Raw genomic sequence first — 57,390 nt, 5'->3', positions numbered from 1 at the left:
CCTCCTTTGGAGGGCGGGCCGTAATAGGACATGGTATCGGGCCCTCGCGCTCCTCGCGCCACCCGGCGTCCAGAATATGTAACCGCTGGCCAGATGTCAGACGTCCACCACCGAAGCCCGACATCGCGTGGGTCGCAACGCTTCCCAGCCACTGCGACGCTTCAAGCCTGCCAGCAAGCGCAAGATAACACCAGCTCCCCCATGGACCGGGACGGATGGTCAGCTTTTCACCCGCCTTCAGGGTCGCGATGCTCCAGGAGCCGCGTCTTTGTCCGGCGTGTTCAACCACGAACCCGCCACCGGCCACGGCAAAGCTAACGATGCCGGTGAGGCACTCCAGGGTCAGCCCGCCCATGGAAATCTCAATGCCCGGGGCATCCGGCGCATTTCCAAGAGCCACGTTCGCGGCGGCAAAAGAACTGCGGTCCAAAGGTCCAGATCCGGGAACGCCATAGCGCATCAAGCCGGGACGGCCGCCATCTTGCACCGAAACATGTGGGCCAGCAAAGCTAACGGACAGGACTGCCTCACTCATGCGCCTGTCCCCGCTCATACTCCGCCCGGTTTATGCGGCGAAATCGAACTTGGTCTCCAACATCGAAAAGGAACGGCCTGTCGTCGTTGCCGGTCAGAATACGGGTGGGAGAGCGGCCGATGATCCACCAGCCGGTCGGCATGGTGATCGTTGAGACCAGGCATTGCGGGCCGGCGATCAGCACGCTGCCCGCTGCAACCCCGCGAACAGCCGCTGGCTTGCGCGGCAGATGGATCGTCTCTGGAACACCGGCAAGATAGGCATAACCTGGTGCAAAGCCATACATGAAGACGTCGTATCGCCCTGCCAGATGCGCCGCGATCACCGCGTCTCGCCCAAGACACGTCATATCCGCGACAACATCGAGATCAGGTGACAAATCATCGTCGTAACAGACGAGAACTTCGCGGGACGCAGGTTTCGCAGCACCGACGCTGGCGCGCCCAAGCAAATGTCGCGTCGCGCGTTCCGCCGCCGCATGATCACTCACTAGGGGATCGAAGCGAATGAGAATTCCGGCATAAGCCGGAACGGCTTCGAGAAACCCGTCAAACGGTTCCGCTGACAGCGCTTTGTCGAGCCGCAGAACCGCGTCATGAATATCGTGGTCGATCCGGTCGCCAAATTCGACAAGCAGGCTGTGTTCGGCGATGTGACTGTAGAAAGGATAGGAGCGCTCAAAACCGGAAACGTCGTGCACGTCAAGCAGCTCCCCGGTGAAGCGCAACCGCATTGGCAACAATGGACCGGGCAAACAAATATCCTTTGGCCATTGTCTTTATTCCATCTCACCATTCAGGAAGGCCCCGACCGAAACGCCAGCTTTTTCAAGTCTTGCGCGGATTGTCTGTGCCATGGCAAGCGCGCCTGCCGTATCGCCGTGAACACAGATCGACTGCGCCGCGAGTGCGATTGGTTCGCCGTCAATTGTCGGCATCTGACCAGTGTCCAGAAAACGGATGAGCCGTTCAGCCGCTTCGTTAGCATCGTGCAAGACGGCGCCAGCACGAGAACGGGGAACCAGTCGTCCGTTCGGCAGATAGGCCCTGTCGGCGAAGATTTCGGAAAACACCTCCAGCCCGGCCATCCGCCCAGCCAGCTCCAGTTCGGTTCCCGATATGGCAAGGATTGCCAGCTTTCCCGGCAAAGCCGCGACTGCCGTGACGATGGCCTCGGCAACCGCCCGGTCATCCGCAGCAAGATTACCCAGAGCACCGTGAGGTTTCACATAGCGCACCTCCGCCGCGGCGAGCGCTGCAACCCCTTGGAGGCTGCCGACCTGGGCCGCGACCATGCGCCCGATCTCGCCCCGCTCCATCGGGATGACCCGCCGACCAAACCCTTCGCGATCGGCATAACCGGGGTGCGCACCGATGACCACGCCACGAGCGGCTGCCTGCCGCAGCGCGGCAAACATGGTTTCTGGATCGCTGGCGTGACCGCCGCAGGCAATATTGGCCGAGGTGACCACATCAAGCATTGCCGCGTCGTCGCCCATAGTCCATGGGCCGAAACCCTCACCAAGATCGGAATTCAGGTCTATCTTCATTTCATGTACCGGGCCTATTGGTTGAGCGCGTCAGTAGCACGACGCCGCCAACGTCCGCCGTATCAAAATAGGTGAAGCCCGTGCGGTTCTCGCGGCGTCCCGACATTTTGACCGGAATTCCGGCCTCCGATTCCGCCGCGTCCGCATCCGGCACCTCGAAACCGAGATGGAAGACGCCTTCGCCTTTCTCTTCCAGGAAGGTGCGCTGCGGGCACGGATCCTCGCTTGGTTGGCAAAGCTGCAACTGGATGTTGGGGAGATTACAGATACGATACTGCATCTTACCGAAGGCAACGGGATTGGGCACGTTGAGGTCGGTATATTCTATCAATGGCGGATAGGCGATCCATGGCCCGACACCAATCGACTCGTAATAGGCCTGCGTCTTGTCGATGTCTTGAACGACGAGGCAGATATGGTGGAGCTTCTCGAATACAGGGTTCATGATCAATCCTCCGCCAGAGGCATGACGTAGTTGAGCACACGCCGGCCACCATCGGGATAGACGGTCTCACCGGTGATAAACGACGCATCGTCGCTGGCAAGGAACGCGACGACTGAGGCGATCTCCTTCGGTTCGCCATAGCGGCCCATTGGGGTGCGCATCATGATCGCCTTATGACCAGCGCTGTTGACGAAATCGCCCGCAACCATCTCGCTCATAATCGTGCCCGGCCCGACACCCGCCACGCGGATGTTATGCGGTGCGAAAGCGACAGCCGCAGTACCCGTGATCTGGTTCATGCCGCCCTTGGAGATTGCGTAGGGTGCCACATTGGGGTTAGCGAGACCCGAATTAATCGATGACATGATGATGATGACACCTCCACCGCCTTGCGCGATCATCTGGCGACCAGCGGCCTGGGTTCCGAAAAACGCGCCCTTCAAGTTGACGTCGAGCACCTGATCATAGGTTTCCTCTGTCACATCGAGGAACGGCACGATAGGACAAATGCCGGCATTGTTCACCATGACGTCAAGCCGACCAAACCGCTCGACCGCCTTGGCGATCAGCGCATCGACCTGATCCTTGCGGCTTACATCTGCGATCACAGACAGCAGCGTGTCCGGCGTTCCGATTTCTTTCGCTGTTGCCTTGAGACGTTCTTCGTAAACATCCGAGATAACCACATTGGCGCCTTCCGAGAGGAAGCGTTCAGCGGTGGCCCGACCAATCCCCTGCGCAGCACCCGTGATAACAACGACTTTTCCCCCAAACCTCATAGCAATCTCCTTCAGTAGATGATGCTTTCGGGCATCGGCTGGCCCGCACGAATCCTATGATATCCCAATGGCGATAAATCGAGGCTGGTATAGGCACCATTTACGATAAGCTCCGCCACACCCCGCCCGGCTGCGGGCGCATGCATGACGCCGTGGCCCGAAAAGCCGGTCGAAAAGACAAGATTGGATATCTCGTCATGCGGGCCAACGACGCCGTTGTGATCGAGGGCATTGATCTCGTAATGGCCCGCCCAGGACCGCTCCAGCCGCAATTGCTCCATGGCAGGAATGCGCGCTGCGAGCGCTGGCCAGAAGATCTCTTCCATCAGTTCGTGATGCGGCTCGAAATCGTCTGTTGCATCATGGTCGCGGTCTGCGGGCGGCTGGATGCCGCCAATGAAACCCTCCCCTTCCGGACGGGTCCAGATACCCGAGGAGTCGAATAGCATCGGAAAGTTCGCGGCCTTCAGAGGCGCACGGAAGGAAAACACGGTGCGCTTTCGCGGTGACACGGGCAATGGTTGGCCGAGCGCCGTCGTCAAAGCTCCCGAAGCCGCTCCTGCCGCCATAACGCACCAGTCGCAAGGAAGAACCACGCCATCGTGCAACCGAACGCCGCTTATGCGCGTACCCTCAATGTCGAAGCCGTCGACGCGAGCGGAGACATAACGTACGCCCAAATCCTTCGCTGCTCCGCGCACCAGGGAAAGAAGCGACCAGGCATCGAACCATCCCTCACCGCTCGCGCCGAAAGTTCCGACGCCAATGTCTTCTACCGACAAATAGGGAAAGCGAGCAACAACCTCTTCTGGCGTCAGGGCGATGACATCGGCCCCTTCCGCGCGTTGCATTTCTGCAGCTATGCGGCGGGCCTCTCCTGTTTCCGGCCCGCCAAGGATCAGGTAGCCGTTTTCTACATAACCGATGTCCGCGGAAGCACCGAAGGTCTCCTTGATGCGGTGGAAGAAATCCACGCCGAACAGGCTCATGTAGATGTTGACCGGTGTACCGAACTGCGTGCGGATTGACGCTGCCGACAGTGCTGTAGAACAGAACTGATAGGTCGGGTCCTTCTCGACCACCGTGATTTCGCCTGCAAATCCTTCGCGACGAAGGAACCACGCTGCGAAGCTCCCCATGATTGCGCCACCGACGATAACAATCCTTGCCTTTTTAGTATCAGTCATAGCCATCTCAGCGGATCACGAAAGGGTTAGCGACTGCACCAGCGGTATCGATCCAGACCGTCTTGGTTTGTAGATATGCATTGATAGCCTCCTGTCCGCTTTCGCGTCCGACGCCGCTTCGCTTGTAACCCCCGAATGGCGCCATATAGCTCACCGCGCGATAGGAATTAATCCAGACCGTGCCCGCCTCAAGCGCCGCGCTGCCACGAATAGCGCGCGCGATGTCGCCGGTCCACAGACCCGCCGCCAACCCATAGGGACTATCATTGGCGATGGCATATGCCTCCTCTTCATCGTCAAATGGAATGATAGACAGAACCGGTCCAAACACTTCCTCGCGCGCGATGCGCATCTGGTTGTTGACGCCGCAGAAAATCGTAGGTTCAACGAACCATCCGGTACGAAGTTCTTCCGCATCCGGCGCCTTGCCCCCAAGCACGGCTTCCGCACCTTCACCGCGAGCGATATCGAAGTAAGACAGAACCTTGGCACGCTGTGCCTGAGTGGTAATGGGACCAACCTGCGTTGTCTTATCGGCAGGATTGCCGAGACGCGCCGTTCCGGCCAGCTTGACCACGCCCTCGACCACGCGGTCATGGACCGCGCGCTGAACAAGCAGGCGCGAACCGGCAATGCAGGTCTGGCCCGAGGCCGCAAAGATACCTGAGATCGCGCCATTCACTGCATTGTCGATATTGGCGTCTGCAAACACGATGTTGGCGGATTTGCCGCCGAGTTCCAGCGTGACAGTTTTGAGGCCTTCCGCAGCAGCACGATAGACGGCAATGCCGCCAGGCTCGCCGCCAGTGAACGCTATTTTCGACACATCGGGATGATTGACCAACGGCACGCCGACATCCACTGGCATGCCCGTGACTGTATTGACGACGCCAGGCGGAAAGCCTGCCTGCTCAAACAGCTTGACGAATTCCAATGCGGAAGCAGAGGTATGTTCCGAGGGCTTGATCACCACGGTATTGCCGGCGGCCAGTAATGGCGCCAGCTTCCATGTGAGCAACATCAGCGGTGAATTCCACGGCACGATCGCCGCAACGACGCCGATAGGTTCGCGCCGGGTGAAGGCGAACATTCCCACCTTGTCGATCGGCAAGACCGCACCTTCGATCTTGTCGGCCAGCCCACCAAAGTAGCGGAACCATTCGGGAATGTAGCGCAACTGCGCTTCCATCTCGACAATGAGCTTGCCGTTGTCGCGTGTTTCGAGTGCCGCTAGGCGCGTTGCGTTTTCCGCAATCAGGTCCGCCAGTCGCACTAGCAGTTTTCCACGCGCGCTCGCCGTGAGGCCAGCCCAATCCGGGGATCGGAATGCTGATTTGGCAGCAGCAACAGCAGCCTCAACTTCGACTGGCCCATCCAATGGGATCAGCCCCCAGGGCTTGCCGGTGAAGGGATCGAAAGTTTCGAACGTATCGCGAACAGGCTGGAGCCGACCGCCGATCGTATTGTGAAACTGCTGTAGCGCCATGTCGTCTCTCCTCTTACGGCCCTTCCCGCCGTTTCCAAAAAACGATGGGAGGGCAATCGTCATCAACTGCTCTCTCCAGAATTGCCTCAGCAGGTTGCAAAACCCACATGGGCGCGAAAGCGGTTTTTGACGAATGTTGCATCGCGCGGCGGCAATGAGCGCGGCAGATTTTCCGCCTTGATCTTGAGGACAAACAGTCGCGGACCTCTGGCGGGCTTGGCCAAACGCTCGACCAGTCCATCGACTTCATCCAGACTGCGTAACTCGGCCGTATCCGCAAACCCTGCAGAAGCGGCAATTTTGTCAAATGCGATGCCCCGTCCGGTATGGCTGGACTGCATTCCGGTTTCCCCAAAATGCTCGTTATCCAGTACAATGATGTCGAGATTGGCCGGCTTTGCTACGGAGATCGTGGCCAGCGCACCAAAGGCCATCAACATCTCCCCGTCGCCGGTAATGACCATCACTCGCTTGTCGCGTTGAGCCTGTGCCAAGCCAAGGCCGGTCAGAGCCGCACCGCCCATCGCACCCCAGAGATAGTAATTGCTATCCACGTCCCCGGCGGCGTGCACATCATAGCTGGGCGAGCCAAGACCGGTTACCACCAGCGCCCCGTCGCGCGCTGCCAAAAGCTTGTTCACCGCCGCGCGGCGATCCATCACTTCTTGCGTCATAGACCTCACCACTTCTTCTTGCCAAGCAGGCGTTGGCCTATCAGCACCGCAATCTGCTGGTCGGCATCAAAGGCCATACTAGCGGCCTGTTCAACGACCTCCACCAGAGCCTCGCCCGTTTCCGCACGCAGGACGGTCACACCGATCGCCTTAAGCGAGGCTTCCGTCGCTTGCCCCATCGGCACCTGCCATGGGTTGAATTCCGCCCATTCGCCGCGCATCGTCACGAGCATCAAGAGCGGTGTGCGGGTCTGCACTGGAAGCGACAGCATGTTGATGCAGTTGCCCACACCGGACGACTGCATTAGCACCACCGAACGCTGGCCGCCGAGCCAAGCGCCTGTCGCGATCGCGATTCCTTCCTCCTCGGTCGTCAGGACATTGGTCGTTACATCCCTGTCCTCGCCGAACAGCCGAATCAGCGTAGAGTGACCGGCATCCGGCACATAGGACATCTGGCGGACACCGGCGTCCTTCAACACGTCATAAAGAGCCATCGGCCAATTCTTGGCCAAATCTCGGTTTCGTTCTTTCATGGGGATCGCCTCAGCGACAGTCATTGCAGGTCTCCCGGCGTGGCTTGATATTTACCGTATAGCCTTGCCGAAGATTATCTACATCGACCCTTTTTCATGAACAGATATAGCGGTATTGTATAGCATGGAATTATCTCAGCTCAGAACGCTCATCCACGTCGCCGAACTCGGCAGCCTGTCCAAGGCAGCCGACCGGTTGCACATTGCCCAGCCTGCGCTCAGCCGGCAGATCAGGCTGCTAGAGGAAGAACTTGGGGTCCGTCTGTTCGACCGTCACGGTCGAGGCATGATCGTCACCGACCAGGGGCAGGATGTCCTGCGTCACGCTTTGCGGGTAATGGTCGAGCTCGATGAAATCCGGGCGTCAGTATCCGATGAGAATGCCCCCCTTCGAGGACACGTTTCCATCGGAATGCCTCCCACGGTGGCTGACATCCTGTCTGAGCCGCTCGTCGCTGCGTTTCGCAGCAGTCACCCCGACGCGACATTGCGAATTGTCAGCGCCTATTCCGGATATCTTCTGGACTGGATGCATCGTGGCGAAATAGATGCGGCAATCCTCTACGATCCCAAGTCAGCGCGCACCCTGCGTGTTCAGCCCCTGTTGGAAGAGGTTCTTTTTCTCATCGGTCCGCCGGGATCGGGATTGTCTCAGGAAGTTGCGGTAGAGTTCGCAGACGTGGAAAATACGCGCCTTCTGTTACCAAGCAAGGGGCACGGCTTGCGCGTGATCCTTGATAAATGCGCAGACGATTGCGGCTTTGCCCTGCATGTACCAGTCGAGGCCGACAGTTATTCGACGTTGAAATCATTGGTCCGCAGCGGACATGGCTCAACAATCCTTCCCTTGGCGCCAATTCACAAAGACCTTGCTGCCGGGCAACTTTGCGCCGCCCCCCTGCGAAATCCTGTCCCAGTGCGCCGGCTTATTCTCTCCTATCCGACGGATAGACCCGTACCCAGACTTGCGCGGTTCGCAGGCGAGATCATCGCTTCGAATGTCAGGCAAATGGTCAGGCAGAGTGTCTGGCCCGGCCAATTGCCTCCAGAAGCTGACGAAACGGGGGCCCTGTCTCGGGTGAAAAAGGCTGCCCTAATGGCCGACGAGTAAGCTTGGAGTTCGAGCGATAGAATTTCCTTATAGCTGATCTATAAGACTGGTCGTTGTCGGCATGCCTCGTCTCTGGCAAGCATCATAAGCACAAAGCCAGAGGAGTGAGCACAGTGACCGACGCCGTCGAGAAATATTCCGATATCCGTGACGCCGTGGCAAAGCTCTGTGCGAAGTTTCCCGGCGAGTACTGGCGTAAGCTCGATCGCGACATGGCCTATCCGCAGGAGTTCGTCGACGCGTTGACAGAAGCCGGCTGGCTATCGGTTCTGGTCCCGGAGGAATTCGGTGGCGCTGGCCTCCCACTCTCAGCCGCCGCGGCTGTTCTTGAGGAAATGCAGCGCGCCGGGTGCAACGGCGGCGCCTGCCATGCCCAGATGTATACAATGGGCACCCTGCTGCGCCACGGTTCGGACGAGCAGAAACACGAGTATCTCCCCAAAATTGCTAGCGGAGAACTGCGCCTTCAGGCCTTCGGTGTGACCGAACCGACAAATGGCACCGATACCGGTGCATTGAAAACGACCGCACGCCTGGAGGGCGATCATTACATCGTCAACGGACAGAAAATCTGGACGAGCCGGGCGGAGTACTCCGACCTGATGCTTCTGCTTGCCCGCACCACCCCGCGCACAGAAGGTATGAAGAAGACGGACGGACTGTCGGTTCTCCTCGTGGATATGCGTGAGGCCAAGGGTAACGGCCTGACCATCCGGCCAATCCGCACCATGATGAACCATGCCACCACAGAGGTGTTCTTCGACAACCTGCGTGTCCCCGCAAAGAACCTGATCGGCGAGGAAGGAAAAGGCTTCCGATACATACTTTCCGGCATGAACGCCGAGCGCATTCTCATTGCCGCCGAATGCGTGGGCGACGCGAAATGGTTCATTGAAGAAGCAGTGTCCTACGCCAAGGAACGTACGGTCTTCGACCGTCCTATCGGAAAGAACCAGGGAATCCAGTTTCCAATCGCCAAAGCCTACGCGAACATGCGGGCCGCCGAACTGATGGTCCGCGAGGCCCTCTCCCTTTATGAGGCAGGCCATAACCCCGGCGCAGAGGCGAATATGGCCAAGATGCTGGCCGCCGATGCCAGCTTCGAGGCGGCCAATGCCACTGTGCAGACGTTTGGCGGTTTCGGCTTTGCGGAAGAGTACGACGTTGAACGCAAGTTCCGCGAAACGCGCCTCTATCAGGTTGCGCCGATTTCGACCAATCTCATCCTGTCCTATATCGCCGAGCATGTGCTGGGTCTGCCGCGCTCTTACTGAGGTTTTCAATGAACGTCTTGATTGTCTATGCCCACCCTGAACCGACCTCTTTCAACGGAGCTATGCGCGATGTTGCAGTTGAAACGCTGAAGGCACAGGGGCATTCGGTCGAAGTGTCCGATCTCTATGCCATGGACTGGAACGCCGTCGCCGGGCCGGGCGATATAGACGGTCCACGCTCGGTACCCTCGCGCTTCAGCCTCGCGCGTGAACAGACGGTAGCGATGGAGAACGGCACGATCGCAAACGATATCGCCGGCGAGCAGGAAAAACTGATACGAGCCGATTTCGTAATTTTCCAGTTTCCGGTCTGGTGGTTCAGCATGCCAGCGATCCTGAAAGGATGGGCGGACCGTGTGTTCGCGCGCGGCTTTGCTTACTTGCCGGGTCGCAAATATGACACGGGCATGTTCAAGGGCAAACTCGCGATGTTAGCTGCCACAACGGGTACGTCAGCCGACACTTATGCGCCGGATGGAATCGACGGCGATATACTCACTGTGTTTTGGCCGATTCATAACGGGCTGCTGCGCTATACCGGTTTCGACGTTCTGCCGCCCTATCTCGCCTATATGCCTGCGCGTGAAGATGAGGCGACGCGGGTCAAGCAATTGTCTGCCTATCGGCACCGGCTTGAAACCATCGAGCAGACCCCTCGTCTGTTCTTCCATCCGGCAGATGACTATGGGCAGAACGAGCGACTGAAGCCCGGGGTGCTCGCTCGTTCGGGACAACAACGCAATGTCTGAGGGCGCTCTTTCCGGAATTCTGGTGGTTGCCATTGAGCAGGCAGTCGCAGCACCGCTCTGCACAGTGCGACTGGCCGACGCTGGCGCACGTGTCATCAAAGTCGAGCGCGAGGGTGGCGAAACCGCCCGCAACTACGATTCAACGGTCCACGGGACTTCGGCATATTTCGCCTGGTTGAACCGGGGCAAGGAAAGCGCGGTGCTTGACCTCAAGGATCAGACCGACCTCGACATTCTGTTTTCCATGCTAGAACGTGCTGACGTCTTGGTCCAGAATCTGGTCCCCGGGGCGCTCTCCCGCCTGGGACTGTCTTCCGAAGTCATCGAAAAGCGTTTTCCTCGTCTGATTGCCGTATCGATCAACGGTTACGGGCAGGACACGTGCTATGCACCTATGCGCGCTTACGACATGTTGGTGCAGGCCGAAAGCGGCATCTGCGCCGTGACCGGCACGCCGGACACACCCTCCAAAATTGGTGTATCTGCCGCCGACATCGCGACTGGTATGAATGCCCATGCCGCCATTTTGGAAGCATTGATAGTGCGTGGACGGACTGGCCGCGGACAGCAGATCGAGATTGCTATGTTTGACGCGATGGCTGACTGGATGGCCGTACCGCTCCTGCACCACCGCTATGCCGGAAAAGAAACCGGCCGCTATGGTCTGTCACACGCGACTATCTATCCTTACCGTCCCTTTACCTGTCGGGACGGCGTGGTAATCATCGCTGTGCAGACTAACCGGGAATGGAGAAGTCTTTGCACGGATGTGGTCCGGCGCCCGGAGCTTGGTGAGGATCCCGCCTACGCGACGAATGCGTTGCGCGTGGCTAACCGCGCCGCCGTCGATCAGGAGCTGGAACCGGTATTCACCGGCCTCGACGTTGCCGATGCGATTGCCCGGCTTGAAACTGCTGGCGTGGCTTGGGGGCGCTATTCAGAGGTGCGCGACCTTGGTTCACACCCTGCGCTTCATACCGTGGAGATTACTTTACCGGACGGACAGATGGCATCCGTACCACGTCCCGCAGGCCGAGATCGGCGTTTCCAGCCCGGTCCGGTTCCTGGTCTTGGTACGGCAACGGCTACGGTTCGCGCTGAATTCTCCTTCAGAGCGCGGGCTGAACGATGATCGCTAAGTAAGATTGGAAAGAGAATGATGACGGAACAACCCGATTTCTCCGCCTGGATCGGCCGGATTGAGACGTCGCCTTCCGAAACGCTGACCCCTCGTCTTCTGGACCGGTTTAGGGCCTCACTTTCTCCCCATCTCACAGAAACTGGCGCAGCGCCGGCTGGCATCCATTGGTGCTTGTCGCCACACGCCGTTGAAGCTTCTGGACTAGGGCCAGACGGCCATCCTGCCAAGGGTGGTTTCCTACCACCCGTTCCCCTACCCCGCCGCATGTGGGCAGGCGGCGAGATCGAGTTCATCGACCCGCTTCGCGAGAGAGATGAGGTGACGCGGGTTTCGCGGATCGACGATGTCCAGACGAAGACCGGTCGAAGCGGCACACTATGCTTCGTGACAGTCCACCACGAAATTAAAACGGAACGTGGCACGGCAATGCGTGAGCGGCATGATATCGTTTACCGTGCAGCTGCCACCGCACCGGCTGCACTCGCGCGTCCCGACGCACGCGGCGATGAAGACGCTGAGTGGTCGATCGACGTTGATCCCATTCTGCTGTTTCGCTACTCAGCGCTGACCTTCAATGGGCACCGTATCCACTACGACGAAGCCTATGCCCGTGATGTCGAATTTTACTCTGGATTGGTTATCCACGGCCCGCTTCAGGCCACGGTATTGCTGAACCTGTCGATAGCAGTGGGAGGCAGCATCCCGCGGCGCTTTGCCTTCCGAGGTGTAAGCCCCGCATGCGGTACGCAAACGCTTCGGGCCCGGGCATGGAAAACCAAGGAAGGGCTGGAGCTCGCCACAATAACAGCAGGAGACGTCACAGCAATGACGGCAATCGCAACATGGTGACCTTCCAGCCTCTCACATGTCCCCTGTTCGTCCCCGCCACGCGTCCGGACCGGTTTCACAAAGCTGCTGAGAGCGGCGCCGATGCAATCATCATTGACCTTGAGGATGCGGTTGCGCCTCACGCAAAAGACGGTGCTCGCGATGCCCTCGCAGGTCACGTAGACGGCTTTTCAGTCCCGGTATTCCTTCGCGTCAATGGCAGGGCTACGCCTTGGCATGAAGCCGATCTCGCTGTTGCTTCCAAGCTCCCGATTTCAGGTGTCATGCTCCCGAAAACGGAAACCGCCAACGATCTGTGCCAAGTTGCCAATACCATCGGTTGTTCAAACGTGCCAATCATTGCACTGGTTGAAACTGCGCACGGCATAGCGCATCTTAGCCAACTCGGTGTGTCGCCAAACCTCGTGCAGCTCGCCTTTGGGTCGGTTGATTATGCGCTGGATATCGGTGCGGCTCACCAAAGAGAAGCTCTCTTATTGGCAAGAGGAAACATGGTCCTTTATTCGCGCGCGTATGGACTGCCAGCGCCACTCGATGGAGTAACTGTCGCTATCAACGATGTTAGCCTGCTTGCATCTGACAGCAACCATGCCGCTGCTATGGGCTTTGGCGGCAAGCTGGCAATTCATCCTGCACAGATCGAAACTATACGAGCAGCGTTTCGTCCCAAACAACAGGAAATCGACTGGGCGACGCGCGTTCTGGCCGTAGAAAGGGAAGCAGCGGGCGCAGCCGCGCTGATCAATGGGACGATGATCGATGCACCCTTGTGCGAACGAGCGCGAAGAATTCTTGCAAAAGCCAAGTGACTCGGAAGCTTTCAAGGGCCCGTCGCGCAGGTCTTTTCCAGATTGCCAGTCAAAAACTTCTTTGTATCAAGATTGGCTCTCGACGACCCATATCCATACCTTGCCGCTCTTGTTCGAACACGGATCGGACGACCGCACATCGCTATTTCCTTACTGCGGTCTTGTTATATTAGCCGTGTGCTCGGGGGTTTCGCTTTGAAAGCAGTAAGAGCGAGGCGATGATGATCGTTCCAATAATGAACAGAAACGCCGCAGCAGCGATGGCTGGACTTATATTCTCTCTGATTGTCGAGAACATCTGACGAGCAACCGTGCGTTGGTTCGGACCTGCAACAAACAAGGTTAGCACGACTTCGTCCAAGGACGTTGCAAAAGCAAACACCGCCCCTGTCACGATGCCCGGTGTTGCCAATGGTAGTGTTACCTGACGCAAAACCATCCAAGGTGATGCGCCAAGGCTAGCTGCGGCATTTTCCAGGCGGCGGTCAATGCCCTGAAGCGCAGCGGTCACGTTAACAACAACAAACGGAATTGCAATGACCGTATGAGCAACGATGACACCCATATACGTATTTGCGAGGCCATACTGTGCGAACATCAACTGCATGCCGACGCCAAGCACGACTGCTGGAACGACCATTGGCAGCAGAAATACTGTTCGAAAGAAGCTGAATAACAAAGATACAGACTTTCCACGTAATCCGAGTGCAGCAACCGTACCAAGAATGCTCGCAAGGATCGTCGTTCCAATTCCAATAATTAAACTATTGACGATGGATCGACGCCAAGCGTCGGCCGTGAACAACTCATGAAACCAACGAAAAGAAAAACCAGGAATCGGGTAATTCAAGAAAATGCTGTCTGTAAAAGCCAGAGGAAGGATGGCAAATAACGGAGCCATCAAAAAAATGATAACCCCAGACCCGAATATTGCCTTGCTGACGATGAGCGTTCTCATGCGCGCGCTTCCTCCGAAGATAGACGAAGATAGACGACGTAGAGGATCATTGTTGCAGCCAGAAGCACGATTCCAAGCGCGCCGGCCATACCCCAATTGGCCGCCCCAGTCGCGTAATAGGCGATGACAGAGCTAATCATCTGATCCTTAGCCCCCCCGATCAGTGCTGGTGTGATGTAGTAACCAAGTGCACTCATAAAGACGAGAAGCCCTCCGGACACGACACCCCGAAGGCTAAGGGGCAGCAGTACCAACAAAAAAGCTCGAATGGGTGATGCGCCTAACGATGCAGCAGCAGGCATCAGGTTTTTCGGAATCCCGATGAGAACGCTGAAGATCGGCAGTACCATGAAGGGTAGAAGGACGTGGGTCATTGCAATCACGACGCCCAACCGGTTGAAGATGAGTGGTACGGGCCCGCTTGTCAAACCAAGGGTTTGAAGCGTCATATTGATGAGGCCATTGTCCTGAAGAATGATGTACCAGGCTGCAGTTCGCACAAGGAGCGAAGTCCAGAGAGGAAGAAGCACAGCTCCCAGTAGCAATTGACGTCTCCAACCATTAGTCGATGCGGCAACCATCGCAAAGGGTAGTCCTATAGCAACACAACATATCGTCACCACTCCGGCCATGATCAGCGTTCGAAAGAGCGTGGTCCGATTGGCGGATTTATCTTCGGGCACATTGATGATACTGCCGTTGGCGTCTCGCTGTAGATCGACAGCCGACAGCAGGTTTCTGTCGGTAATCGTGGTGCTAGCCGCTTCCTGGATTGCAATCCAGAATACCGGATCGCTCCATCGCGGGTCCACCGACACCAGATCGGAGATTGACTGGTTCTCCGCGACAGCGGTACGTGTCTTGGTCATCAAGGTGCGAAAGCCGGACTTTGCACTGTTCAATCGACGGACCAAGTCGCCGAAAAGCTCATCGTCGCTGACATTTCGGATGTCGTTGGCGAGTGCTAGCTGAGCTGCCGCCGACGGGACAGTTGCTCTGTCCCAATCCTGCAGGGACTCGGATACGGTGGGTAGTGCTCTTGACGCGATAGGATCGGAAACCGCCGACTTCATCATCGTTGCAAGTGGTGCGACGAAGAAAAATGCCAGGAAGAGACCCAGTGGTGCAATTAGCGCTATCGACTTGATTTGATTTTGGAGCCGAGATGGACGGTTCATGAAACGACCCAGCATTGTTCCGGAGCGAAAGAGGCTATGACCTCTTGCCCTATTTTTGGCGTGATCGCAGTTCTAGTAGCCTTGACCACGAAGGATCTGTTTCCGGCGTCCACTTGTACCTGAAGATGGTCACCGTGATACACAATATCGGCTACCGTTACCTTTAGCTGATTTTTTGCCGCTCCAGACTGTCCGAGCTCTATACGTTCCGGGCGCACAGACACATTGATAGTGCTTCGAGGTTCCAAGCCTGCGGTAGATGCTACTTTGATTGTTTGACCATCATCCAAAGTGACGTCCACGATGCCATTGGACGATGAAGCGACTGTGCCGCTCACTAGGTTAGTTTCGCCAATAAACTCGGCAACGAATTGAGTTTTTGGCCGGTCGTAAATTTCCGAGGGTTCGCCGATCTGCTCGATCTTGCCATGATTGAAGATCGCTATGCGATCGGACATCGTCAAAGCTTCAGTCTGATCGTGTGTAACAAAGACGATAGTCAAGCCTAAGCGATGATGGATATCGCGAATATCCATCTGCATCTGTTCGCGAAGCTTCTTGTCAAGAGCGCCCAACGGCTCGTCCATCAATACGACTTCCGGCTCGAATACCAATGCGCGAGCCAGCGCAACCCTCTGTTGCTGACCACCGGATAATTGTATTGGTCGACGTTCGTGGAAGGCACCCAGTTGAACCATGTCGAGGGCCTTCGTCACACGCTCGACAATCTCGGCTTTGGAAAGGCCCCTCATCTTGAGCGGAAATCCTACGTTGTCCGCAACAGACATGTGAGGAAACAAAGCGTAATTCTGGAATACAACTCCCATATTTCGCTTATGGGGCGGCAAAGCATCTACGCGCCTGCCACCGACAGCAATTGCACCGCTAGTTGGATTCTCGAAACCGGCCAGCATCATGAGAAGTGTTGTCTTGCCGGACCCGGATGGGCCCAGCATGCTCACGAACTCTCCCTTGCCAATCGACAGATCGAGATTATCGACAACGGTCATCATACCGAACGCTTTGCTGACCTGGTCGAAATGGATAAACGCGTCACTCATCATAACCTGCGCTGATTTTTGGCAGTCTCGAGGCCAAAGGCTGCTCCGCTGCCCCTGAGGGCAACGGAGCAAGAGATTGCAATCGTTGATTCTTATTGAGCTAGCCAGGCATTGAAACGCTGCGTCAACTCTTCCAGGTTGTCGGTCCAGAAATCCACGTCCAGAGCGATGGCTCCGCCGATGTTTTCATCGGCAGTCGGAAGCTCTTTCTGGAACTGTTCAGGCACCAGCTTCGTCGCCCCAAGGGTCGGTAAACCGTAAGCGATATATTCAGGAAGCTTCGCCTGGTTCTCCGCCTTGCTGGCATAGGCGATGAAATCCATGCCCGCATCCTTGTTCGGGCTATCTTTCAAAATGACCCAGCTATCGATGGCGTATACACTGCCCGGGAACACAAATCCGAACTTCTTGCCTTCGGACCGGTTGATGCCGCTGATACGACCATTGTAAGCAGAAGTCATAACGACCTGCCCTGACGAGAGCAGCTGTAGCGGCTGCGCGCCAGCGTCCCACCAGATGATATCTGCCTTCAATTCTTCAAGTTTCCTGAAAGCCCGGTCAACGCCGCCGTCACTGCTCAAAACTTCATAAACCTGATTAGCAGGAACGCCGTCGGCCATCAATGCGAACTCAAGAGCGTATTTCGGCCCTTTGCGAAGGCCGCGCTTGCCGGGAAACTTCTTCGTATCCCAGAAATCAGCCCATGTCCTTGGCTCTTCTTTGAGCTTTTCGCCGTCATATGAAAGCCCGGTCGACCACACGATATTGCCAACACCACAGTCACTGACTGCTGCAGGAAGATATGCATCCTTCCCGCCAAGCTTCTCCCAATCAATTTTCTCATAGATACCGTCGGCGCACCCTAGCGCTAATTCTTCAGCCTCAACTTCCACCACGTCCCAGTTTGGAACACCGGCCTTCACCTTGGCCTGGAGAACGCCGTAACCGCCCTCCCAACTTTCATCTAAAACCGGCTTGCCGATCGTGGAGGCGAAGGGTTGAAAGAAAATTTTACGTTGCGCGTCCTGAAAATTTCCTCCCCAGGATACAACGGTCAGATCACGGGCCTGGACACCAAAGACACCTGCTGCCAGGACTGTGGACGCTATAATCGAAACTTTGAGTATGTTCATCGGACGCTCCCCTTTGTGCTCTCGATGGCCTATAGCAAAGCACGTTTGAAAACTTTGGAAAGCGGGGTTAACCGAAACGGTCAATATATTCACCATATTTCAGTATAGGGTGAAGGGATTAATAAGTTGGCGGAGTAACCGCGCTTATAATCTCGCTCTGACCGTCGAAGACATTTCGAAACCGATGAGGCATACGGCTATCAAAATAATACCCATCGCCGGGTTTTAGCACCCTCTTCTGGCTTCCGACCGTAACTTCAACCAGACCAGAAAGCACCATGCCAGCCTCCTGTGCTGCGTGAGTGAATTCCTCGCCAGAATCCGCCCCAGGTGCATAACGTTCATGTAACATGAGAAGTTCTCGATTGGGATGGTCCAGACCGATTACTCTATAGGAAATAGTATCTACCTTCCCAATTTCAGCTAAATCTGCCGACGAATAGAAGGGCGAATAGGGAAGGCTGGATTGCAAATCGGAGAAAAAACCGGTCAGTGTTGTCCCCAACGCATCGAGTACTGCACCAAGAGTGTCGATGGACGGGCTCATCCGGTCACGTTCGATCAATGATATTGTGGAGTGAGATATCCCGGAACGAGCGGCGAGTTCTCGAACTCCCAGATCTCGGCGACGACGAAGTTCGCGAAGTTTGCTACCGATTTTAGGCATATATCGTTTTCCATGTTTCTGTGCTTACCCACATTGTCATCGTAAACGCAGGGAGGATACCTGGAGCGAAATTGGTTCACCTGCTTTGGTGATTATAATGAACATATGGTTTGTGGGCAATTGTCGGATAGCCAAGCTTGGAAGATGTTGAGGATGATCATCCCACACAGGAGGTTTTGATGACGTCGCGTCTCGATGCGCTGAAAGGCAAGTTTATTCAAATAAAAGAACCGACACGAGACGCCGTCTCTGATACGGCGCCGGTCGAAAAAATAGTGAAGGACATCATCGCAAATGTCCGAGAACGCGGCGATGCTGCTGTTCGCGAATATTCTCATGCTTTTGATAAAGCGGATCTCGACCGTTTCGAGGTCACTGAGGAAGAAAAGCTCAAGGCCGTTGCCGACCTTGATCCGCAGACGCGTCAAGACACCGAATTTGCCATCGCCAATGTCCGCCGTTTCGCCGAAGCACAACTCGGCACGATCCTCCCGTTGGAAATAGAGAGCTTGCCGGGCCTGCATCTCGGTCATCGGGTTATTCCGATTGAAATCGTAGGCTGTTACGTACCAGGCGGACGTTATCCTCTTCTCTCAGCCCCGGTAATGACGATCGTCCCGGCCAAAGTCGCTGGTTGTGATCAGGTCATCGCCTGTCTTCCCCCGAATGCGCATCAGGCCATGATTGCAGGCTGTCATCTGGCGGGTGCAGACCGCATCTTCCGCGTCGGCGGTGCACAGGCAATCGCAGCCATGGCATATGGCACGGAGACTATTCCCGCGGTCGACAAAATCGTGGGGCCCGGCAATGCGTTTGTAAACGAAGCAAAGCGTCAGGTTTTCGGCCAAGTAGGTATTGATCAGCTTGCGGGCCCAAGCGAAATCTTCATCGTTGCCGACGAAACAGCCAATCCTGCGACGCTGGCGACCGACATGCTTGCTCAGGCTGAGCATGACGTCCGCACACGCGTTGGCCTGGTTACGACAGATCGGAAGCTGGCGGATGAGACCATCAAAGAAGTCGAAAAACAGCTGCGGAACCTTTCCACCGCTGCTGTAGCAGGGGTTGCATGGAAAGATTACGGCGAAGTGACCGTTGTTGACGACGAAGAAACCATGATCGCCTACTCCGACTATATCGCAACAGAGCATCTTCAGGTCCACACACGCGACCCGAAGGCAACGGCGAAAAAGCTCCGCAACTATGGTTCGATTTTCATCGGCGAACTGGCCAGTGTTGTATACTCCGACAAATGCTGCGGCACGAACCACACACTGCCCACTATGGCGGCGGGCCGTTACACGGGTGGACTTTGGGTGGGCTCATACGTAAAAATTGCCACGCATCAATGGCTGGACGAGCGTGGCGTTGCTGCTGTAGCGCCAGCTGCTGTTCGGCAAAGTGCAACGGAACAGCTCGAAGGACACCGTCGGGCCGCAGCGCTCCGACTGAGCCCTGAACAGTTGGAAACTGTCTAGTTAGCCATCCGGATTATCGCGATGTCGGGAAGAAGCCGCCGAGGTATTTCGGCGGCTTCTTTCTGCTTAACAGGCCTTTCGGAATAAGGGAACGAAGCACTCCACGCCAACCTTGACGCTTCGAAGAGAAGGCTAACTATTGCTGCTTCGAGAGCACGATGAAATGATTCGGGAGAATGTTAGCGCCGCGACCTGATTGCCAGTCAACAACGGGCCTTCGCAACCATCCGGTGTTCAATATCGTGTGTGTTAAACGTGGCCCCGCCGCCTCTAAAAAGTGCTGTACAGATATTGGGCAGTAAACAGATCGAGATGCCCGCCACCGACATTCTTGTAGACCGTGATCTGGCGATCATCGCTGCGGCCCGGATGTTTTGACTGACATAGCTCAATCAAATCAGCTTCGATCTGCTCATGCTTGATCAGTCCAGTGGCGAGCGGAATTCCGAGTTCGCCCGAACCATCACAGCAATGGCGCGTATCAACAAATACCCGTCCGGCACGACGGAACACGTCATCATCGGCTTCACGCATGTCCGGCATATAGGCACCGATCAGATCGACATGAGCGCCCTCTTTGAGGAGTTTTCCCTTAACCAGCGGATTGGTCGACATGGTGACACACGATATGATGTCCGCCATCGAGACTGTGTTATCGAGATTCTCCACGGCAACGATGTCGACGCCAGCAATGTCAAGTCGGCTGGCAAGTTTTTCCGCCCTGTCGAAGTTGCGGTTCCAGATAAAGACTTGATCGATCGACGGTCGGCTGGCGCAATGAGCCTGCACCACATGGGGCGCTAGCCCCCCGGCACCAACCACTAGCAAGGTACGGGCGTCCTTGCGCGCCAGCAGGCTGGCGCCAAGTGCCGAATCTGCCGCCGTCTTCTTGAAGGTTTCAATGGCGCCATCACAGACCATGAGTGCTTCGCCGGTCTGACCGCTGAACAGTGTTACCGTGCCCTGGATCGAAGGTTGGGCCACAGGAAGTTTGACATTCGCAGGGAAAACACCGACCAGCTTGACGGCAACCGCCTCCCCTTCGAGCCAAGCTACCAGGGACACAAACTGGTTGTCTGCGCTTTTCCGATCCTGAAGCACGGTAGTGTCGCTTTGCGGTCGTTTGCCGCTCGCATGCGCTTGACGCAAGGCTTCGATCAATCCCGGATAATCGAGCGCGGCTTCGGTTTGCTGTGCATTGAGAATTATCATCATTCGTTCCTGTCACGCCACGCGCTTCAAAAAACTTTTAGTACGCGGATGTTGTGGATTGCCCATAACCTTTTTAGGCGGGCCGGATTCAACAATCACGCCACCATCCATGAAAATCAGGTGGTCGGCGACTTCGCGGGCGAAGTTCATTTCATGCGTGACGACAATCATGGTCACGCCATCTTCGGCCAACTGGCGCATCACCGCCAGAACCTCACCGACCAGTTCCGGATCAAGAGCTGATGTGGGTTCATCAAAAAGCATCAGCCGAGGCTGCATGGCCAATGAACGGGCAATCGCCACGCGTTGCTGCTGCCCACCGGAGAGCTGGTCGGGATAATAATTCGCGCGCTCGGTAAGGCCGACTTTTTCCAGCAACTTCATCGCCGCAGCAATGGCCGCCTGACGGCTAATCTTACGCACGATCATAGGCGCCTCGATGATGTTTTCCACCACGGTCTTATGGGGGAAGAGATGGAAGCCCTGGAACACCATGCCCATTTTCTGGCGCTGGCGTGCCAGTTCGTTGAAGGACATCGTATAAAGCCGCTCACCCTGCCAACGCATGCCGATCGGCTCGCCTTCCAGCAACACGGCACCCGAATCCGGCACTTCGAGATAGTTCAGACAGCGCAGCAATGTGCTTTTGCCGGAGCCGGATGGGCCGACAATGCAGGTCACGTCCCCCTTTTCCACCGTTATGTCGATGCCGTCGAGCACCCGGTGATTGCCAAAAGATTTGGTCAGTCTTTCCACCTGCAGCAGTGGCAAGCTCGCGGGCGTTTCATTCATTTTTGATATCCAAGCGCAAATTTGAAGGGCAGCAGTCTGGACAGGAATGACGCGGAACGGGTGATCTGCCGGGATTTCAGGTGGTTCTCTATATGGTGTTCGATGATAGTCAGGGCGGTTGACAGGATGAGATACCAGATCGTAGCCACGATCAGCAGCGGAATGGTCTGATATGTGCGCGAATAAATCATCTGCGCCGAATAGAGCAGATCGGGCAAGGCAAGCACGCTGACCAGCGACGTGAATTTCAGCATTGAAATGGTGTCATTGCCGATCGGCGGAATGATAATACGGATTGCCTGCGGCAGCACGATGCGCTTCATGATCTGAAACCGCGTCATGCCAAGTGTCGCGGCGGCCTCGGTCTGGCCCGGATTGATCGCCTGGATGCCAGCGCGGATGGTTTCGGCGGCATAGGCGCTTTCTGTAAAGGACAGGCCAAGCAGTGCTGCACTCATCGGCGTGATCAGCGTGTTCATGTCCCAGGACCACAATGTCGGCCCGAACGGAATGCCAATGGTCAGATTGGGAACCAGAAGCGCCAGATTGTACCAGAAAATCAGCTGAACCAGGGGTGGAACGCCGCGAAAGAACCATATCCACAGCCAGCTTGCCCATTGCAGCACCGGATTGGCCGAAAGGCGCATCACGGCCAGTATGATGCCGATTGCAAAACCGAAGATCATTGCGGCAAAAGTCAGGAACAGCGTGCGCGCCAAGCCAGCGAGAATGTCGGGATGAAACATGTAGCGCACAACAATGTTCCATTGCAGGTTCTCATTGGTCGCCAGCATATTGACAAAACTCAATGCGATCAGAATGAGCACGGCGCCGGTGATCCATCGAGACGGATGGCGCACGGGTATCGGTTTGACACTATGTATATCCGGCCGGTGCGCGACCGTCTTTGCTGTTCTTGCCATGATTTACTCCAGACTACCGTATCGTGTTTAGCGAAATTCGTATTCGAACTTACCAAACCCGCCGGCCCGTGTTCCGGGCCGGCCCTTGCGTAATGGACCGCGGCTGTATTCGCACCGCCGCCGGCTGACGGGCGTTCTCCTTCAATCGGCCCTGACTATTTTGGCTCCGGATTGTCCTTAGTAACCAGAACCGCCTTTTCCAGGGTGCCGGCGCCATCAACGCCCCACTTTGCCATGATTTCCTTGTAGGAGCCGTCATCGATCATGGACTGGATGGCATCACGGAAAACTGGCCCAAGCGCATCACCCTTGCGCACGCCAATGCCGTTGAAGACCGGATTGCTGACCAGTTCAGATACGCTGAAGCGCCCCGTAATCTTGGCCATATAGTGCATTTTTGCCGATCCGGCCGCCACCATCTCAACACGCCCCGAGGACACAGCCAGTTCGGCGGCGTTCTGGGTGGTGAATTGCTGCAGGTTAATCGGCTTCTCACCGGCGGATTCGCACAATTCCGCGCTCTTTTCCTTCAGATATTGGTAGTCCCAGGCACCTGTCATCACTGCAACGCTATGGCCGCACAGATCTTTTTCCGACTTGATGGAAAAGTCCTTGCCTTTCAAGAAGGCATAGGCGGTGCCTTCCTTGCGCTGAGGAATGAAATCAAGCGAATCAAGCCGTTCCAGCGTCACACCGAAGGAAGAAAATCCGGCGTCAAAACGCTTGCTGGCCAGGCCCGGAATGATGGCGTCGAAACTGGTTGCGGTAAATTCGAATGGTACGCCAATGCGTTCCGACATGGCTTTGGCCATGTCGATGCTCCAGCCTTTCAGGACGCCGTCTTCGACAAACTCGTCCGGTGGCCAGTCATTGAAGGCAGCAATCTTGACGCCCTTCCTGTAATTCTCCGGCACAGCGTCCTGTAGTGCCTTGATCGGTGCGGCATGCACCGAGGTGATGCTGGCGGCCGTGGCCAGCGCCGCCAGCGCTACCATCATGCGCCGGGATGCGGTTTTGCGACGATTGGTCATTTATCTCCCCTTTGATTGGAACTTTATCCCCGTGCGAGGCTCGTCTTCTACTTGCGTTGCTGAAAATGATATGCGAACGTTCTCACAATATAGCCATTGATTGATCGCATCCGTCAAGTTGAAAGTTGAGATCAGGCCCATCATCGCCTATGAAACGGTACAGGTATTGAGCAGCGTGAAACTGCTTGGAAGGAACGCGCAGACATGAGTGAACGACGCGCCGACAAGACGACCATTGCCGATGTGGCGCGCCTGGCCGGCGTCAGCACCGCGACCGCCGGACGTGTATTGGGCGGCTATGGCTATACCAGCGAAGAAATCCGCGACAAGGTGAAGAAATCCGCTGATATGCTGGGCTATCGCCCCAATCTGCTGGCACGCAGTCTTATCACCGGGCGCAGCAAGACCATAGGCGTTGTCGCGGGCGACATGCAAAGCCCGTTTTACGCCAGTATTCTGCGCGGTATTTCCGATGTGGTTCGTGCGCGCGGCTTTGGCTTGATCGTCACCAACAGCGATGAATCGATCGATCGTGAGCTGGAGGCAGTGGATCTTCTGCGCGAAAAGCAGGCCGACGGCATCATCATTGCGCCCTGTGATATTCTCAAGGCGCAGCACTTGCACGATGTCGTTGCCAGCGGCTGTCCGGTGGTTCAGATCGATCGCCGCGTGAAGGGATTGAAGGCGGATTCGGTGACCGTCAATGGCCGCCAGGCCGCCCACGCCGCAGTGACCCAAATGATTCTCGACGGCCATAGTCGGATTGGCGTACTGGCGGAACTCGAGCATGGCCGCTACAAGAATCTCAACGCATTTCTTCACGACCGCCAGCACAAGAAAATCGATATTTCATCGCTTTATCCGAGCTGGCAACGTCTGCTCGGCTATATCGAAGCGCATGAAGAAGCCGGGATCGCCTTTGATCCGAGCCTCGTTGCCCAGGTGGGCAGCTATTCGATCGATATTGCCCGCCAGCACGCCATCGCGTTGCTGACCCGGGAAACCCCGCCTTCAGCGCTGTTTACCACCGATGGATTGATGTCAGCCGGCGCCATGCTGGCAATCAGCGAACTCGATATTTCCATTCCGCAGCAACTGTCCGTGGTCTGCTTCGACGATCTGGACTGGATGTCGTTCTTTACCCCTAAACTGACGGCAATCCGGCAGCCGCTGCTCGAGGTTGGCGAAGCCGCGGCTCGTCTGGTCCTGGAGCGGCTCGATAGCGCCGATCGGGCGCAGCAGGATATCGTGCTGCATGCCGAATGGCAGCCCCGTTGTTCGCTCGCCCGCCATCCCGGTTGATCTGGCCGGTCTTAACCTCAAAAAGACACGCGCAGCGAGCTCAATCCTGCAACTCGGCTATAGGCTCGCCGAGATCAATCGGCGCGGCATGACCTGTACCACCATATTGGCCACATGTCGCCGCAGCAACGCGTGACGCCGCCTGTAGCAATGTTGCGGGCGCCTCGCCTTTCACCAGGCCATAAAGGGTGCGGGCGATGAAACTGTCACCAGCGCCTAACGTGTCAACCGCCACAATCGGTGTTGCTTCGGCATGGAAAACCCCTTGCGCACCGGCAAGAACTGCGCCCTTGGTGCCGCGGGTGATCAGCACCCAATCCGCGCCGCTCTCGCGCAGGCAGGCAATGGTCGCCGTAACCTCGTCCGGCGAAAGCTCACCGCCCGAAACAGCGGCTAGAAAGCATTTCGGGCCGATGCGTCGATAGTGTTCCACGTCGCGACGGGTGGAGAAATCATAGGACAGACGTTGCGGCGCAATGGCATCCAGCCAGCCGTCAAGGCCGCTCGACTGACCGATATGGACGGCATCGAACCGGCGCGCAAACTGAATATCGGCGGCGCTCGGCTCAAACATCGACACTCCGAGATCAAAGCGGATGAAATAGCGATCATTGTTACCGCGATGACCAATGATGCAATAGGCCGTCTTGCCTGTGGCCTCCATGCGCAGATGCGAAGTATCGACGTCCTCGTCGCGCAGTGCGGCCTGAATGACCCTTCCGGCCGCATCTGCGGCAACCACGCCGATATAGGCCGCCTCGGCCCCAAAACGGCTCATATGGATAGCGACATTGACACAGTTACCGCCCGGAAACATTTCCCGACGCGAAATGTAACAATCGACGACATTATCGCCCATCGCCGCGATTTTGATCATTCTTATTTTCCCAATTGACAAGATGTGAGAACGTTCGCACACTAAAGTAGAACTGTCAACGTATCCCGGGGTTGGTACCGGGAAATGTTGCACTGGACCGGAACGGCTGCCGATCGGCACAGCCGGGCTCTTCAAGACGCTGAAAAGAGGAATAGAATGCCCAAACAACTTCCTACCGATATTGCTGAAACCTTGAATGCGCTTGCGCAGCGGGATTTTTCGCATGTGTTTCTGGTTGCCTGCGGCGGATCGCTGTCAATCATGCATCCGGGCAAGTATTTTCTGGATCGCCATTCGGGACTGCTGACCTCTGATGTCTATAATGGCGACGAGTTCGTCACACGCGACCCGCGTCGCCTCAACAGCGATGCCATTGTCATTCTGTGCTCCCAGACGGGCACCACCAAGGAAACGGTGCGGGCGGCAGAACATGCCCGTCGCCGGGGCGCCTGCGTGATCTCCCTGACGCTGGATCCGCAATCGCCGCTCGCCGCCGCCGCCGACCACGTGCTGCAATACCAGGCGTCCTACACCACCGGCATTCCGATCGATGGTGCCGACAGCAATTACAGCGTGCTTTACATGTTGCTGGCGGGCATTGTCGATTTACGCGACAAGACCAACCTGCTGCCCAAACTGCTGGAAAGCCTGCCGGCACTGCAACCGGCCATTGAACGCGGTCAGCAGCATTTTGATGAAACCTTTACCAGATATGCAGAGCGCTATGGCCGCGAAAAAGTCGTGTACACCATGGCTAGCGGTCCGGTTTATGGCGCAGCCTATTCATTCTCCATCTGCGTGCTCATGGAAATGCTGTGGATCAACTCGCAAGCTATCCACGCCAATGAGTTCTTCCATGGCCCATTCGAAGTCGTCGATAAAAATGCCTGCTTCGTCGTCATGATTGGGCTCGATGAAACGCGTGCGCTGGCCGAGCGTGGCCGGGATTTCCTGTACCGTTTCGGCGAGCCGGACAATATGTTGGTGCTGGATGCAGCGAAACTCGATCTCGCTGACATAGATGACACTTTCAAGGGATATTTCGTGCCGTTGATTTTCTTCGATGCTCTTTGGAAATTTGCCTATAAGTTGGCGGCGAAACGTGAACAGGTCATGCTGGACGGTCGCCGCTACATGAAAAAGATCACCGACTACTAACAGCACCCCGGCTCAATCTTCGTTGAAGTTGGGCCGGGACTACTACCGTTCCCGACATTGCCATGGCTGCTCGCTATACGGTGAATGGCCTCCATAATGCGGAGCTCGCCGCTACGATCTTTTCCGACCAACACCGTACGACAATCAATTGCGTTTGCCAGAGATCACTGCATTACCTTTTCAAAACCGCACTATATACCGCTGCCCCAAATCACTGCCCAAAGATGATACTCAAAACTCTAGATTACTTGAACCGGAACGGCTGTTCCATTGGCGGAGAAGATATGCATGTCCTTCGTCGAAGCTGTAAATCGTAATGTATCTGAGAGCCTAAAATCCGCTTCCTCAGGGGTTTTGATCAGATATTTGGTGTCGGAACCGACCATGTCGATGTAAAGGATTTGCGCCTCGCCCAGATGCTCTACAAGATCCACGGTTCCCGAAAAGAGGGGGCTGCCAGTTTCCTCGCGGGCAATCCTGGTATTCTCGGGTCGAATTCCAACGCTAACTCTATCATTGAGTGCGAAAGTTCCATCACTGGCTTCAAGGGCAAGTTTCGTCCCACAATCAAGATGACAGGTATAACTACGTCCCGAGGTCTCCGATATAGTGCCCGCGAGTATGTTCATGGCTGGAGAACCGATAAACTGCGCAACGAAAAGCTTGGCTGGCTTTTTGTAAAGCTCTACTGGTGTTCCAATCTGCTCTATATTGCCATCCTTGAACACAACGATCCGATCCGCCAGTGTCATCGCTTCCACCTGATCGTGGGTCACATAAATCATCGTGACATCGGGCATGCTTTGCTTGAGTTTTGCAAGCTCGATGCGTGTAGCCACCCGCAGGGCTGCATCAAGATTGGACAAGGGTTCGTCAAACAGGAAAACACGCGGGTTTCTGACAATTGCGCGTCCAATCGCAACACGTTGTCTTTGTCCTCCCGAAAGGGCCTTTGGCAAGCGTTGCAGATATCCACTAAGCTGAAGAATTTCGCCGGCTTTCTTGACCCGTTTGTCTATCTCTGCCTTCGTCACGCCGGCAATACGCAGACCGAAAGCCATATTCTCATAGACTGTCATATGAGGATAAAGTGCATATGACTGGAAGACCATCGAAATACCCCGTTTCGACGGAGCGACATTGTTCATACGCTCCCCGGCGATGACAAGATCACCCGACGTTATCGTCTCAAGGCCTGCAATTGAGCGCAACAGGGTTGACTTTCCACAACCGGACGGCCCGACGAAAACGACAAACTCCCCCGATGTAATATCAAGGTCAATGCCATGGAGTACTTCCAGGTTGGCGTAGGATTTACGTATATTCTTCAGCGACAGGTCGGCCATCGTTCCCATTCCTTTTATTCTTGTTTCGCTTGGGTTGTGTTGCTCACGGAGCCAGACTTGCCAGAAACCTCGTTATGGGGCCCGGGACACGGTTGAGGATTTCGGTATCGTTCTTTCTTCGAATAGCCGCGCGGACGATTTTCGCACCCAGATAACGCACAGGTTCGGGCGGAAGCTTGGTGCGGTTTTTGATCCCCACCAAACCACAACTGCTCCATTTATCCACGCGTCCCAGGATCAGGCTTGCAAGGATCCGACCTGCGACAGGCGCCTGGGCAATGCCGGTCCCATTGAAACCCAGAGCATAGAAAATATTCGGGTAATGCCTTAAATGATCGAATACCGGTAGATGCTGCGCCGTACAGTCGATCGGACCGCTCCAGTCATGAAGGATCGGCACGTCCTTTAGCTGAGGATATACGCGGTGCAGTTCACGTATATTGTCTGCACCGCCGTCGCCGCTGCGATTAAAACGTTCGTCAATCCGATCATTATAGGCAATTCCACCCGTTCCCCGTCCAAATACGACCTGATCCGACGGCGTGCGCTGATAATAGAGCACGTGATGCTGCGCATCACAGATCGAAGCACCATCAGTCCAACCGATACGCTTGAGTATATCTCCAGCAGGCGCTGTCGCAACGAGTTGACTGCTCACCACATAAAGATAGGGATGAAGCTCAGGGATCGCGGAAGCCCAAGCATTGACCGTTAAAGCAACTTTGTTGGCAGTCAATGTCCCGTCTTGTGTTTTAAGTTCGGGCCGCTCACCCGGAACGATCTCCAAAACAGGGCTTTTTTCATGAATGACAATCCCCTTGGAAAGCGCAAGTTTGCGAAGGCCAAGAGCAAGCTTGGCAGGCTGGACAGTCCCTGCCCGCTCCTCGACAATACCGGCATATGATGCGCTAGAGCCAGTGCGCCGTTCAATGTCGTGCGCATTCAGTGTCTGGAACGGGTTGAACCCGGATTTCTGACAGATATCCAGTGCTTTCGCCCACGCACCTTCCTGTGCGACAGAACTTGCGGTCCACAGCCAGCCATCAAGACGCAGATCCATGTCAATGGTTCCACAATCTTGCAGCGCTTTCAGCTCATCAATTGCATCGCAGGTTGCCTGACAAAGCATGCGCGCATCTTCGTCGCCCACAAGGTCGCGCAACATATCGATTTCAGCATACCAGCTGTGGACTTGTCCGCCATTACGCCCGGATGCGCCCGAACCGCAAAAATCTGCTTCCAGGATTGTGATACGCGAATTTGGTTCTTGTTCTCGTATCCGCAGTGCCGTCCAAAGCCCGGCATATCCCCCGCCAACGATTGCAATATCGCATTGCTGCTGACCCGTCAAAGGTGCGGTGACCGGATCTGCGCCAATACTTTGCAGCCAGAAGGAACGATCCTGCTTCGCCGCGACAACGGGTGGTCTCATTGTGATAGAGCTCATAGTCAGACCTTCTGCGCTGTTGCAATCACTTCGTGGTATTTGTCGAGCAGCCATTGTGGGATTGACTGCAAGGGCTGGGGAAAGCCCCCCGGGTGCGTGCAGGTTTCAGACGCACTGACAGCAGCCTTTTGCAGCGCCTCTTCTTCAGAGCAACCTTCGAAGAAAAACGCCACCAGAAATGAGGCGATAAAGCTATCACCAGCTCCACAAGTGTCGACCACGTTCACGGGTACGGAACCTGCGGAATACAATTGGCGTCCATTGTCATAGAAAGAACCGCGTTTGCCGCAGGTAATAACGACCTGTTGAGCTCCAGCCCGTTTGAATTGTGTAATCAATGGTTGAACCGGTTCGTCCGGGTCGTCTGGTCCTGATGCAAAAACCAACGGGACGCCCTCAAGCGTCAGGTCAAAATGCCGGGTAGAGACATCCACACTGAATCTGACACCGTCCTCTACAAGCTGACGCACCAGTTTTTCACTGGAATTGGTCCCAAGATGGGTCCAATCGGATGAGAGCAATGCCTGATATCGCTGCTGATCTGGAATGTAGTTTTCACCAACACCCAGAGATTCAAACAGAAAATGCCGTTCACCGTCATTATCGGTCAAAAGCGTTACAGCTGAATTTCCCTGAATAGTTTCAATATCGCTTGGCGCAAGTCCAACATCTTCGATCACACCAAGCATGATCTCTGCTTCCCTGTCGGGTGCCAGTGCGCCCATATACCGGGCACCGACCCCAAGCCGTTTCCACTGCACAGCAACATTAAGGGCATTTCCACCAACAGTAACGACCCCCTTGTTCAGATAAGCATCAAGGCAGTTGTCACCCACAGCAACAAAATTGAGATTTGCGTTCTTCATCATCATTCCGCAGTATCAAAATGAGGGGAAATCGCATCAAGGCAGCGCCGCCAGACTGCAACCGGATCCAGTGCATATGAGCCATTGCCAAATGGCTCGAAGGTCAATGTGCCCCGGAATGAATGATGAGCGATTTCAGCAAGGTAGCCGTCAAGTGGCAAGTTTCCGTCCCCCCACGCCAAATGTCCCGCTTGTGTTCCATCGACGACATGAACATGGGCAAGACGTTTGCCAAATCTCGAAAAGTAATCACTGACCTTATCTTCAGCCGCTGCCATGGCAACCAGATCAAGTACCAGATCGACATTTTCCGCATTCAGATCCTGCCAGAGACGTTCAAGATCGGCGGCATTATTGACGATGTTGCTTTCAGTGCGCTGTAGGGGCTCAAGCAAACATCGAAGCCCCAGATTGGCCGCATGTGTCGTAATTCTCTCCAACGACTGAAGCGAATGGTTCCACGCGCGTTCGCGGCTCTCGCACTCAAAACCCCGTCCGGGTGTCAAGAAGAGGTAGCTCGCACCCAGTTCGGCACTGAAATCGGCTGCTCGCAGAAAGCTTTCAACACTCTTTTCACGATAAGCTACGTCGCCTGAGGCTATGTTGACCGGATAAAGAACCTGTTCCGGGGTGAAGCAATGCACGCTGATCCCGTTATCATTCAGAATTGACCGAACACCTGAAAGCCGTGCCCGGTCAGAATGAAACAGATCAAGATGGGGGGCTATTCCCCATAGTTCCATACGTTGAAAGCCCATCAGCCGAAGCTGTTCGACAACCCATTGAAAGGGATAGTGCTGGAACGAAAAGTTGGCACCGATCAACTGTTCACGTTTTAACATTTTCCACCACGCTATTTGCCGATGCCTTCCGCCAGCCCGCGAATGAAGAAACGCTGTGCGGCGAAGAAGACGATCAGGATCGGAAGTGCCGAAAGTGTCATTGCAGCAAAGACAACGGCATAATTGGTTCCGTGTTTTGCCATGATCGATGTAAGGCCGACGGGCAGGGTCTGCACATCCGCACCACTGGTGAAGATCATGGCGAAGAGATATTCATTCCAGGCAAACAGAACGTGCAAGATTACGCACGAGACGAGTATCGGCTTGCAAAGAGGTAAGGTCACACGCCAAAAAATCTGACCTTCACTTGCTCCGTCCATGACGGCGGCTTCGTCCAGATCGCGCGGAAGACCAAGCATATAGGCGCGAATAAGAAACGTGGTGAACGGGATGCGAAACGCGGTATAGAGAATAATAAGCGCCCAATAGGTGTTGTAGAGACCAAGCTTTTGCATGATCCGCACCAGCGGAATGACCGCAACCGTTGGGCTCAACATCAATCCGCCAAGCACCAGACCGACAAAGAACGGCTTGCCCGGCAGTTTGGATCGCGTCAGGCCATAAGCAGTCCAGGCGCTTACCAGAACCGTACAGACAGCCGAAACCAGCGTGACGATGATGCTCGTTGCAATATAGTTCCTGATGCCCTGGTTCCACGCCGATATATAGTTGTCGAGCGTGAAGCCTGTTGGCAGCGCAAAGGGCTCACCAAATATCTCGGAGTTAGTCTTGAAACCATTCAGGGCCATCCACACCAGCGGATAGATTACAACGATACCAAGACTAATGAGGAAAGTAACCAGACAGACACGCACAAGCGCCTGCACAAAATCTGTGGGTTGCATCTCGCGCGATTGATAGGAGGCATTGCTCATAGTTCCACCCTCCGCTTTCTGGTATACCAGAGCTGCCCAAAGCCGGTCAGCAGCGTGATAATAAAAATCACCGAAGCGATAGCAGCGCCATAACCGAAGTCATTTTCAATAAAGCCCTGTTGATAGAGCCATGTTCCCAACACCTGACTGCTGTTGTTGGGGCCACCGCCTGTCATAACCATGACTTCGTTGAAGACCTGAAACGCTCCGGTAATCGTAACGATAACCATGAGACCGGTCATTTCGCGTGTCAGTGGAAAGGTTATGTTCCACAGCCGACGCCACATACCCGCGCCGTCCATAGTCGCCGCATCATAAAGTTCGCGCGGGATCTTCTGGATTGCTATGGCGAATAGAAGAGTTGAATAGCCAAAGCCCTGCCACTGGCTCATGGCAATGATCGAATAGATCGCGGTCTGTTCTTCTCCCAGCCATGCCCGAGACCAAGCGGCAAGTCCCATATGGGTAAAAGCGGAATCCAACAGGCCTATATCGGGCTGATAGATAAAGTAAAACAACAGCCCCGTCACTGTGATCGAAATTGCTGATGGTATGAAATAGACAGCGCGCCAGAACTTGCGCCATGTTTCATGTTGCAGACCTTCAATGATCGCCGCGAGCACGAATGCACCGAACACCTGGAACACGACCGAAATGACAGCATAAAGCGTGTTGTTCAAGATTGCCGTCCAGATCACCGGATCGTCTTGCAGACGTCGATAATTATCCAGACCGACAAAGGCAGTTTCGCCAGTAAAAATATCCTGATTTGTCGTGCTGACGATAAAGTTGTCGATGATGGGATAGTAGACAAACCATAGGATTAAAACGAACGCGATCAGAACCCAGCGGAACGACAGCAGCTTCGCCAGCAAACCGGACTTGTCGAATTGCGACCCGTCCGGCAGGGGGAAGCCGTTTTTGACAGCCTCCCCTCTATATTCACGCTTCATGACAGTCATCGGCCAATAACATCCTTATCGGGAAGAGGCTGCAGCCTTTTTTACCTTTTCCATGACCTGTTCCGGTGTCATGGATCCACCAATCAGGGCTTGCAGGCCCGAAAGCCAGACAGATGCAACGCGCGGTGGATTGGCCGTATCAAGCCACGGCATCAGATAGGACGAATCCGCGATAACCTTGAGACCTTCAACGACAGACGGGTTCATGCTTTCAGCCGAATATCCGCCAACAGTGGCGCTTGGCTGCCCATAAGGTGGGGCCGACAAAACCTTCCCGTTGTCGGGCGAGGTGATAAACTTCATGAAATCCACAGCCAGCGGAATGTTCTTCGACGCGGAATTGATCATATAGCCTTCAGGCGCACCTTCGGTTGATTTGACATCACCCTTTGCGTCTTTCGCTGCTGGCAGTTTGAAAAAGCCAAAGTCTTCCTTCTTCAGTGCACCATCTGCCGTGCTTTGATCAAACTCGATAATTTCTTGATAATACATTGCGGATTTGGCGTTGCTGAACTGCTGCAATGCCGAAGCATAGGATGAGCCGTTTGTACCTGCGCCGTCCGAACAATCGTCGATGAGCTTCTTCAATTGTGTCAGGCTCTCAACATAGCCTGCATCAGAATATTCGGCCGTCTTCGGATTGAAATCCTTTTCAAGCGTCGCTTGTGGTACATTATAGGCAAGCAACTGTCCGGCAAAATGCACGGCCGGCCAGCCTTCCTTGTTCCCGAACGAAATCGGCGTCACACCGGACTTGCGCAGAGCTGCACATGCACTGATCAGCTCATCGAAACTTTTGGGTTCCGCCACACCGGCCTTGGCAAAGAGGGCCTTGTTATAGCCCATGAACTTTGCGTCCAGATAAAGCGGAATGCCGAATAATTTGCCGTTATACTCAAATGCGCTGACCGCGGCAGGGGCGAGCTGTTTGCCCCATGGTGTATCGGGACCAATAATCTTGCTCAGGTCAACAGCACGATTGCCCCTTACAAAGTTTTCGCCCCAGCTCCCGGTCCAGGTGAAGTAGATATCGGGCAGCGAGTTAGACGCAACCAGCGCCTTGGTTTTCCCCTTTACGCTATCGTCGCTTTCCTGAATAAGCTCGACTTTGACGCCCGGGTGAAGCTTCTCATATTCCTTGCCCGCATTGACAAAATAGGGCGAAAGCTGCTGAAGGCCGAACTTCGTCAGAATGCTCAATGTGCCGGAATATTCGACGGGAGCATCAGGTTCCGCAACGACGGCGTCACCGGCGCGTGCTGCATCCATAGTGCCAGCCAACACTCCAAACACCAGAAGTGAGGCGAGGCTCGTTGTGCTCAAAGGCGTTTTGCATTTCATCTCGAAGTTCCTCTCTTTTAGCTATTGTTTCTTTATTTCGTCAGAATGCAGGGCCCCGGTCCGGCCAAGCCGGACCGGGGCGGTCTGTTAGTACTCGACACGTTTGTAATAGCGCCGTGTGGTCAGCGGGTGGTCGCGCAACACTTCCAGATGGGCACTCAAACGTTCCAGCATCGTTGCCAGAATGATTGGAGAGATCAGGCTGCGCGTCTTCTGAGAGATGCCCGGCAGACTTGCTGAAGCGGCGTCCAGAATACGAACCTTATCGGTGTAGCGCTTCGCGAAACTTTCGACCCGCTCCGTCAATGGTCGGCATGCATCCTCGCCCTTGAAGATGAACAGGCTGACGCCTGGCTCAACCAGTTCGAGCGTACCGTGGAAGAAGTCGGACGCATGAACCGGACGCGTGCGGATCCATTGCATCTCTTCCAGAATGCACATGCCGTAATAGTGAGCCTCTGGCCACGCAGTGCCAGCGCCGGTAAAGATGTGATACTTCTCGTCTTTGATTTCCTGCGCGAGTGCAGCTGCGCTTTCTTCAAAGTTCTCCTTCACCGAAACCAGTAGCTCCGGAAGGCGCTTCAATTCAGCGATGGTTTGATCAAAGTCTGAAAATTCGCCGCGCTCTGCCAGCAGTGCCAGCACGATCAACAGCGTCTGCAGGTAAAACGATTCTGAAGAAGTGTCGTCCTCTGCAAAATTGGTGAAGTTGTAATCGGCATCAAGGCCCAGAGGCGTGTCCTTGTGACCGGTAAGCGATAGCGTTTTAACACCCTTCTTTTTCAAGAATGCCAGAAGCTGCACGCTTTCCTTGGTCGTCCCCGACAGGGATGGAAGGATCACGAGTGCCTTTTCGTCCAGCCCGGCGGGCGCTTCTAAAACAACCTGAGCGGAGAATGCCGCTGACACCGGGAAAACGGTTGCGTTGCGGGCAATCTCGATTGCGGGCTGGGTCAAAAACTGTACGCCGCCCGTCCCCATGAAGAAAATGCGTTCCAGGCCATCGTCGAGCAGCCTGCGCATCAGAGCGCGTACATCCTCTGCAATTGCGACCGCGCCGCCCTGTATTTTTACAAAGCGATCTTTATCGAAGTTGAGCATTACTACCTTCCCGTTTGCGCAGTTGAAACCTCGAGAAAAGCCCGAACCGGTTTTGCGCCTGTAACTCGTTGAGACAATGTGAGATCGATCTCACACATATTTAGCACACAAGATTTTTCCTGTGGCAAGTAGGTTTCAGAATTTTTTTTACAGGCAGAAAATCAAGCTTCGTTGGCTCATCGACGGCTGACCGAACCCCGGACTATCAGCTTGGTTTCAAAGCTTATTTTCTCTGACGGTCTCTTATTTCCGGCTATTCTTTCGAGCAGAAGCCGGCCGGCAGCACGACCTATTTCCGACACAGGCTGGGAAATGACCGTGATCTGTGGATCGGTAAAAGTCGCCAGATTGAAATCATCAAAACCGATCAGAGAGACATCATGAGGAATCGATATTCCCATCGATCGGAAAGCTAAAAGCGCTCCCTGCGTCATCAAGCTGTCGACGGTAAAAAGTGCCGTTGGAGGCTTTTTCTGACTGAACAGACGTATCGTTGCATCCACGGCATGCTCAACCGTCGACTGTGCGACGCAGATCAATTTTTCGCTGGGTTCGAGGCCATGGGCAAGTAATGCAGTCTTATAGCCAGTGAAACGCTCGCGCGATGTGAAGATGCGTGCATCATCCTGCAAAAGCGCAATATCGCGATGCCCCATTTCGATCAGATATTCAATGGCCTTGCGCGCGCCACCTTCATTGTCGACCACGACACTGTCGCACTCGACACCCTGCGCTGCGCGATCGATCAGGACCAGAGGTACGTTTTCGTCGATCAGACGTTGCAGATGCGAACTGTCTTCGGCTGATGTCGGCGCCACTATGAAACCGCGAATGCTCAACGATTGCAGGCTGGCCAGCAGTGATTTTTCCTGATCCAGTTGTTCTTCACTGCTCGCAATGATGAGATTGTGCCCTTCTTCTCGCGCCAGCACTTCAACATCATGGGCAATTTTTGCAAAGAACGGATTCTGGATGTCGCCAAGAACGCAGCCGATAATTGGCAACTGCCCGCTGCGCAGAGCCTGAGCCAGTCGATTGCCTCTATATCCCAGTTTCTCCGCAGCAGCCTGAACCTTCTGCGCCGTTTCATCACCAACATAGCCGTAACTGTTGAGTGCGCGGGCAGCCGTGGCGCGCGATACATTCGCCAGTGCTGCCACATCCTTAAGGGTAGCCGATTTCAGAGCCATACCATTTTCACAACTGATGATCCTTGACAGTTGTTATCATCCGGAGAGGCGCAAGAGTAGTACCGTCTATCAAATGATTTGCAGGATGATCGATCGAAGATTATTTGGGCTCTGATCTATTGTGCGGTGAAAGGCCGGGCATTTCAAAACAGCCATCGTCGTACAGAATGGAACGGGACTGTCAGCCAACCAGGAACTCTCGCGATGCGATGATTGCCAGTCAAGAACATGATCGTCCAACTCGGACGACCGGAAAGAGGCCCGTAAACGGTCGGTCCGGGTTACGTGGTTGCGGATGAAATTACGGTCATTGGGACGCTCGCACAAGTCAATTGAATGCGAGATGCATGACTGAGGAGAGACGTCGGGTGACTGGTGCCATAGTAGGATCAAATTCGACATCGACGCCGATTGCGAACTGTCCGATCTCAGGGCGTCCAACATTGATGGCGGACAGTCGGTCTGACCCTGAAACAAGGGCTAGTGTGGCTTACTCGGCAATATGAACGCAATCTCGACCGCTGCTCTTCGCCTTATAGAGGGCATGATCGGCACGCTCTATCAAAGAGGTGGGGCCTTCATCCTCCCCGCAACCGCGACGCCAAAACTCGCAGTCGGGTGCGCCTCCCCCGCTACCGTGTCGAATGCAATTTGTTTAAACGCTGTTCTTAACTCTTCCGCCAATTGGCACGCAGAGGTGCTCGCGATTGAAGGTAACATGACGGCGAATTCTTCACCGCCAAGACGCGCCATGATCGCATCGCCGGGCGCCTTCTGCTTGAGAACCTCAGAAAACCTCCGAATGACCAACGCCTGTTCGGACCTTCAGCCTTAAGGACACGATAGATGTTATCGCGGTTGAGATGCGACAGGAAGTGGTGAAGAACGAAGGTTAGATCATCCAGTGGAAAGCCCGCCGCGCGTCGCACTGCGCAGATGATGGCCTGTTCCTCCTCCGTTACGCGCCATGGCAAGCGCTTTGGACGGCTCGAGCGATCCTGGACAGCATGCTCTCCCCGTTTGCGCCACTTGCGCACTGTCTCATCACTGATGCCATAGCGTCTGGCCATGACGCCTGTCGGCTCCAGTTGATCGGGCAATTTCTGCTCGCACCGCAGGGGTCGTTCGCGCTTGAGGATGGATTTGCATCATCACAGGGCCTCATTGATCATGGTTTCGAAACGCCACGCATTTTCAGCAATAGCCCATCCTACCTCATCCCAATGATGTTCCGCAACCAGACAGCTAGAGCAGCACAACATTTGGCAAAACGAGGGCGCCTCCAGAAAACAAAAGCAACAAAAAAACTACAAGGCGCATGTTTCTTGCCGAGAGTGCTGGAGGCCAGCGTCGGGCTAGATAGGTCGACACCAAGACAGCAGGCAATCCGGCGAGTGTCCATAAAAGCGCGTGATTATGCCAATCACCATTTGCTGCGACGAGACCAAGACGAAAGAGCGAATTGAGCGAAAATATCGCCACGAGCGTTTCTCGGATAACTCTGTGCGGTAACGGTTGCCGATAAAACTGGAATACCAATGGAGGTCCAGCAGTCGAGAAAAGGCCGCCCATGATACCGCCAAATGCGCCGAAGATGATAAATACAATCCCATGCGATTGATACTCAAGCGCAGAGGACCGCCGGATCAACTGCAAGCTCGACACAATGATGACAGTGCCAAGCAGGGTGCGTAATATCGATAGCGAAGTTGAGGCTAAAAGTGTCAGCAACGCATAGCCGAGAACAATCATCGGTATAGCGCCGACAAGCGACAGCAAAAAAGGCTTTGCAGCAATATCCCGCCATCCACGTGCCAAAACCATGCCAGCATTGGTAAGCGTCAGCAGACTGATCACAATTGCAGCTTCCGGCAAAGGAACAAGCCCCGATACTGCCACCGAACCCATCAGCAACAGACCGAAAGCAAATCCTGTCAAAGTTTGAACATAAGCTGCCACAAACGCCAGTAGAGCAAAAACCGCATATGCGGATATTGAAGTCATATTTTGCGACCATACCGGAGATTTAGCACACGAAACGGCTCCAGCCATTCAAGATCAGGCACCACACCCAACCCCGGCCCCTTCGGCAGTGAGACAACACCATTGTTTACCGCTGGCCAAGTCGGCACGACAGCACCGCGCAGGGGATTTGGATTAACGTCGATTTCCAGCAGCCCGTTTCCACCCGCAGCAGCCAGAATATGCGCGGACGCTGTCAGGCCGATACCTGCACCCAAAAAATGCGGACAATAACGACGACCTGCGAAGAGTGCAGCACGCGCGACTTCATAACATCCCGTCGGTCCACCCCATTTTGCTGCATCGGGCTGAATGACAGAAAGCACGCCCACACGGATCGCAGAGCGGAAAGACGATAAGCCGACGAGATTTTCACCACCGGCCAAAGGGGTGGCAGTCAGTTTGGCAAGTTTACGCCATACGGCACGACTGGCATCGGCACGGACAGGCTCTTCCAGCCAACCTAGATCAAGATCAGCCGTCGCAAGCAGAAAATCCTGAGCTACATTGGGTGAAAAGCCTTGATTGGCATCCGCATATAGCCTTTCACCGGGTTGAAGGCTTTGTGCAAGTGAGCGGATCAAAGCCAGATCCCGATTGAAATCAAAGCCGACTTTCACCTTGAAATCACGATAACCGTTATCGCGAGCCTGCGCGACCATGGCCGCAGCATCGCAAATGTGAATACCGCTCGCATAAGCTCGCACTTCATCTTGTGTGTCCGGCGACAAGGCTTTAGCCAGTGAGACACCACGCCGACGCGCAATGAGATCCCAATAGGCCATATCAAACCCGGCGATGACCTGAGAATATGGCCCAGCCTCCCCCGTCTGGAGGGCAAGTATCTCGGTTTTTTTGCTTAATTCCCTCCAGAGATTGGCAGGATCGGGCAGTGGCCCGTCAATAATGCGAGGCGCTATATCGCAGATGAGCAATCTGGCACGATGCTCTGCTCCGCAAGCTGGCCAGTTGCACCAGATTTCCCCCCAGCCAACCTGGCCGGTCTCATCTTCAACCCGCACCAGCACAGCTGGACGATCCCGCATCGTGCCAAATGATGTCGAGACCGGTTTCTCGAGCGGAACACGAAAGACATAGGCCTCGACGGACCGAATAACACAATTCTTCAAAGAATCTGGCTTATGCATGGATCTTCATCCTGCCAGAAATCCGCCGTCGACGGCATAAACCGTACCGGTGGCGTAGCGCGAGGCTGGCATCGTCAAAAAAACGACAGCACCCGCGACTTCATCAGGTTGCCCCCAACGTTTCAGTGCCGTCCGGGCAGAAATCCGGTCACGATGTGTCGTATCCTTGCGGCCTTCACTGTTGATTGCCGTCTCGATATATCCGGGCGCCACTGCATTCACACGAATGCCCTCCTCCGCCCATGCCAAAGCCAAAGCCTTGGTCAGCATGACCACACCGCCCTTACTCGCACAATAAGCAGGCAGGCGCGGCAGGGCAGCAAATGCATTCATGGAGGCAATGTTGACAATTGAACCGCCAGACGCTGCAAGATGAGGCCGAAAAGCCGTGCAGGTGCGGAACGTACCGGTCAGGTTGACATCAAGCACACGCTGGAAAATCTCAATCTGGAATTCCACATCCCGCATGAGAATGCCCGCACAATTGACAAGCGCATCGACCTTATCGAAACGCGAAGCGAATTCATTAACTTCCTCATCCGAAGTCACATCCAGAATAGCGAGATCGGCTCCCGTAACAGAGCCTAAAGGCGAACGGTCAAGTACGGACCGGTCATGACCTGTCGCCGTAACCCTTGCGCCACGGGTAAGAAACAGTTTGGCAATTGCCGAACCTATATCACCCGCACCACCGATTACCATGACCCGGAAGTCAGGTGGAAAGATAAAAGGATCTTCCATTTCGTTCCTCAAATCCCAGCCAAAGCGACATATTTCAGTTCAAGAAAGCCTTCGATACCGTAGGCAGAACCTTCACGGCCCAGACCCGACTGTTTGACGCCGCCGAAAGGCGCCATCTCGTTGGCAAGCATACCGGTATTGACGCCCACCATACCCGCTTCCAGTGCTTCCGCGACCCGCCAGACACGACCAAGATCGCGCGCATAGAAATAAGAAGCGAGACCAAACTCACTGTCATTTGCCATGGCGATCACCTCTTCCTCGTTGCAGAACGTGATAACGGGAGCAAGGGGAGCGAAAGTTTCTTCCTTTGCGACCTTCATATCCTGCGTGATGCCGCTCATGACCGTCGGCTCGAAGAAAGTACCGCCTAGCGCACTACGCCTGCCGCCGGCGAGAACCTTGCCGCCTTTGGCGAGTGCATCGCTGACATGTTCTTCCATCTTGGCTACCGCCTTCTCATCAATGAGCGGCCCTTGGCTCACACCCTGTTCGGTGCCGCGACCCAGCGTAATAGCCGATACTTTCTCGAGCAGCTTCGCCGTGAATTCTTCCGCGACCGTTTCCTGCACATAGATGCGGTTTGCACAGACGCAGGTCTGTCCGGCATTGCGAAATTTCGAGATCATCGCGCCTTCGACAGCTGCATCGATGTCAGCGTCATCGAAGACAATGAAGGGAGCGTTACCGCCCAGTTCAAGTGAGAGGCGCTTGATACCATCGGCAGCTTCCTTCATCAGCCAACGGCCGACATTGGTGGAGCCTGTGAACGTTATCTTTGCAATCTTCGGATTGTGGCAGAACTCCAGGCCAATCGGTTGTGCCTTGCCCGTTATAACGGAAAAAACACCAGCCGGGACACCAGCGCGTTCGGCCAGAACAGCCAACGCAAATGCCGAAAGCGGGGTCTGTGCTGCCGGTTTCAGGATCAGGGAGCAGCCAGCCGCGAGAGCCGGACCTGCCTTTCGTGTGATCATTCCGTTGGGAAAATTCCACGGCGTGATTGCTGCACAAACACCGATAGGCTGTTTGAGCACCATGACCCGCTGGTGTTGGTTGGGAGCAGGAATAATATCGCCGTCAATGCGCTTTGCCTCTTCTGCAAACCATTCGAGATAAGCCGCGTTGGAGAGGATTTCGCCCTTTGCTTCACCAAGGGGCTTGCCCTGTTCAGCGGTCAGTATCTGCGCAAGATCATCTGAATTTTCGACAATGAGTTCAAACCAACGCCGAAGTATGCCAGCACGCTCCTTGGCGGAGCGATGCGCCCATTCGACCTGTGCTACCGCCGCCGCATCGATTGCCTGGCGCACTACTTCCACCCCAAGGTCGGGGACTTTAGCGATTACCGATCCATCATAAGGGTCGGTAACCGTAATGGTGCATCCATTTTCCGAACTTATCCAGCCGCCAGCCACATAAGCCCTGTCGACAAGAAGTGACCGGTCCTTCAGGGCTGCAATGGGCGATGGCGATTGATCATCCATAATATGGTTCCTCCTTCAAGCCGTGGCTCAGGCAGCAGCATAGCTGCTGGCAAAATCCCCTTCATTCCGGATGGCCTGGAAAGCGGGCGTAGCGGGAGACCAATGCGACGCTTTTGCTTCGGTCAGGGCGCTCAATGCATCGATCACAGCGACCCCTTCACCAGACAGAGTCTTGGCAACGGCTGCAGTATCCGGGAAATGCGAACGGATTGCGTTGAGCCAGATGGTGCGGCCAGCCAGAAAACCGCCAGCTCCTGCGGCATAAGCATAGTCAAGCACACGCTCGAACTTCTCTGTCGCCGCACCGCCCGACAGCAAGACCCATGGAATGCCGGCATCGGCGCAAATCTTGCCAATCGCATCGAATTCCCGCTGAGCGGCAAGAGACGCTTCACTACCGTCGCGCACTGGCAGGCTATTCGCGGCAAGCGGGCTTTCAAGCTTCAGAAGATCGACGCCATATTCGGGTTTTGCAAATTCACGAACGCTCTCGATAACCAGTTCCGGCAGTTTTGTCGGAGATTCGACATAATCCGCCGTATGACCGGCCGAGCCAAGAAACGGAAATACGAGGAGTTCCAGCACATAGGCTATGTCATGGCGACGACACTCTTCACCGATCTTGCGCACGAACGCCTTTTGATGTGCGAGAACATCGGCTGATGCGTCTGGCCGATACCATGCCAGAACTTTAACTGCATCACCGCCCAGCCGGCGGATTTTTTCGACGCTCCAATCCGCAATGACCTTGGATTTACGTCCACCTTTGCTTTCCTCGGTGCGATGATCCTCAAGCGTAACGATCAGGCCGCATTCCGGCGGCAAGACATCAATGGCTGCGGGAATGGCATAATTAGGGTCGAAAAGCATCGAGCTGCAATGCGGTGCGAGATTTTCAACGAGAAGCCGCTTTGCGGTCAGCACTTCCGCGAACGTAACTTCCGACTTATCGACACCACGGGTCGCAGCAATAGCTTCAAAAAGCGGCGGACGCTGATCCAGCGCCACCATGCAGAAGTGACCGTTCTTATTGGCGAGACGGGCAAGTCCACGCGTTTTTCCAAGTGTGAGCATAACGATACCTTTCAGGATGATTTCAATTCTTCGAGGGAGGGGATGGCGGCACGACCGCCGTGCCGCGTACATTTGAGTGCCGCCAGCGCGCTGGCAAAGCCCAGGGCTTCTTCAATGCCCAGCTTCATGCCCATCGCAAAAGCATAGGCACCATGGAAAACGTCACCGGCTGCGGTGGTGTCGACTGCGGGAACGGTCGGTATTGGCATTTCATGTCGGCCAAGTTCGTCTCGCCAGACGATTGCGCTGCTGCCACGGGTGACGGCGACCATCCGGCATCCGAACCCGGCTGCCTGCGCCAGCGCATGATCGACATCGGCACCGCCAAAACCACGCAGTCCAGGCTCGGAGAAAATAGCGTGATCCGTCAGCGGAAGCAGACGCTCGAAGACGGCCGCATCAGCAACATCCCCGTCAAGAACTGTCGCAATGCCACGCTGCCTTGCCGCTCTGAAGAGAGCTTCCACACCTTCCGGCCAGCGGGGGTCTGCCAGAACACAATCTGCAACAAGTCCCGAGAGAGGAAGCCATGAAGGATCGGATGGGTATTCCCCGCGAAAATTGGCGATTTGCCGCTCGCCATGTGCATCGACAATAATGCCGGATACGGATGAGGCACCACCGTCGAAAAGGCGGAAGTGACTGATATCAACGCCTTCTGCGGCAAAATCCTTTGCCATGATATGACCAGCGTCATCATTGCCCGCCCGTCCCCAGAAGGATACGATCCCACCAAGCCTTGCCACGGTCACGGCGGCATTGGCAGCCATGCCACCAGGCTCGGTCAGATGCTGACTGGCTCTGATTTTTTCGCTGCCGCCTGCTAAGGGCGCCTCAACCCGCCAGATGCGATCAAGCGCAGCAAGGCCAAGGCAAACCACCGATGGACTGGCATCTTTCGGCAAGATCGTGGCGAAGGTCATCGGATGGCCTTTCCATCCACGCTGTCAAAAAGATGGACTTTGTCAACTTGCGGCATAAGGCCGAGGCGGTCGCCAATTTTGGGTCTGAGTTCGGGATTGACCCGCGCAATCGTTCTGGAGCCGGCAAGATCAAAATGGATAAGCGTATCGGAACCAAGCGGTTCCACCAGATCGACAGTCACCGGCAAGGAATTGCGTTGATTATCTACCGGCATAAAATGTTCGGGACGAATGCCAAGCACAGCCTCGCTTCTATCCCCGAGAGCCGTTGCAAGTGAATCGGATAGTGGGGCTGCAAGCTGCGGCGCGCCTGTCAGAACAAAACCGTTGTCGCCCCGCCGGATGTTGAAAAAATTCATCGCCGGAGAGCCGATAAAACCGGCAACAAACTGGTTTGCAGGCGTTTCATAAACCTCTTCCGGACGACCGAATTGCTGTATCTCGCCACCTTTCAGCACGACGATACGGTCGGCCATGGTCATGGCTTCCACCTGATCGTGCGTGACGAAGATCATTGTGGTCTTCAGTTCCTGTGACAGAGCCTTGATCTCGGTGCGGACCTGCCCGCGCAATTTTGCATCCAGATTGGAAAGTGGCTCATCGAAGAGGAAAACCTTGGGGTCGCGAACTATCGCACGTCCCATCGCGACACGCTGACGCTGACCGCCAGAGAGTGCTTTCGGCTTGCGTTCGAGAAAAGGGGCAATATGCAACAGACTTGCTGCCCGACGCACGCGCGTATCGATCTCTGTCTTGCTCATTCCGCGTAATTCGAGCGCAAAGGCCATATTGTCATAGACCGTCATATGCGGATAAAGCGCGTAGTCCTGAAACACCATTGCAATATCGCGCTTAGAAGCCGGGACGGCGTTGACATTCGTCTCGCCGATGAAGAGGTTGCCGGAGGTAGAAGGCTCCAGACCAGCGATTATTCGCAGCAGCGTTGATTTTCCGCAGCCCGAAGGACCGACGAAGACAACGAATTCTTCATCGGCAATCTCCAGATCCAGTCCTGGAATGATAGTCAGATCACCAAACTTCTTGACGATATTCTGGATAGTAATCGAGGCCATGTTGTCACCCAAACGAAAGGACAGGCTTGATGAGCTTGCCTTCGGCAAAGCGCGCGAAATTTTCCGGTAGCGTATCGAGAGTGAAGGCAGCATCAACCAGACGGCGATAGCGATCCTTGTTCGCACGCAGCAACTCAACATTCGCAGCGAAGTCACTGACCGGGAAATAGAAGGTGCGGATCATGTAGAAATCCTTGCGCCGGAAGATCTTGCCCTCCTCGATGCTCCAGGGAGCCGAGTTCTCTCCAACCAGCATGAGTGCGCCCCGCGGCAGAACCAGTTCTATGCCGAGATTGCGCGCCGCATGGGCACCCGAACATTCAAAAATCAGCCTGAAACGTTTGTCTCTTGCACCAACTGCGTGCGCTTTCGCGCCAAAGGAAACCGCAATTGCGAGCCGCTCTTCATTCGGATCGCTGATATGGATGTTCTTGTAACCAAGGCTTGACAGCGCCAGCACGACACCAAGTCCGACCGGCCCTGCACCGGTTACCAAAACCGGCACATCGCCCTCAGGCGGGACGAGCGGCATCGCAAAGCGAACGGCATGGGCCGACGTGCCGATGGTGTCGAGAAGCAGCGGCGCAAGGTCATCCTCTATATCGTCAGGCACCGGCAGCAGACAGTTTTCCGGCACCGGGACATATTCGGCATAGCCTCCCGGCCGGTTCCAGCCGATAAGGCTCGATATTTCCAGACACATCTGCGTATCACCGGCTCTACATGCATCACAGTTACCGCAGTGAAGCGGAATATAGACGGCACAGCGTTGTCCATCGCGCGGATGGCCGGCCTGCTCGACAACACCGAATATCTCATGACCAGCGGTAAACTCCGCACCTTTGTACCACAGCTTGAAATCCGAGCCGCAGAGCGCCGTCCGCAAAACCCTGAGCAGAACCTCTCCCGATCCGAAAGGAGGAATATCCTGGTTTTCGATCGTAATCTTGCGTTCGCCGTGAAAGACGGAGGCACGCATGCGGGCATTTTTTCTGTCAGTCATTTTGCTTATCCTTTAACAGCGCCAAGCGTCAGTCCTGCAACGAGCCAGCGCTGGACAAGAATGGCGAGTGCGAGCGGCGGCAGCGCGATAAGGGTGGCGGCCGCCATCAGCGAACCCCACTGGGTCGAACCCTCTCCAACGAAATTGAAGGCAGCGGCAATCAGTGTTTTCGTGTCGGAATTCGACAGGATCAGCGAAAACAGGAAGAAATTCCAGGAGAAGACAAAGGCGAGGATCGACGCAACTGCAACTCCCGAACCAACAAGCGGCAAGGCAACACGCCAGAGAATTCTGGTTACCGAGCAACCGTCCATCTGTGCTGCTTCAAAAACGCTGCGTGGAATGTTGTCGAAGAATGGCAGCAACACCCAGATGACAATCGGCATGGTGATGACCGCATGGCTTAGAATCAGTGCCGTATAGGACCCGATGAGACCAACTTCGCGGAACATGATATACCACGGCAACAAAAAGAGTGTTCCCGGCGCCATGCGCGCGGCAAGTGTCAGGACGGCAGGCCATGTGATCCGCGACCAGGACACGGCGAAGGCGGAAGGAATGCCGAAAACCAGACCGAGCAGGGTCGATCCGATCGTCACGATAAAGCTGTTGCCGGCATAAGACAGGAAAGGCGTCGTCTCCCAAAGGGTAGCGTAATTCTCCAAAGTCGGCTGGAAAAACAATGTGGGCGGATAGGCCGTCACCTCGAAAGACGGCTTGAACGAGGAAAGCACCATCCAGACTGTCGGAGCCAGAATAAGAATGCCTGCAACGGTCAATTGAACCGTATTGAGCCAGTGCAGCCAGGTGCGGGGGGCCGAGTGATCGTTCATCATCATCTCCTTACCAGGCAACCGCATTACGCATGCGATTGAGCATCAACACGGCGGCCAGCACGATGGCCGAAAGTGTGATCATCAAGGCGCTCGCATAGCCGACATTGAAAAACTCAAAACCCACACGGAATCCATAGATATTGAGCGTGTTTGAAGCGTTGCCCGGGCCGCCCTGTGTGGTGATGTAGATGATGTCGAAAAAACGCAGCAGATCGACGCTTCGCAGCACTGCGGCGGTGACAATGGTCGGCAACAACAGCGGCAGGGTAATGCGACGGAATATCCGAAAAGGGGAAGCGCCATCGATCTGTGCCGCTTCATAAACACTGGGTGGCAGGGATTGAAGACCGCCCAGAACGATCAAGGCAACATAAGGTGCCCATTGCCACGTATCGATCAGCGCAATAGTCGGAATGACCCAGCTTGGGGAGGCAAGCCATTCGGACTGCGGTAAACCAAGAGATTGCAGAATATAGTTTGCGGCACCGAGAGACGGATCAAGAATAACCAGCCACATCATGCCGGCCACCACCGGCGGCATCATAAAGGGCGAAATGAGAAGTGAACGCAGCAATCCTGACAACCGCCTGGAATGGAACAGCAGCATGGCAAGATATATGCCCCCGATAAGCTGGAGGATCATCGACAACAGGTAGAGCGCAAAGGTGACGTAAAGACCGTTCCAGAACTCACCATCAACCGCAAGCGCCGCATAATTGGCACCACCGGCAAAATGCGCTTCTCCTGTAGACGAATAGGAATGGAACCCAAGCCAGATCGTATAGATCACCGGAAAGGCTATCATTGCAACGGTAAAGATAACCGCCGGTGCGGACAAGGCAGCAAGCTGCCGTCCCTGGCCATTGATGGAGCCTGGAGTCATGATTTGGTCTTTCGACTAACGATTGTCAGATACCGGGACTTGGCTTGCATGTCCCGGCCAAGAGACTATTTGTGGGCAATCAGACCGTTAAGAGCAGTGTCTGCGGCGGCACATGCTTCCTCGACAGATCGTTGGCCGAGAAGTACATCCTGCACGGCCTGCCCGATATAATCGCGCGATTCTGGATTGGCGTTGATGGGATAACCCACTTCGGACGATCCGTTTGAGGCCAATACGCCGAGCGCTGCCTGCCAGCTTGCACGCACAGGCGCTTCGGCAATCCATGCCTTGTATTCCTCATCGGATGCAACCGAAGAACGCGGCGAAGCAACGCCTTGAAGCGCCAGACGCTTTTGCATTTCAGGACTCGAAGCCCACTGCATGAAATACCAAGCCGCATCCTTCTTTTTGCTGTGGCTGGAAATTGCCAGTCCCCAGCCGATGGCAGTCGGGACCGTCCCCGCTTCACCCGCTGGCAACGGAACGACATCCGTATCGTTCAGGCGCTGTCCGCCTTCCATGATGGTGCGCAATTCATTTGAGGATTCAAAGGCCATGGCGGCGCGACCGCTGCGATAGAGCGCGGAGATCTGGTAAAAACTGTAATTCGCAGCACCCGGAGGCCCATATTCGCGCATCAGATCGCCATAATAGGCGATTGCTTTTTGCCCGTTGTGCGAGCATAGCGCCGACTTTCCGTCGACAATATAACTGCCACCCATATTGTGAAGCACATTGCTGAAAGTGTAAGCGATTGCAGGCTTTAGGCCGCGCGATACAAAAGGTGTTACAGCGGTATCGCACTGCTTGATCTTCTCGACGGCAGCCTTCACGTCTTCAAGCGATGATGGCTTGGAAACGCCGCATTTCTCGAAAATGTCAGTCCTATAGTAAAGTAACGGTCCTTCGAGATTAAGGGGAACGCTGGTCAACTTGCCATCGAAAGTTGCAGCCTTGACAAGAGCGGGACTGATACCCGCAAAATCATAGTCCGGCGCAACTGTGTTTTTTACATAAACTGAAAGATCAGCATACCAGCCCGACGCAGCAAATTGCTGACCTTCGCGCGAGGCAAGTGTCATAAATACATCAACCTCATCGCTACCTGCGTTGAGCACCGTCATAAGGCGCTGACGCATCTGCTGTTCCTGATAGGAATCGACCTTCAGCTTGATGCCGGTCAAAGCCGTAAACTCGTCCTTGTAGGAAAGCACGGCTTGCGACCAGGGATTATTGTTGGCCAGAAACGAAACCGTTTCACCTTCATGCGCTTTCCAGTCAAAAGCGAAGGCCGAGGTGGCGGTTCCTGCCATAAGCAAAGACAAAACGAGAGCAGGTATAGAACGTTTTTTCGACATATGCTCCTCCACAAAGCCGCCCTCCAGCGGCAGATCATGCACTTCTCCCAAGCGCATTCTCTATGTAACCGGTTACATAATTTATAACTTACAGCAATGTCAACAGCCCCATGGCGCAAAATTCTGCCAGATATATGCTATTTTTCATTTGACTTATCTTATTTCATTCCCGAATAAGGGTATGTAACGTTACATTTTTGAGCGACATATGAAAAGTGATGGGGAAAAGACGGGCATAAGGGTCGTTGCGAAACTTTCCGGGGTTTCAACGGCAACCGTTTCGCGAGCGCTCAACAATCCACAAAGCGTAAGCGAAGATTTGCGCATAAAAATTCAACGCGTCATAGATGAAACTGGTTATGTGCCGCACGGTATGGCCCGCGCCCTGTCCAGCAATAGAACCCGTACGATTGGGGCGATAATCCCGACGATAGACAATGCAATGTTTGCCCGAGGGATTGAATCCTTACAGAAATTTCTGTCTTCGCGCGGTTATATGCTCATCCTCGCGACAAATTCGTATGATATTGATATCGAACTGGAGCAGGCGCGCAATCTGATCGGACGTGGTGTTGATGGATTGATTTTGCGAGGTGACTGCCACCATCAGGCGCTACGCGATCTGCTCGCAACCCGCGGAGTCCCTTTTATCAATGTTGGCGTCTACAACCCGACGCAGCCTCACCCAAGTATAGGCGTAGACAACGAAGCTGCCGCATATCGTGCCATGATGCACCTTATTGAAATTGGTCACCGCCGTATTGGCGTGGTGAGTGCGCTTCAGCGCAACAATGATCGCGCTAGTGCACGAATACGAGGATTTCGACGAGCACTTGCCGAACATGAACTGGAACTGCCGGAGGCCTGGCATGTCGAAGTGCGCTATACGCTCGATGACGCACGCGATGCTGCACGGCAAATTCTGCTCGGCAAGGATGTTCCATCAGCCATTGCATGCGGGAATGACGTCCTTGCCTACGGTGTGATGCTCGAAGCCGAACGAAGAGGCCTGAATATTCCGGCAGACCTCTCTGTTGTCGGCTTTGACGATCTTGAGTGGAGCCGTCATCTCCGCCCTTCCTTGACGACGCTGCATATTCCAACGGATTTAACCTGGAAAGGCGCTGGCGAATATATTCTGGCTCGCCTTGATGGGCACAATGTTCCTACGCATTACGAAGTGGATTACGCTCTTGTGATCCGAGAATCCACCGCTCGACCGAAACAGACGATCAGCAGACGTGAAAGTTGAAGAACGCAGCGTCTCGGGTGGATGAAAAAAGGGGTATTGTCACGTGGCTGTGTCGCAAATTTTTCAGACGGTTAAAAGCGAGCTGATCCTTGGGCACACTTATGCTGCGAGCTCCGCCAAGACCTGAAAAGGCGAACGGTTTTCGTTGTCGAAGTGGTTCTTACGAATCATGTGAGCTACTTCGATGCCTGCGATGGTGGCTGAGGCAGAATGGAATGCCTTGAAGCCCATCATTGGTTTGGTGATCCGTTTAATAAAGCGGTGATCCTGTTCAAGGATATTATTGAGGTATTTGATCTGCCTGATTTCGATAAGCGCACCGGTTCCTGTGAATTTCAGGATCGTGTTGACAGCTTGAAGGCCCACCAGATTGGCGCCGCTTTTGTCAATGACAACCCTCTCGGGAACGCCGTTCGTTGCAATGGCTTTCTTGAAGAAACGCCGCGCCGCGGCCAGATCGCGACGTTCAGACAGCCTGAAATCAAGGTTTTGGCCATCGCCGTCGACGGCCCGGTATAGATAGGTCCATTTACCCCGCACCTTAAGATAGGTCTCTTCAACGCGCCAGGAACGCGCTGTAGGTCGCTTACGCATATGAGCCTGCGTGGCGATCTGAGGCGAGTACCGAATGACCCATCGGTTCAATGTTGCATGGTCAACGGATACCCAACGTTCAGCCAGAATTTCCTGAGGATCACGATAGGAAACCGGATAACGGGCATAAAAGAACACCGCATGCAGAATGACGCTTTTTGGGGAGATGAGCCCCCTTGAAATCGATTGTCATCAGCTGTCACTCCACTCTCAACTAAGCGCACCGATGTTCCAATAGCGCAGCAGGAGTGAAAATTTCGCGACAGAACCGTTTTGTATCTTCCGGCGAGAAATTCACCTTCCCGAACACACCTAATGATTGCTACTGTTTTGACAACTTTGGGGGGGATTCGATGCGTCTAGGTAGTATATCCATTCGAAACTTTCGGCGCCTGAATGATGTGTCCGTTGATTTCGAAAGCAAGGAAACTGTTTTTGTTGGCCCGAACAACAGTGGCAAGACCTCTGCGACGGCTGCCATTCGCAGCTTTCTCGGGAATCGGGAATTCAAAATCCATGACTTCTGCATTCTCGCCATTGCTTCTATCGACGCCTACGTTCCCGGTAACGAAACCAACCTACCCCAAATAGAACTTGATCTCTGGTTTCATATTGACCCGGACTCAATTGCGTTCGGTCGGGTTTTTGCCCTGGCAACGAGCCTTTCCGCTGATTTCTCGGAAATCGGGATGCGCTGCGCGTTCGCCGTGGATGACGCACCAGAACTCTGGAAGCATTACGATGCAGCTTTCCCACCAAAGGAAGATGGCACCCGCAAGCGTCCCTTGAGCTTCTTCCTTGGAATGGAAGGCAATTTGAAAAAGTATTTCGGCATCAAGGTGTCTTCGCTGGAAAAGCTTGAACAGGAACTCGTGGCAACGCCACTTTCCACGCAAGAAGGCAAGAAGATTCTCAATTCTTTGCTCCGCGTCGATTTCGTCGATGCCCAGCGGAATATTGACGACGAAAATGCCGCTAGAAGCAATAGGCTGTCAGATGCCTTTGCGACATATTACCGGAGAAACCTGGAGCAAGCGAAACACGCTGAAGACGCCATCACGGTCATCGAACAAAACAACGAGAATCTGACCAAGCATTATGACGAACGCTTCAAACCACTGATGACGATGATCGGAGGTCTTGGCCTACCCTCCGACAACGACCGCGCGATGAAGGTCGTTTCGACACTCAGTTCGGAGGTTGCACTACGCGGTAACACCGAACTCTTCTACGTCGATTCCAGTACCAAACATGAGCTTCCTGAAGCCTATAATGGACTGGGCTTCAAGAACCTCGTGTTCATGGCCATTCAGGTCGATCATTTTTATCGGCAATGGCTAGCGACTGATGAGAACCGACCGCTTTGCCAGATGATATTTATCGAAGAACCGGAAGTGCATTTGCACGCTCAGGTTCAACAAACATTCATTCGCCAAATGTGGGACGTTCTCAAAGCCGACGCGCCCGAAGGTGAAAACAAGCCCCAGCTCACAATAACGACCCATTCGTCGCATATCCTAGACACAGTCGATTTCTCAAAGATCCGCTACTTCCGCCGCTGCCAGGTCCGCGGTGAACAGGAGAACGTGACCTATCAGGGAACAACTGTGCATAGTCTTCGGCAATTTCAACCGGAACCACTTGCATTTGGCGGCGATGTGATCGAGCCAGCAAAAGCACTTTCTTTTCTAAAAAGATATTTGAGACTTACGCATTGCGACCTGTTCTTCTCCGATGCTGCCATACTTGTTGAGGGGGCTGCTGAAAAACTGCTTTTGCCGCGCATGATCGACATTTCGGCGAAGGAACTGAACAAAAAGTATCTGACAGTTCTGGAGGTAGGTGGAGCATACGCGATGCGCTTCGCCGGATTGCTGGAATTCCTCGAAATACCCTATCTGGTCATCACCGACATCGACTCCGTTGATCCCGCGAGAAACCGGGCAAATTGCGTTGCTACCCTTGAGGGAGCCGTATCATCGAATGCGAGCTTGGGATACTTCTTCGGAGAGACAAGAGTTGCCGAGTTGTCAGCCAAGGTCTTCGCCGATTGCCTGCAGGCCGAGGGAATGCGTTTCGTCGCCTTCCAGAAGCCTGTAGTGATCGACCGTGGGGGCAATCCCCATACCTTCCACGGCAGAACCCTTGAAGAAGCCTTTGTCTACGAAAACCTTGATCATTTTCATGCGGAAGGTCTCAGCATAGGCGTCGATTTGCCTACAGATCCAGCCGAATTGCAGGAGGCCGTTTGGAAACGCATAAAAAGCGACACTTTCAAAAAGACTGAATTTGCCATGGATGTCCTTGCCTACGAAATAACGGTAGAAGAGGACGAGGAAGCTAACGTGGGGCAGAGCAGGGACTGGAATGTCCCGCACTACATCTCCGAAGGCCTGAATTGGTTGAAGACACGTCTCTCCCAAAACCAGGGAGCTGGCGAATGACAGCGAAGCTCAGGCCAACTGAAGCCGATACTAAAATTGCTGAGTGCATCGCGAAGAACGTTTCATTTTCGGTTATCGCAGGCGCCGGATCAGGCAAGACCACATCGCTCGTTGAAGCTCTGAAAGGAATTCAGAAGTCCCGAGGAGACGGACTTCGGAAAAACGGTCAGCGCGTCGTGTGTATCACATACACAAACCGTGCTGTTGGGGTCATTTCATCTCGTCTTGGTTTCGATGAACTCTTTTACGTTTCCACCTTACACGGATTTCTTTGGGCTGAAATTGCTCGTTTTCAAGACGCTATTCGGGAAACCCTTCGTGATGCGATCATTCCGCAGCATATAGAAAAGGCCCGCCAGAAAGATAATGGAGGGACATCGCAGGCAGCGCAAAAAGCCAGGAAAGATCTGGAACGCCTATCCGCCGAACTTGTTGCGCTAAACGATCAGAAACCATTGGTCTCTTACGAAGAAACTGTTATCAGCGACTATTCGAAATGTGTCCTGAACCATGATGATGTTATTGACGTCGCGGCCTATCTGATCACGAACAAACCGCTCTTGCGCAAAGGCCTCGGGTTCAAATACCCCTACATTTTCGTCGATGAGGCTCAAGACACCTTCTCGCAAGTCGTAGAGGCCCTCAATGCTGTTTGCGCGGGTGAAGGGTTACCCGTCGTCGGATATTTCGGCGATCCGATGCAGCAGATTTACGACAAGCGTGCCGGAGATTTCGCCGGTCCTGAAGGTTCCAAAAGGATTCCAAAGGAAGAGAATTTTCGAAGCTCAACCTCGGTGATTGACCTTCTCAACAACTTCAGAACCGATCTGAAGCAAGTTCCTGGCGGGAAAAACGCCGACATTGAGGGCAGCGTTTTGATCACCGTCGCGCAGGCCCCTGAACCTGCCAACGGAAACAGATACTCAGCCGAGCAGTTGGATGAAGTAGCGGCGAAATTCGAAAAAGCGGTAAAGAAGTGGGGATGGACAGATAATGCATCTGTGAAGAATCTATTTCTGGCTCGGCAAATGATTGCGCGCAGGCTCGGGTTTGTCACAATACACAGGTTGTTTACAGGTACTTATTCATCGTCCAGATCCCAGTCCGATTATGAAGACGGGACGCACTATCTTCTCAAACCGTTTGTGGACGGCATTTTTCCGTTGGTCGATGCATCCCGCAACAACGATCCTAAGAAACTGATTGAAACACTGCGAAGAATAAGCCCCGCTTTTGACGACACTGACGCTAACAAGAGTAAAACACTCAGACAGATGCTCGAAGAAGCCTCAAAACACGCAGCTGCTTTGGCGGATAAATGGGAAGGTAATTCGGTCAAAGACATTTTGGAGTACTGTAGCGCGAACGCACTTTATCCAATTTCGGACCGCCTTGCAGGTCAGTTGGCCCGCGCTGCCCGCGAACCTTATGACTCCGGCAATGAGGATCACCAAAGGGAAAAAGGCGATTGGCTGGCTGATGAATTCTTCAAGCTGAAAGCTGACGAAATCGAAAAGTACATCGATTTTTTGGATGAAAACTCTCCTTTCAGTACGCAGCACGGCTCGAAAGGCGAAGAGTATGAGAACGTGCTGGTCATGATCGACGATATCGAGGCAGCCTGGAATGCTTACAGCTTTTCAAAAGTTTTGACTCCAGGCGTGGCCGGCGATCCAACCGACCGGCAGCAAGAACTTACTCAAAAACTGGCTTATGTTTGTTTTTCACGGGCGGAAGTGAACCTTAGAATCTTAATGTTTTCGAAAGACGCGGAAGCGGCAAAAAAAGAACTGGTAGAGCGCGGTCTGTTCCAGGACGGCCAGGTTTCCATTTTGTAGGTATCGGACAGATCCTTATGACTGAATTTTTCACATTGATCGTTTTCAGGAAGATTTGAAATCTATGCGTGTCCTCGTTTCAGCTGACATTCATCTCGGGTCGCCGATCCGCTCGGCCGCGATGCGTAATCCGGATCTGGGTGACCATCTGAAACAGGCAAGTCGGGACACGTTTATTCGCATTATTGACCTGGCAATCTCAGAAAGTGTCGATGCACTGGTTCTCGCTGGTGACATCTTTGATAATGAGCAACCAGACCTGAAGTCCAGAGCATTTCTGATCTCGCAATTGGCACGCGCCGCTGACGCGGGTATTTCCACAGTACTGATCCGTGGCAATCACGATGCCCTTCTCGATCACCGGGCCCATGGTAACCTGGGCCCGAATATTCATCTGCTGCACAAGGAGGAGCCCAGCGTGGAAATCGGTGGCGTGTGGTTCCACGGACTGTCTTTCGACACGGCGCATGTCTCAAAAAGCTTCCTGCCCGACTACCCGGCGCCGGTGACGGGCCGGAAAAACGTCGGGCTGATGCACACGTCGCTCGATGGTTCGCCAGGTCACGATCCCTATGCTCCCTGCTCCGAGCAGGATCTGCTGGCGCATGGCTATGACCTTTGGTGCCTCGGCCACATCCATGCCCCCTTTGAGCGCACATCAGGCCCAGTTCTCGCTGTCATGCCGGGCATTCCGCAACCACGCCACTTCGGGGAACTTACCGGCGGCACCGTCGCGATTGTCGAACTTGATGGCGACACCCCGAATATCGAACGGCATCACGTTGGACATCTGAGATTCACCGAATGCGCTCTGGATCTCAGTCAATCTTCAGATGTTCAGGAGGTGTTGAGTGCGCTTCGGTCTACACTCAAAGGGGCGCAGCATTCCGAACACCACACAGCAGTCCGCCTGCAGGTGACCACGGGCCATCATACCGCTGAGACGCTGACAGCACTTGCGAGCGAATTGCTCGAAAACATCGATCGCGTATTTATCGACAAAATCAAAGTGGGCGCCCCTAAACAACAGGCCGACGCGAAGGCGGATGACCTGGTGCGGCTGATGCGGGCCGAGCTCTCCGAACCGGGCTTCCAACTGGCCGCTAAAGAGATCATCGAAGAGCTCAGAAACGCATTGCCCCGCGAAATCGCCGACGATTTGGCGGAAAACGCCTTGGATGACCTATTGGAAGAGGCCATCGCTGAAGTCACGCTGTCTTTGCACTCTGGAGCCGCGGAATGAGACTGAACCGGCTTGATTTCATTCGCTATGGCCGCTTTGACGGTGCCGAAATAGTGCTCCCCCGTCCTGACGCCGGCACCCCGGACGTCACCATAATCTACGGACCGAATGAATCGGGAAAATCCACGGCCTTTAATGGGTTCCTGGAACTTCTCTTCGGTTTGAAGTCAGTCAATCACCCTTATGCGTTCAAGTTCGATCGCAATGATCTTCTGGTAGGGGCCGAACTAAACATTCCCGGACGCGGTGTAACGGTTCTGCGCCGCAACGGCAAACGTACCCAGTCCCTGCTTGATCATCAGGACCGCCCGGTCGACGAAGCCATCCTCTCAAGTGCTCTCCATGGCCTTTCCATGGAGGATTATGTCGAAAGGTTCTCACTCAACGATGAAGGGCTCCGCAAAGGCGGTGATCGGATTGCTGAGGCAAAAGGCGACTTGGGCCAGCTGCTGCATGCAGGTGTGTCGGGCCTTACCAGCATGGCGGCGACATTGGAGGACATGACGACCCGCGCCGATAAGTTCCATAAAAAGAGCGGCCGAGGTACAGCGCTCAAGAGCGGTAAAGACCGCCTGAAAAATATCCATGAGGCACTGCGAACGGAACG

At 54.7% G+C, this 57,390-nt stretch carries 53 protein-coding genes and 3 pseudogenes (1 of these 56 cut by a window edge); 14 read left to right on the top strand and 42 right to left on the bottom strand.

The window, feature by feature from the left end; all coding sequences use genetic code 11:
* From CES86_RS03135 to CES86_RS03095, 9 genes and pseudogenes are all read right to left on the bottom strand, one after another.
* A pseudogene (locus tag CES86_RS03135) lies at positions 1-535 on the bottom strand (biotin-dependent carboxyltransferase family protein); the annotation flags it as partial.
* Complete coding sequence (locus tag CES86_RS03130; protein ID WP_235819882.1) at positions 528-1,187, bottom strand: 5-oxoprolinase subunit B family protein; 660 nt, start codon at positions 1,185-1,187, stop codon at positions 528-530. The pseudogene CES86_RS03135 and the gene CES86_RS03130, both read right to left, overlap by 8 nt.
* Before the next feature lie 126 nt (positions 1,188-1,313).
* Positions 1,314-2,084, bottom strand: a complete 771-nt coding sequence (locus CES86_RS03125; protein ID WP_094513672.1) for a LamB/YcsF family protein — start codon at positions 2,082-2,084, stop codon at positions 1,314-1,316.
* Position 2,085: 1 nt separating this feature from the next.
* A complete protein-coding gene (locus CES86_RS03120) occupies positions 2,086-2,529 on the bottom strand; it encodes a VOC family protein (protein WP_094513670.1) in 444 nt (147 codons plus the stop codon).
* Between the two features lie 2 nt (positions 2,530-2,531).
* Positions 2,532-3,308, bottom strand: coding sequence for an SDR family NAD(P)-dependent oxidoreductase (locus CES86_RS03115; RefSeq protein ID WP_094513668.1), 777 nt, complete (start codon positions 3,306-3,308; stop codon positions 2,532-2,534).
* An 11-nt stretch (positions 3,309-3,319) separates the two neighbouring features.
* Positions 3,320-4,495: an NAD(P)/FAD-dependent oxidoreductase gene (locus CES86_RS03110; RefSeq protein WP_094513667.1), complete on the bottom strand. Its 1,176-nt coding sequence runs from the start codon at positions 4,493-4,495 to the stop codon at positions 3,320-3,322.
* A gap of 7 nt (positions 4,496-4,502) precedes the next feature.
* On the bottom strand, positions 4,503-5,981 hold the full coding sequence (locus CES86_RS03105) for an aldehyde dehydrogenase (RefSeq protein WP_094513665.1): 1,479 nt from the start codon (positions 5,979-5,981) through the stop codon (positions 4,503-4,505).
* Between the two features lie 86 nt (positions 5,982-6,067).
* Positions 6,068-6,655 (bottom strand): thiamine pyrophosphate-dependent enzyme, encoded by a 588-nt coding sequence (locus CES86_RS03100; RefSeq protein ID WP_094513664.1) that lies wholly within the window; start codon positions 6,653-6,655, stop codon positions 6,068-6,070.
* Between the two features lie 5 nt (positions 6,656-6,660).
* Positions 6,661-7,215, bottom strand: coding sequence for a thiamine pyrophosphate-binding protein (locus CES86_RS03095; RefSeq protein ID WP_094513662.1), 555 nt, complete (start codon positions 7,213-7,215; stop codon positions 6,661-6,663).
* Between the two features lie 100 nt (positions 7,216-7,315).
* Here CES86_RS03095 and CES86_RS03090 point away from each other — a divergent pair, with 100 nt between their 5' ends.
* The 6 genes from CES86_RS03090 (at position 7,316) to CES86_RS03065 (ending at position 13,124) form a co-directional block, all read left to right on the top strand.
* On the top strand, positions 7,316-8,302 hold the full coding sequence (locus CES86_RS03090; RefSeq protein ID WP_094513661.1) for a LysR family transcriptional regulator: 987 nt from the start codon (positions 7,316-7,318) through the stop codon (positions 8,300-8,302).
* Positions 8,303-8,415: 113 nt separating this feature from the next.
* Positions 8,416-9,576, top strand: coding sequence for an acyl-CoA dehydrogenase family protein (locus CES86_RS03085; RefSeq protein ID WP_094513660.1), 1,161 nt, complete (start codon positions 8,416-8,418; stop codon positions 9,574-9,576).
* Between the two features lie 8 nt (positions 9,577-9,584).
* Positions 9,585-10,325 carry an NAD(P)H-dependent oxidoreductase gene (locus tag CES86_RS03080; RefSeq protein WP_094513658.1) on the top strand — a complete coding sequence of 247 codons (741 nt, stop codon included), beginning with the start codon at positions 9,585-9,587 and terminating at the stop codon, positions 10,323-10,325.
* Positions 10,318-11,457: a CaiB/BaiF CoA transferase family protein gene (locus tag CES86_RS03075; protein ID WP_094513657.1), complete on the top strand. Its 1,140-nt coding sequence runs from the start codon at positions 10,318-10,320 to the stop codon at positions 11,455-11,457. Before CES86_RS03080 ends, CES86_RS03075 begins: the two co-directional genes overlap by 8 nt.
* A 27-nt stretch (positions 11,458-11,484) precedes the next feature.
* Positions 11,485-12,315 (top strand): FAS1-like dehydratase domain-containing protein, encoded by an 831-nt coding sequence (locus CES86_RS03070; protein ID WP_374828142.1) that lies wholly within the window; start codon positions 11,485-11,487, stop codon positions 12,313-12,315.
* Entirely contained in the window at positions 12,309-13,124 is an 816-nt protein-coding gene (locus CES86_RS03065; protein ID WP_094513654.1) for an HpcH/HpaI aldolase/citrate lyase family protein, read from the top strand. Before CES86_RS03070 ends, CES86_RS03065 begins: the two co-directional genes overlap by 7 nt.
* A gap of 169 nt (positions 13,125-13,293) precedes the next feature.
* On the opposite strand, the gene CES86_RS03060 is transcribed toward CES86_RS03065, so the two are convergent.
* The 5 genes from CES86_RS03060 to CES86_RS03040 form a co-directional block, all read right to left on the bottom strand.
* Positions 13,294-14,082, bottom strand: coding sequence for an ABC transporter permease (locus CES86_RS03060; RefSeq protein WP_094513652.1), 789 nt, complete (start codon positions 14,080-14,082; stop codon positions 13,294-13,296).
* Positions 14,079-15,260 (bottom strand): ABC transporter permease, encoded by a 1,182-nt coding sequence (locus CES86_RS03055; protein WP_094513651.1) that lies wholly within the window; start codon positions 15,258-15,260, stop codon positions 14,079-14,081. The genes CES86_RS03060 and CES86_RS03055 overlap by 4 nt, the downstream gene beginning before the upstream one ends.
* Positions 15,257-16,321 carry an ABC transporter ATP-binding protein gene (locus tag CES86_RS03050; protein ID WP_167387087.1) on the bottom strand — a complete coding sequence of 355 codons (1,065 nt, stop codon included), beginning with the start codon at positions 16,319-16,321 and terminating at the stop codon, positions 15,257-15,259. The genes CES86_RS03055 and CES86_RS03050 overlap by 4 nt, the downstream gene beginning before the upstream one ends.
* 92 nt (positions 16,322-16,413) lie before the next feature.
* Positions 16,414-17,454, bottom strand: a complete 1,041-nt coding sequence (locus CES86_RS03045) for an ABC transporter substrate-binding protein (protein WP_094513648.1) — start codon at positions 17,452-17,454, stop codon at positions 16,414-16,416.
* A 118-nt stretch (positions 17,455-17,572) separates the two neighbouring features.
* On the bottom strand, positions 17,573-18,121 hold the full coding sequence (locus CES86_RS03040) for a cupin domain-containing protein (RefSeq protein WP_094513646.1): 549 nt from the start codon (positions 18,119-18,121) through the stop codon (positions 17,573-17,575).
* A gap of 179 nt (positions 18,122-18,300) precedes the next feature.
* On the opposite strand from CES86_RS03040, the gene hisD reads away from it, so the two are divergent.
* Positions 18,301-19,599 carry a histidinol dehydrogenase gene (gene hisD, locus CES86_RS03035; RefSeq protein WP_094513698.1) on the top strand — a complete coding sequence of 433 codons (1,299 nt, stop codon included), beginning with the start codon at positions 18,301-18,303 and terminating at the stop codon, positions 19,597-19,599.
* Between the two features lie 270 nt (positions 19,600-19,869).
* On the opposite strand, the gene lhpI is transcribed toward hisD, so the two are convergent.
* From lhpI to CES86_RS03015, 4 genes are all read right to left on the bottom strand, one after another.
* Positions 19,870-20,811, bottom strand: a complete 942-nt coding sequence (gene lhpI, locus CES86_RS03030) for a bifunctional Delta(1)-pyrroline-2-carboxylate/Delta(1)-piperideine-2-carboxylate reductase (protein ID WP_036586996.1) — start codon at positions 20,809-20,811, stop codon at positions 19,870-19,872.
* A 12-nt stretch (positions 20,812-20,823) separates the two neighbouring features.
* The gene (locus tag CES86_RS03025; RefSeq protein ID WP_036586995.1) at positions 20,824-21,603 is read right to left on the bottom strand and encodes an amino acid ABC transporter ATP-binding protein; all 780 of its coding nucleotides are present in this window, start codon (positions 21,601-21,603) and stop codon (positions 20,824-20,826) included.
* Positions 21,600-22,526 (bottom strand): amino acid ABC transporter permease, encoded by a 927-nt coding sequence (locus tag CES86_RS03020; RefSeq protein WP_051517825.1) that lies wholly within the window; start codon positions 22,524-22,526, stop codon positions 21,600-21,602. Before CES86_RS03020 ends, CES86_RS03025 begins: the two co-directional genes overlap by 4 nt.
* Before the next feature lie 155 nt (positions 22,527-22,681).
* Entirely contained in the window at positions 22,682-23,557 is an 876-nt protein-coding gene (locus CES86_RS03015) for a transporter substrate-binding domain-containing protein (RefSeq protein ID WP_094513645.1), read from the bottom strand.
* A gap of 204 nt (positions 23,558-23,761) precedes the next feature.
* On the opposite strand from CES86_RS03015, the gene CES86_RS03010 reads away from it, so the two are divergent.
* Entirely contained in the window at positions 23,762-24,859 is a 1,098-nt protein-coding gene (locus CES86_RS03010; protein ID WP_036586993.1) for a LacI family DNA-binding transcriptional regulator, read from the top strand.
* 40 nt (positions 24,860-24,899) lie between these two features.
* Here the strand turns inward: CES86_RS03010 and CES86_RS03005 are convergent, their stop codons facing one another.
* The gene (locus CES86_RS03005; RefSeq protein ID WP_268876085.1) at positions 24,900-25,961 is read right to left on the bottom strand and encodes a PfkB family carbohydrate kinase; all 1,062 of its coding nucleotides are present in this window, start codon (positions 25,959-25,961) and stop codon (positions 24,900-24,902) included.
* Here CES86_RS03005 and CES86_RS03000 point away from each other — a divergent pair.
* Positions 25,893-26,894 (top strand): SIS domain-containing protein, encoded by a 1,002-nt coding sequence (locus CES86_RS03000; protein WP_094513643.1) that lies wholly within the window; start codon positions 25,893-25,895, stop codon positions 26,892-26,894. The two genes, CES86_RS03005 and CES86_RS03000, sit on opposite strands and share 69 nt — an antisense overlap.
* Positions 26,895-27,133: 239 nt before the next feature.
* Here the strand turns inward: CES86_RS03000 and CES86_RS02995 are convergent, their stop codons facing one another.
* From CES86_RS02995 to CES86_RS02890, 22 genes and pseudogenes are all read right to left on the bottom strand, one after another.
* Positions 27,134-28,240, bottom strand: a complete 1,107-nt coding sequence (locus CES86_RS02995; protein WP_094513642.1) for an ABC transporter ATP-binding protein — start codon at positions 28,238-28,240, stop codon at positions 27,134-27,136.
* A gap of 43 nt (positions 28,241-28,283) precedes the next feature.
* The gene (locus tag CES86_RS02990; protein WP_094513640.1) at positions 28,284-29,687 is read right to left on the bottom strand and encodes an NAD(P)/FAD-dependent oxidoreductase; all 1,404 of its coding nucleotides are present in this window, start codon (positions 29,685-29,687) and stop codon (positions 28,284-28,286) included.
* 2 nt (positions 29,688-29,689) lie between these two features.
* Positions 29,690-30,559 carry a PfkB family carbohydrate kinase gene (locus tag CES86_RS02985; RefSeq protein WP_094513638.1) on the bottom strand — a complete coding sequence of 290 codons (870 nt, stop codon included), beginning with the start codon at positions 30,557-30,559 and terminating at the stop codon, positions 29,690-29,692.
* Complete coding sequence (locus CES86_RS02980) at positions 30,556-31,395, bottom strand: sugar phosphate isomerase/epimerase family protein (RefSeq protein ID WP_094513637.1); 840 nt, start codon at positions 31,393-31,395, stop codon at positions 30,556-30,558. Before CES86_RS02980 ends, CES86_RS02985 begins: the two co-directional genes overlap by 4 nt.
* 11 nt (positions 31,396-31,406) lie before the next feature.
* The gene (locus CES86_RS02975; RefSeq protein WP_094513635.1) at positions 31,407-32,270 is read right to left on the bottom strand and encodes a carbohydrate ABC transporter permease; all 864 of its coding nucleotides are present in this window, start codon (positions 32,268-32,270) and stop codon (positions 31,407-31,409) included.
* Positions 32,267-33,232, bottom strand: a complete 966-nt coding sequence (locus CES86_RS02970) for a carbohydrate ABC transporter permease (RefSeq protein WP_094513634.1) — start codon at positions 33,230-33,232, stop codon at positions 32,267-32,269. The genes CES86_RS02975 and CES86_RS02970 overlap by 4 nt, the downstream gene beginning before the upstream one ends.
* Before the next feature lie 15 nt (positions 33,233-33,247).
* Complete coding sequence (locus CES86_RS02965) at positions 33,248-34,573, bottom strand: ABC transporter substrate-binding protein (protein WP_094513632.1); 1,326 nt, start codon at positions 34,571-34,573, stop codon at positions 33,248-33,250.
* An 87-nt stretch (positions 34,574-34,660) separates the two neighbouring features.
* Positions 34,661-35,674, bottom strand: coding sequence for an SIS domain-containing protein (locus CES86_RS02960; protein ID WP_094513631.1), 1,014 nt, complete (start codon positions 35,672-35,674; stop codon positions 34,661-34,663).
* A 176-nt stretch (positions 35,675-35,850) separates the two neighbouring features.
* Positions 35,851-36,864 (bottom strand): LacI family DNA-binding transcriptional regulator, encoded by a 1,014-nt coding sequence (locus tag CES86_RS02955; RefSeq protein WP_094513629.1) that lies wholly within the window; start codon positions 36,862-36,864, stop codon positions 35,851-35,853.
* Between the two features lie 561 nt (positions 36,865-37,425).
* Complete coding sequence (locus CES86_RS27835; protein WP_235819878.1) at positions 37,426-37,617, bottom strand: GGDEF domain-containing protein; 192 nt, start codon at positions 37,615-37,617, stop codon at positions 37,426-37,428.
* Between the two features lie 56 nt (positions 37,618-37,673).
* Positions 37,674-38,016: pseudogene (locus tag CES86_RS02945) on the bottom strand (IS481 family transposase); the annotation flags it as partial.
* A 93-nt stretch (positions 38,017-38,109) separates the two neighbouring features.
* Complete coding sequence (locus CES86_RS02940; RefSeq protein WP_094513627.1) at positions 38,110-38,868, bottom strand: sulfite exporter TauE/SafE family protein; 759 nt, start codon at positions 38,866-38,868, stop codon at positions 38,110-38,112.
* Positions 38,865-40,034: a mandelate racemase/muconate lactonizing enzyme family protein gene (locus CES86_RS02935; protein ID WP_094513625.1), complete on the bottom strand. Its 1,170-nt coding sequence runs from the start codon at positions 40,032-40,034 to the stop codon at positions 38,865-38,867. Before CES86_RS02935 ends, CES86_RS02940 begins: the two co-directional genes overlap by 4 nt.
* A 6-nt stretch (positions 40,035-40,040) precedes the next feature.
* On the bottom strand, positions 40,041-40,775 hold the full coding sequence (locus tag CES86_RS02930) for an SDR family NAD(P)-dependent oxidoreductase (RefSeq protein ID WP_094513623.1): 735 nt from the start codon (positions 40,773-40,775) through the stop codon (positions 40,041-40,043).
* Positions 40,776-40,783: 8 nt separating this feature from the next.
* Positions 40,784-42,262, bottom strand: a complete 1,479-nt coding sequence (locus CES86_RS02925) for an NAD-dependent succinate-semialdehyde dehydrogenase (protein WP_094513621.1) — start codon at positions 42,260-42,262, stop codon at positions 40,784-40,786.
* Positions 42,263-42,289: 27 nt separating this feature from the next.
* Positions 42,290-43,336, bottom strand: coding sequence for a tagatose 1,6-diphosphate aldolase (locus CES86_RS02920; protein ID WP_094513620.1), 1,047 nt, complete (start codon positions 43,334-43,336; stop codon positions 42,290-42,292).
* A gap of 11 nt (positions 43,337-43,347) precedes the next feature.
* A complete protein-coding gene (locus tag CES86_RS02915) occupies positions 43,348-44,259 on the bottom strand; it encodes a sugar kinase (RefSeq protein WP_094513618.1) in 912 nt (303 codons plus the stop codon).
* Positions 44,256-45,332: an ABC transporter ATP-binding protein gene (locus CES86_RS02910; protein WP_094513697.1), complete on the bottom strand. Its 1,077-nt coding sequence runs from the start codon at positions 45,330-45,332 to the stop codon at positions 44,256-44,258. Before CES86_RS02910 ends, CES86_RS02915 begins: the two co-directional genes overlap by 4 nt.
* A 4-nt stretch (positions 45,333-45,336) precedes the next feature.
* A complete protein-coding gene (locus tag CES86_RS02905) occupies positions 45,337-46,335 on the bottom strand; it encodes an alcohol dehydrogenase catalytic domain-containing protein (RefSeq protein ID WP_235819877.1) in 999 nt (332 codons plus the stop codon).
* A 5-nt stretch (positions 46,336-46,340) separates the two neighbouring features.
* On the bottom strand, positions 46,341-47,168 hold the full coding sequence (locus tag CES86_RS02900) for a carbohydrate ABC transporter permease (RefSeq protein WP_094513617.1): 828 nt from the start codon (positions 47,166-47,168) through the stop codon (positions 46,341-46,343).
* A gap of 10 nt (positions 47,169-47,178) precedes the next feature.
* The gene (locus tag CES86_RS02895) at positions 47,179-48,054 is read right to left on the bottom strand and encodes a carbohydrate ABC transporter permease (RefSeq protein ID WP_094513615.1); all 876 of its coding nucleotides are present in this window, start codon (positions 48,052-48,054) and stop codon (positions 47,179-47,181) included.
* A gap of 65 nt (positions 48,055-48,119) precedes the next feature.
* Entirely contained in the window at positions 48,120-49,412 is a 1,293-nt protein-coding gene (locus CES86_RS02890) for an ABC transporter substrate-binding protein (protein WP_094513694.1), read from the bottom strand.
* A 208-nt stretch (positions 49,413-49,620) separates the two neighbouring features.
* On the opposite strand from CES86_RS02890, the gene CES86_RS02885 reads away from it, so the two are divergent.
* Entirely contained in the window at positions 49,621-50,664 is a 1,044-nt protein-coding gene (locus CES86_RS02885; RefSeq protein WP_094513614.1) for a LacI family DNA-binding transcriptional regulator, read from the top strand.
* 99 nt (positions 50,665-50,763) lie between these two features.
* On the opposite strand, the pseudogene CES86_RS02880 reads toward CES86_RS02885, so the two are convergent.
* Positions 50,764-51,451: pseudogene (locus tag CES86_RS02880) on the bottom strand (IS6 family transposase).
* A 55-nt stretch (positions 51,452-51,506) separates the two neighbouring features.
* Here CES86_RS02880 and CES86_RS02875 point away from each other — a divergent pair.
* From CES86_RS02875 to CES86_RS02860, 4 genes are all read left to right on the top strand, one after another.
* Positions 51,507-53,702, top strand: coding sequence for an ATP-dependent nuclease (locus CES86_RS02875; RefSeq protein ID WP_235819875.1), 2,196 nt, complete (start codon positions 51,507-51,509; stop codon positions 53,700-53,702).
* Positions 53,699-55,540 (top strand): UvrD-helicase domain-containing protein, encoded by a 1,842-nt coding sequence (locus tag CES86_RS02870; RefSeq protein ID WP_094513611.1) that lies wholly within the window; start codon positions 53,699-53,701, stop codon positions 55,538-55,540. The genes CES86_RS02875 and CES86_RS02870 overlap by 4 nt, the downstream gene beginning before the upstream one ends.
* A gap of 64 nt (positions 55,541-55,604) precedes the next feature.
* Positions 55,605-56,783 carry a metallophosphoesterase family protein gene (locus CES86_RS02865; protein WP_094513609.1) on the top strand — a complete coding sequence of 393 codons (1,179 nt, stop codon included), beginning with the start codon at positions 55,605-55,607 and terminating at the stop codon, positions 56,781-56,783.
* Positions 56,780-57,390 carry the 5' portion of an AAA family ATPase gene (locus CES86_RS02860; protein ID WP_094513608.1) on the top strand. Its footprint extends 2,794 nt past the window's final position, so the window shows 611 of its 3,405 coding nt (coding positions 1-611); the start codon lies at positions 56,780-56,782; the stop codon falls past the right edge of the window. Before CES86_RS02865 ends, CES86_RS02860 begins: the two co-directional genes overlap by 4 nt.

This window comes from Brucella lupini (genome assembly GCF_002252535.1).
In the GTDB taxonomy this organism is placed as follows: Bacteria; Pseudomonadota; Alphaproteobacteria; order Rhizobiales; family Rhizobiaceae; genus Brucella; species Brucella anthropi.
This window is presented reverse-complemented; position numbering and strand designations above follow the sequence as displayed.

What these genes read in the sequence shown, in the direction of transcription:
- CES86_RS03125 (WP_094513672.1), bottom strand. Translation starts at nt 2,084, where the DNA reads ATGAAGATAGACCTGAATTCCGATCTTGGTGAGGGTTTCGGCCCATGG.
- CES86_RS03120 (WP_094513670.1), bottom strand. Translation starts at nt 2,529, where the DNA reads ATGAACCCTGTATTCGAGAAGCTCCACCATATCTGCCTCGTCGTTCAA.
- CES86_RS03115 (WP_094513668.1), bottom strand. Translation starts at nt 3,308, where the DNA reads ATGAGGTTTGGGGGAAAAGTCGTTGTTATCACGGGTGCTGCGCAGGGG.
- CES86_RS03110 (WP_094513667.1), bottom strand. Translation starts at nt 4,495, where the DNA reads ATGACTGATACTAAAAAGGCAAGGATTGTTATCGTCGGTGGCGCAATC.
- CES86_RS03105 (WP_094513665.1), bottom strand. Translation starts at nt 5,981, where the DNA reads ATGGCGCTACAGCAGTTTCACAATACGATCGGCGGTCGGCTCCAGCCT.
- CES86_RS03100 (WP_094513664.1), bottom strand. Translation starts at nt 6,655, where the DNA reads ATGACGCAAGAAGTGATGGATCGCCGCGCGGCGGTGAACAAGCTTTTG.
- CES86_RS03095 (WP_094513662.1), bottom strand. Translation starts at nt 7,215, where the DNA reads ATGACTGTCGCTGAGGCGATCCCCATGAAAGAACGAAACCGAGATTTG.
- CES86_RS03090 (WP_094513661.1), top strand. Translation starts at nt 7,316, where the DNA reads ATGGAATTATCTCAGCTCAGAACGCTCATCCACGTCGCCGAACTCGGC.
- CES86_RS03080 (WP_094513658.1), top strand. Translation starts at nt 9,585, where the DNA reads ATGAACGTCTTGATTGTCTATGCCCACCCTGAACCGACCTCTTTCAAC.
- CES86_RS03075 (WP_094513657.1), top strand. Translation starts at nt 10,318, where the DNA reads ATGTCTGAGGGCGCTCTTTCCGGAATTCTGGTGGTTGCCATTGAGCAG.
- CES86_RS03070 (WP_374828142.1), top strand. Translation starts at nt 11,485, where the DNA reads ATGACGGAACAACCCGATTTCTCCGCCTGGATCGGCCGGATTGAGACG.
- CES86_RS03065 (WP_094513654.1), top strand. Translation starts at nt 12,309, where the DNA reads ATGGTGACCTTCCAGCCTCTCACATGTCCCCTGTTCGTCCCCGCCACG.
- CES86_RS03060 (WP_094513652.1), bottom strand. Translation starts at nt 14,082, where the DNA reads ATGAGAACGCTCATCGTCAGCAAGGCAATATTCGGGTCTGGGGTTATC.
- CES86_RS03055 (WP_094513651.1), bottom strand. Translation starts at nt 15,260, where the DNA reads ATGAACCGTCCATCTCGGCTCCAAAATCAAATCAAGTCGATAGCGCTA.
- CES86_RS03050 (WP_167387087.1), bottom strand. Translation starts at nt 16,321, where the DNA reads ATGAGTGACGCGTTTATCCATTTCGACCAGGTCAGCAAAGCGTTCGGT.
- CES86_RS03045 (WP_094513648.1), bottom strand. Translation starts at nt 17,454, where the DNA reads ATGAACATACTCAAAGTTTCGATTATAGCGTCCACAGTCCTGGCAGCA.
- CES86_RS03040 (WP_094513646.1), bottom strand. Translation starts at nt 18,121, where the DNA reads ATGCCTAAAATCGGTAGCAAACTTCGCGAACTTCGTCGTCGCCGAGAT.
- hisD (WP_094513698.1), top strand. Translation starts at nt 18,301, where the DNA reads ATGACGTCGCGTCTCGATGCGCTGAAAGGCAAGTTTATTCAAATAAAA.
- lhpI (WP_036586996.1), bottom strand. Translation starts at nt 20,811, where the DNA reads ATGATAATTCTCAATGCACAGCAAACCGAAGCCGCGCTCGATTATCCG.
- CES86_RS03025 (WP_036586995.1), bottom strand. Translation starts at nt 21,603, where the DNA reads ATGAATGAAACGCCCGCGAGCTTGCCACTGCTGCAGGTGGAAAGACTG.
- CES86_RS03020 (WP_051517825.1), bottom strand. Translation starts at nt 22,526, where the DNA reads ATGGCAAGAACAGCAAAGACGGTCGCGCACCGGCCGGATATACATAGT.
- CES86_RS03015 (WP_094513645.1), bottom strand. Translation starts at nt 23,557, where the DNA reads ATGACCAATCGTCGCAAAACCGCATCCCGGCGCATGATGGTAGCGCTG.
- CES86_RS03010 (WP_036586993.1), top strand. Translation starts at nt 23,762, where the DNA reads ATGAGTGAACGACGCGCCGACAAGACGACCATTGCCGATGTGGCGCGC.
- CES86_RS03000 (WP_094513643.1), top strand. Translation starts at nt 25,893, where the DNA reads ATGCCCAAACAACTTCCTACCGATATTGCTGAAACCTTGAATGCGCTT.
- CES86_RS03005 (WP_268876085.1), bottom strand. Translation starts at nt 25,961, where the DNA reads ATGCGAAAAATCCCGCTGCGCAAGCGCATTCAAGGTTTCAGCAATATC.
- CES86_RS02995 (WP_094513642.1), bottom strand. Translation starts at nt 28,240, where the DNA reads ATGGCCGACCTGTCGCTGAAGAATATACGTAAATCCTACGCCAACCTG.
- CES86_RS02990 (WP_094513640.1), bottom strand. Translation starts at nt 29,687, where the DNA reads ATGAGCTCTATCACAATGAGACCACCCGTTGTCGCGGCGAAGCAGGAT.
- CES86_RS02985 (WP_094513638.1), bottom strand. Translation starts at nt 30,559, where the DNA reads ATGATGATGAAGAACGCAAATCTCAATTTTGTTGCTGTGGGTGACAAC.
- CES86_RS02980 (WP_094513637.1), bottom strand. Translation starts at nt 31,395, where the DNA reads ATGTTAAAACGTGAACAGTTGATCGGTGCCAACTTTTCGTTCCAGCAC.
- CES86_RS02975 (WP_094513635.1), bottom strand. Translation starts at nt 32,270, where the DNA reads ATGAGCAATGCCTCCTATCAATCGCGCGAGATGCAACCCACAGATTTT.
- CES86_RS02970 (WP_094513634.1), bottom strand. Translation starts at nt 33,232, where the DNA reads ATGACTGTCATGAAGCGTGAATATAGAGGGGAGGCTGTCAAAAACGGC.
- CES86_RS02965 (WP_094513632.1), bottom strand. Translation starts at nt 34,573, where the DNA reads ATGAAATGCAAAACGCCTTTGAGCACAACGAGCCTCGCCTCACTTCTG.
- CES86_RS02960 (WP_094513631.1), bottom strand. Translation starts at nt 35,674, where the DNA reads ATGCTCAACTTCGATAAAGATCGCTTTGTAAAAATACAGGGCGGCGCG.
- CES86_RS02955 (WP_094513629.1), bottom strand. Translation starts at nt 36,864, where the DNA reads ATGGCTCTGAAATCGGCTACCCTTAAGGATGTGGCAGCACTGGCGAAT.
- CES86_RS27835 (WP_235819878.1), bottom strand. Translation starts at nt 37,617, where the DNA reads ATGGCGCGTCTTGGCGGTGAAGAATTCGCCGTCATGTTACCTTCAATC.
- CES86_RS02940 (WP_094513627.1), bottom strand. Translation starts at nt 38,868, where the DNA reads ATGACTTCAATATCCGCATATGCGGTTTTTGCTCTACTGGCGTTTGTG.
- CES86_RS02935 (WP_094513625.1), bottom strand. Translation starts at nt 40,034, where the DNA reads ATGCATAAGCCAGATTCTTTGAAGAATTGTGTTATTCGGTCCGTCGAG.
- CES86_RS02930 (WP_094513623.1), bottom strand. Translation starts at nt 40,775, where the DNA reads ATGGAAGATCCTTTTATCTTTCCACCTGACTTCCGGGTCATGGTAATC.
- CES86_RS02925 (WP_094513621.1), bottom strand. Translation starts at nt 42,262, where the DNA reads ATGGATGATCAATCGCCATCGCCCATTGCAGCCCTGAAGGACCGGTCA.
- CES86_RS02920 (WP_094513620.1), bottom strand. Translation starts at nt 43,336, where the DNA reads ATGCTCACACTTGGAAAAACGCGTGGACTTGCCCGTCTCGCCAATAAG.
- CES86_RS02915 (WP_094513618.1), bottom strand. Translation starts at nt 44,259, where the DNA reads ATGACCTTCGCCACGATCTTGCCGAAAGATGCCAGTCCATCGGTGGTT.
- CES86_RS02910 (WP_094513697.1), bottom strand. Translation starts at nt 45,332, where the DNA reads ATGGCCTCGATTACTATCCAGAATATCGTCAAGAAGTTTGGTGATCTG.
- CES86_RS02905 (WP_235819877.1), bottom strand. Translation starts at nt 46,335, where the DNA reads ATGACTGACAGAAAAAATGCCCGCATGCGTGCCTCCGTCTTTCACGGC.
- CES86_RS02900 (WP_094513617.1), bottom strand. Translation starts at nt 47,168, where the DNA reads ATGAACGATCACTCGGCCCCCCGCACCTGGCTGCACTGGCTCAATACG.
- CES86_RS02895 (WP_094513615.1), bottom strand. Translation starts at nt 48,054, where the DNA reads ATGACTCCAGGCTCCATCAATGGCCAGGGACGGCAGCTTGCTGCCTTG.
- CES86_RS02890 (WP_094513694.1), bottom strand. Translation starts at nt 49,412, where the DNA reads ATGTCGAAAAAACGTTCTATACCTGCTCTCGTTTTGTCTTTGCTTATG.
- CES86_RS02885 (WP_094513614.1), top strand. Translation starts at nt 49,621, where the DNA reads ATGAAAAGTGATGGGGAAAAGACGGGCATAAGGGTCGTTGCGAAACTT.
- CES86_RS02870 (WP_094513611.1), top strand. Translation starts at nt 53,699, where the DNA reads ATGACAGCGAAGCTCAGGCCAACTGAAGCCGATACTAAAATTGCTGAG.
- CES86_RS02865 (WP_094513609.1), top strand. Translation starts at nt 55,605, where the DNA reads ATGCGTGTCCTCGTTTCAGCTGACATTCATCTCGGGTCGCCGATCCGC.